Genomic DNA, 56,543 nt, shown 5'->3' with positions numbered 1-56,543 from the left:
CTTCCTTGAGGTCGAGGTTGCCAGCGTTGAGCTGCTCGATCATGCGCCCTGGGGTGCCGATCAGGATGTCCGGTACCTTGCGCAACATCGCGGCCTGGACCTTGAAGTCTTCGCCACCGGTAATGATGCCGGACTTGATGAAGGTGAACTGCGAGAAGCGCTCGACTTCCTTCAGGGTCTGCTGGGCCAGCTCGCGGGTCGGCAGCAGGATCAGGGTCTTGATGCTGACGCGCACTTTGGCCGGGCCGATCAGGCGGTTAAGTACCGGAAGGACGAAAGCGGCGGTCTTGCCGCTGCCGGTTTGCGCCGTCACCCGCAGGTCACGCCCTTGCAGCGCGAGCGGGATGGCCGCTGCTTGCACAGGCGTAGGCTCGACAAATTTAAGCTCGGCCACGGCTTTAAGCAGGCGTTCGTGCAGGGCGAATTGGGAAAACACGGGTGCTACCTCGAAGAAATACAAAATATCAGCTGCATAGGTTACCGGTTTCGGGCGCCCAAACCGAGTTTCTTTACGCGAACGGGGCTAATCAGCTGCTTTTTTGTCAGCGATTTTGTCCAGAGCGTCAACTTTGTTGCACTTAAATGCTCTAATCGCCCCGTGTTGTCTTACAGAAGAATCGGTTCACTCATGGATATCAAACAGCTCTGGCTCAACGTCCAAGACCTTTGGGGCGCCCTCGATGAACACCCGGTCCTGCATTCCAGCCTAGGCTTGCTGGTGTTGCTGGTGGTGGCATTGGTGGTGGGAAGGGTCGCCCGTTACCTCATCCTGCACGCGGTCAAATTGCTCGGCCGGCAGCCGGCCCTGCACTGGCTGAACGACCTGCGGCATAACAAAGTCTTCCATCGCCTGGCGCAGATGACGCCATCGCTGGTGGTCCAGTTCGGCCTGTACCTGGTGCCGGACCTGAGCAAGACCGCCATTCTGTTTATCGGCAACGTCGCCCTGGCGATCACCATTCTGTTCATGGTTTTGGCCATGAGTGCCCTGCTCAACGCGCTGCTGGATATCTACGCACGCACCGAACACGCACGCACCCGCTCGATCAAGGGCTATGTGCAACTGGCGAAAATGGTGCTGTTCGTGTTCGGCGCGATCATCATCGTCGCCACCCTGATCGACCGCTCGCCGCTGTTGCTGCTGTCGGGCCTGGGTGCGATGTCGGCGGTGATTCTGTTGGTGTACAAGGACACGCTGCTGTCGTTCGTCGCCAGTGTGCAATTGACCAGCAACGACATGCTGCGCGTCGGTGACTGGATCGAAATGCCCCAGGTGGGTGCCGATGGCGATGTGGTGGACATCACCCTGCACACGGTGAAGGTGCAGAACTTCGACAAGACCATCGTTTCCATCCCCACCTGGCGCCTGATGTCCGAGTCGTTCAAGAACTGGCGTGGCATGCAGGCCTCCGGTGGGCGCCGTATCAAGCGCAGCCTGTACATCGACGCCAGCGGCGTACGCTTCCTGAACGACGAGGAAGAAGTGCGCATGACCCAGGTGCACTTGCTCAGCGGCTATATCAGCCGCAAGCAGGCCGAACTCAAGGCCTGGAACGAGGCTCAGGGCCACAGCGCGCAACTGTCGGCCAACCGTCGGCGCATGACCAACCTCGGCACCTTCCGCGCCTACGCACTGGCATACCTGCAAAGCCACCCGGACATCCAGCCGAACATGACCTGCATGGTGCGCCAGATGCAAACTACCGCCCAGGGCGTGCCGCTGGAGATCTACTGCTTTACCCGCACCACGGCGTGGGGCGATTACGAGCGGATCCAGGGCGATATCTTCGATTATCTGTTGGCGGTGTTGCCGGAGTTCGGGCTGAGCCTGTATCAGCAGCCGAGCGGCAACGACCTGCGCGCCGGCGTGCTGCCGGCATTGGCCGGGGCCACGCAGGTACCCGTCGCCGAAACGGCATGAGGTGATGCAAACGGGATTACGGCAGTGACGCCGTAATCTCCTTGCGGCAAACCTCAAGCACTTCATCGGCCAGTGCGGAATCATCCGGGCACGCCCGCGACAACATGATTGCGCCGATGGCATGGGCCATGCTGTCGAGCATTTTCGCGCGCACGCCTTCTTGTGGCGTCTCATGAGCTGCGTTGTACTTTGCTTCCAGGGCCTGCAGGGTATTTTCCAAACCGTCGGCAAAGGTCGCCTTCAGCGTGTCCGATTGACGGGCGGCATCGGCACACAACGCCGCCAATGTGCATCCGCCGCCGCGATGGTCGCGGTGCTGCCTGGACAGGTAAACCTCGAAAAACTGCTCCACCTCCATCTCCGCGCTGTCGGCCAGTGACTGCGCCAGACTGTTGGCGGCTGCTTCCGCCATCAAGTCCGCCTTGGAACCGAAGTGCTTGTAAAAGCCGCCTTGGGTAAAACCGGCCGCAGCCATCAACTCGGCCACGCCCACCCCATCGAAACCCCGCTCGCGGAACAGCTCCGAAGCTGTCGCGACGATATGGGCCCGATTGCTCTGTGACTGCGCCTTGGTGATCTTCATGTCTGTGGTCCTGACAGCGTGCGAGATAGGCATATTACTATGATGTCGATCATAATCAAAACCGTTGACAGCTTTGATTATGATCGACATCATAAAACCTCCTCGCACTCACAGAGCATCACACCATGAGTACTTCCAACACCGTTCTGATCACTGGCGCTTCGACCGGCATTGGCGCCGCCTACGCCGAACGCTTTGCCGCACGCGGCCACGACCTCGTACTGGTCGCCCGTGACATCACGCGCCTGGAAGCGCTCGCCGCCAGGTTGCGTGAGCACCACGCCGTCAGCGTTGATATCCTCCCCGCCGACTTGACCCAGACCGCTGACCTGGCAGCAGTTGAAGCGCGCCTGCGTGATGACGCCAGCATTGGCACCCTGGTCAACAATGCCGGCGCCGCGCAGTCCGGCGGTTTTATCGAGCAGTCCACCGACAGCGTCGCGCAGTTGGTCGCCCTCAACACCACTGCACTGGTGCGCCTGGCCAGTGCTATCGCCCCGCGCCTGGCGGCAGCGGGCAACGGCGCTATCATCAACATCGGCTCGGTAGTGGGCCTGGCCCCGGAATTCGGCATGACGGTGTACGGCGCGACCAAGGCGTTCGTGTTGTTCCTGTCCCAGGGCATGAGCCTGGAGCTGGCGCCCAAAGGCGTGTACGTGCAAGCCGTGCTGCCCGCCGCCACGCGTACCGAGATCTGGGAGCGTGCGGGCATCGATATCAACACCCTCACCGACGTGATGGAAGTGGGTGATCTGGTGGACGCAGCGCTGGTGGGGTTCGATCGCCGCGAGCCGGTGACCATTCCGCCGTTGCAGGACGGCGCCCGTTGGGACGCGTTGCAGGCTGCGCGGCAAGGCTTGCTGGCACAGATCAAGCAGTCCCAGGTTGCCGAGCGTTACCTGGCCAACGCCTGAACAACCGGTAGCAGGCGTGCTGCGCGCCTGCCCCTTCTCACCGAAGCAACGAGCGTTGAACCATGAAGGCATTTTCCATCGAACGGTACGGCAAACAGCCCGGCCGCCTCACCGAGGCCCCCGCGCCTGTTGTGGGTGAGCATGACGTGCTGGTTCAGGTGCGGGCCAGCAGCGTCAATGTGCTGGATGCAAAGATCGCCAAGGGCGAATTCAAACTGATCCTGCCCTATGCGATGCCGTTGACACTCGGCAATGACCTGGCCGGCGTGGTGCTCAGCGTCGGCGCGGCGGTACGACGCTTCAAGCCGGGGGACGAAGTCTACGCCCGCCCGCCCCAGCAGCGTATCGGCACCTTCGCTGAGTTGATTGCCGTGCACGAAGACGCACTGGCGCGCAAACCCGACAACATCACCATGGAGCAAGCCGCGGCCCTGCCCCTGGTCGCGCTCACGGCGTGGCAGGTGCTGGTGGAAACCGCGAAGCTGAAGAAAGGCCAGAAAGTGTTCATTCATGCGGGCTCAGGCGGAGTGGGCAGTATCGCCATTCAGTTGGCCAAGCATTTGGGCGCTTTTGTCGCCACCACCACCAGCACCGCCAATGTCGAGTGGGTCAAGGCGTTGGGCGCGGATGTAGTGATCGACTACAAACAGCAAGCCTTCGAGGCCGTGCTGCGGGATTACGATGTGGTGCTGAACAGCCTGGGCCCGGATGCGCTGGCCAAGTCACTGAAGATTCTCAAGCCCGGCGGTCAGCTCATCTCCATCTCCGGGCCGCCGACACCCGCCTTCGCCCGCGCCCAGAACCTGCCCTGGTTATTGGGCCTGGTCATGGGTGTGTTGAGCAGCGGTATCCGCAGGAAAGCACGCAAGCAAGGCGTGAGCTATGAGTTTGTCTTCATGCGTGCCAGTGGCGCACAACTGGATGAAATCACCGCGCTGGTCGAGTCCGGCAGTATCCGGCCGGTTATCGACCGTACCTTTCCGTTCGAATCCACAGCGGCGGCCCTGGACTATGTCGAACAAGGCCGCGCCAAAGGCAAGGTGGTGATCACGATGGGGACGACACCGCCCGACGCACACCCAGCCGGCTGATCCAAACCGCCCCCAGAATCACCAGGCCGCCCAGGGCCAAACGGCCCAGCGGTTCGTGCTGGTTCCAGATCAGCAGGTTCAGCAGCAACCCCACCGGCACATGCAGGTTGTTCATCACCGCCAGGGTGCCGCCATTGACCAGGCAGGCGCCCTTGTTCCACCAGTACATGCCCAGCGCGGTGCTGACCAACCCGAGGAACACCAGCACACCCCATTGCAGCGGCGCTTGCGGCAGGAAGTCAGCCTTGCCGAACAGCAGGAACGCCGGCAACACCACCAACAAGGCGCCCAGGTAGAAATAACCGAAACGCCGGAAGTGCGGCTGATCACTGGGGTAACGCGCCACCAGGTGCTTGTACATGACTTGCCCGGCGGCGTAGGTGAAATTGGCCAATTGCAGCAGCAAGAACCCCATCAGGAAATGCGGGGTGATCTGATCGAAACGAATCACCGCCGCCCCCCCCACCGCCACCAGGGCCGCCACAAGCGCCCAGGGATTGAAGCGACGATTAAGCGCGTCCTCGATCAGGGTCACATGCAGCGGTGTGAGGATGGTGAACAGCAGCACTTCCGGCACCGTCAGCACACGAAAGCTCAGGTACAGGCATACGTAGGTCACGCCGAACTGCAATGCACCGATCACCAACATGCCGCGCATGAATGCGGGCTCCACCGAGCGCCAGCGCGTCAGCGGAATAAAGATCAGCCCGGCCAGCACCACGCGCACCAGCACCGCAAAGTAACTGTCGACGTGACCGGCGAGGTATTCGCCAATCAAGCTGAAGGAAAATGCCTGAATCAGGGTGACAACCAGTAGATAGCCCATGCGCGCCTCGTTTCGAATGGGCGCGACATTAAAGCTTTTTGGTTTTTGAAGAAACTCGGCGCAAAAAAAACCCGACCTCGCTAAAGCGGCAGTCGGGCAGGAGCACTCAGGAGCAAAAAGTGCAAAGGGAGGTTCGATACGCGTACTTGAAGGGTTTGCGTGGGGCTATATAAGCAGCACGGGATTATCTGACGATTAACGCCTCAGGCCACCTGGGCCAGCAGTGCCTTGGCGTGATTGACGCCCTTCTCCTGGAAGTCGCCGCCCAGGTTGACGCCTTCGGCGTGAATGAAGGTGACGTCATGAATGCCAATAAATGCCATGACCTGGCGCAGGTACGGTTCCTGGTGATCCGAGGTAGCACCCGTGTGAATACCGCCGCGTGCGGTGAGCACGATGGCGCGCTTGCCGGTCAACAGGCCCTGGGGCCCAGTGGCGGTGTATTTGAAAGTCACACCGGCCCGCAACACGTGATCCAGCCAGGCTTTGAGGGTGCTGGGGATAGCGAAGTTGTACATCGGCGCGGCCATCACCAACACGTCGGCGGCCAGCAGTTCGTCAGTCAACTCGTTGGAGCGGTCCAGGGACACCTGTTCGTCGTCGTTACGCTGCTCCGCCGGTTTCATCCAACCGCCCAACAGGTTGGCATCCAAGTGGGGTACCGGATTGAGCGCGACGTCGCGCACGGTGATGTGGTCTGCCGGATGGGCGACTTGCCATTGGCTGATGAACTGTTGGGTGAGCTGGCGGGAAATGGAATCCTGCTGGCGCGCACTGCTTTCGATGATCAGAACATTGGACATGGCTTCGTAGGCTCCATCGGTAATTGCTGTAAGTCGATGGAGAGAAGGTTAACCAGGGCCCATTCGATAAAAAAGCGCAAAAAACTGCTATAACCCATCTACAAATTTGTTTATAAGCGGAGTATTCCTGTGGGCGTGCTCCGCTGTTGCATTATTTTGGCGCGCAGTCCAAGGCAATACGCATCTTGATGATGGAGCGGTTGAACTTGACCGTGGTGTTAGTGCTTTTGCCAGCAGGCACGGTCACGGTACGACGGCGTGGCGATTCCGGGCCGTTGGTGAAGGTAACCTTGCACACCGCGTCCTGGGTACCGTAGTTGTTCAGCTGGATCGAACTGATGTCGCCGTCCACATCGGAGGCGGTGTAATCAATGCTCACGCCATCAATCTTTTTCGTCACGTCGATAGGGTAGGCAAACGCACTCATCGGCAGCAGCGCCAGCAACACACAACACAATTTTCTCATTCGGCAGTCTCCAATAAGGACCGCCAGCTTAGGACAAGAGGAGCTCATCTTGAAAGCGCCCCGCGTTACCCTCGATCAATGGCGCACCTTGCAAGCCGTGGTCGATCATGGCGGCTTTGCCCAAGCCGCCGAAGCGCTGCACCGTTCGCAATCTTCAGTGAGCTACACCGTAGCGCGCATGCAGGACCAACTCGGCGTCCCCTTGCTGCGTATCGACGGGCGCAAGGCGGTGCTGACCGAAGCCGGTGAAGTGCTGCTGCGCCGCTCCCGCCAACTGGTGAAAAACGCCAGCCAACTGGAAGACCTCGCCCATCACATGGAGCAGGGCTGGGAAGCCGAAGTGCGCCTGGTGGTGGATGCCGCCTACCCCAGCGCACGCCTCGTTCGCGCGCTGACCGCCTTTATGCCCCAAAGCCGTGGCTGCCGGGTGCGCCTGCGCGAAGAAGTGCTGTCCGGCGTCGAAGAGTTGCTGCTCGACGGCATGGCGGACCTGGCCATTTGCGGGTTTATCATCCCGGGCTACCTGGGCACGGAAATGAGCGATGTGGAGTTCGTCGCCGTGGCCCACCCCGATCACTCGCTGCATCGCCTCAACCGTGAGCTGAGTTTCCACGACCTGGAGAGCCAGATGCAGGTGGTGATCCGTGACTCCGGCCGCCAACAACCGCGCGACGTCGGCTGGCTAGGCGCCGAACAGCGCTGGACCGTCGGCAGCCTCGCTACTGCCGCCACCTTCGTCGGCAGCGGCCTGGGCTTTGCCTGGCTGCCCCGGCACATGATCGAGCGCGAACTCAAGGAAGGCGTGCTCAAGCAGCTTCCCCTGGAAAAAGGTGGCAGTCGCAACCCGACGTTTTACCTGTACTCCAACAAAGACAAACCCTTGGGGCCCGCCACGCAGATCCTCGTGGAATTGCTGCGCACCTTTGACACCGCTCCCCTGGACGCGCCCTTTGCCGCCCCCCAACAAGCCTGAAACGGAGTTCATCCATGGCCTGGTTCGATCATGAAGGCTGCAGCCTGCATTACGAGGAATACGGCCATGGCAACCCCCTGATCCTGATTCACGGCCTGGGCTCCAGCAGCCAGGATTGGGAACTGCAAGTACCGGTACTCGCCCGGCACTACCGCCTGATCGTGGTTGACGTGCGCGGCCATGGTCGCTCGGACAAACCCCGGGAGCGCTACAGCATCAAAGGGTTTACCTTCGACCTGGTCGCCCTGATCGAACACCTGGACCTGCCAGCGGCCCACGTGGTGGGTTTATCCATGGGCGGCATGATCGCCTTCCAACTGGCGGTGGATGAACCCCTGCGGGTCAAAAGCCTGTGCATCGTCAACAGCGCGCCTGAGGTCAAGGTGCGCAGTGCCGACGACTATTGGCAGTGGGCCAAACGCTGGACCCTGGCCCGCGTGCTCAGCCTGGGCACCATCGGCAAGGCCTTGGGCGATCGGCTGTTCCCAAAACCGGAGCAGGCCGACCTGCGCCGCAAGATGGCCGAACGCTGGGCAAGCAACGACAAACGTGCTTATCTCGCCAGCTTCGACGCCATCGTGGGCTGGGGCGTGCAGGAACAACTGTCGAGAATTGCCTGTCCAACCCTGGTCATCAGCGCCGACCATGACTACACCCCCGTGGCGCAGAAAGAAATCTATGTAAAACTGCTGCCCGATGCGCGGCTGGTGGTCATCGAAGATTCCCGCCATGCCACGCCCTTGGATCAACCCGAGGTCTTTAACGCGACCTTGCTCGAGTTTCTAAAGACCGTCGAAACCACTACCCAGGATCACTGACCCATGCTGAAAAAAATCGCCTTCTTTGCCGGTTCCGCCCTGTTCGCTGCCAACCTGATGGCGGCCGAGCCGGCCAAGGCGCCACACGTGTTGCTCGACACCACCAACGGCCAGATTGAAATCGAACTGGACCCGGTCAAGGCGCCGATCAGCACCAAGAACTTCCTGGCCTATGTCGACAAGGGCTTCTACACCAACACGATCTTTCACCGCGTGATCCCCGGCTTCATGGTCCAGGGCGGCGGGTTCACCCAGCAAATGGCGCAAAAGCCGACCGAAGCACCGATCAAGAACGAAGCCAGCAATGGCCTGCATAACGTGCGTGGCACCTTGTCCATGGCTCGCACCAATGACCCGAACTCGGCCACCAGCCAATTCTTCATCAACGTGGCCGACAATGCCTTCCTCGACCCGGGCCGCGATGCCGGTTATGCCGTGTTCGCCAAAGTGGTCAAGGGCATGGACGTGGTAGACATCATCGTCAACTCCCAGACCACCACCAAGCAAGGCATGCAGAACGTGCCTATCGATCCTGTGATCATCAAGTCGGCCAAGCGCATCGACTGAGGTCCGCAGGCAGCTTTGCACGGTGCCCGCATGGCACCGTGCACCTTTGAAAGGAGAGCCCGCCCGGCGGGCGTCAAACCTAATGCTCTATCGTCGTTTTGAACAACTGATCGATATTTTCCGCGACGCCCCCAGCGCGGCCCCTCCCGAAAAAGTCCTGCCCTTCTATCTCTATTACCTGCGCCAGGTGTGGCCGTGCTTCGCCGCGCTGCTGGTGGTGGGGCTGGTCGGCGCCCTGATCGAAGTTGCGTTGTTCAGCTACCTGAGCCGCATCATCGACCTGGCCCAGGGCACGCCACCGGCGAATTTTTTCCAGATCCACAGCGCCGAGCTGATCTGGATGGCCGTGGTCGCCCTGTTGTTGCGCCCGCTCTTCAACGGCCTGCATGACTTGCTGGTGCACCAGACCATCAACCCTGGCATGACCAGCCTGATTCGCTGGCAGAACCACAGCTACGTGCTCAAGCAGAGCCTGAATTTCTTTCAAAACGATTTCGCCGGGCGCATCGCCCAGCGGATCATGCAAACCGGCAACTCCTTGCGTGACTCGGCGGTGGCGACCGCGGAGGCTATCTGGCACGTGTCGATCTACGCCATCAGTGCCCTGGTGTTGTTTGCCGAGGCCGACTGGCGGCTGATGATTCCGCTGATCACCTGGATCGTTTGCTACAGCCTGGCCCTGCGTTACTTCGTACCTCGGGTGAAAGAACGCTCGGTGATTTCCTCCGAGGCGCGCTCCAAACTGATGGGCCGAATCGTCGACGGCTACACCAATATCACCACTTTGAAGCTGTTCGCCCATACGCAGAACGAACAGGAATACGCCAAGCAAGCGATCATCGAGCAGACCGAAAAAACCCAACTGGCCGCCCGCGTGCTCACCAGCATGGACACCGTGATCTGTATTCTGAACGGCCTGCTGATCGTCACCACTACTGGCCTGGCCCTGTGGCTGTGGACCCAGTCGCTGATTTCCGTGGGCGCGATTGCCCTGGCCACCGGCCTGGTGATCCGCATCGTCAACATGTCCGGCTGGATCATGTGGGTGGTCAACGGCATCTTCGAAAACATCGGCATTGTGCAAGACGGCCTGAAGACCATCGCCCAGCCACTGGCCGTTATCGATCGGGAAAACGCTCCGCGCCTGACGGTGCCCCACGGCCAGGTACGCTTTGAGCAAGTGGACTTCCACTACGGCAAGAAGAGCGGAATCATTGGCGGCCTCAACCTTGAGATCAAGGCCGGGGAAAAGATCGGCTTGATCGGCCCATCCGGCGCGGGCAAGTCGACGCTGGTCAACCTGCTGCTGCGCCTTTACGACCTGCAGGGCGGGCGCATCCTCATCGACGGCCAGGACATCGCCGAGGTCGCCCAGGAGAGCCTGCGCGCACAAATCGGCATGATCACCCAAGACACCTCGTTGCTGCACCGCTCGATCCGCGACAACCTGCTGTATGGCAAGCCCGACGCGACAGACGAAGAACTGTGGGCGGCGGTGCACAAGGCCCGCGCCGATGAATTCATCCCGCTGCTGTCGGATTCCGAGGGCCGCACCGGGCTGGATGCCCATGTGGGTGAACGCGGGGTGAAACTCTCCGGCGGGCAACGCCAGCGTATCGCTATCGCCCGTGTGCTGCTCAAGGACGCACCGATCCTGATCATGGACGAAGCCACCTCTGCGCTGGACTCTGAAGTGGAAGCGGCGATCCAGGAGAGCCTGGAAACCCTGATGCAGGGCAAGACGGTGATCGCAATTGCACACCGGTTGTCGACCATCGCACGAATGGACCGCCTGGTGGTGCTGGAAAAAGGCCAGATTGCCGAAAGCGGCAGCCATTCCGAGTTACTGGCATACGGCGGGCTTTATTCGCGGTTATGGCAGCATCAGACCGGGGGTTTTGTCGGCATAGACTGATTTTGCTGGGTAAAGCCCCGCTCAATTCCGAACAATTCTGACAGCTTTCTCTATCTGGCTGGTCTTGCGAGACAATCCTGCTGTACTGCAATCAGGCCCCAGGAGGGCCCTGATTTAAGGCAGCAGGGAAGCCACACAGACCGTTAATCAGATAGAGCAATCTAAGGAAGTGTTCATGTCACTGTTCAAACGTTCCGTAACGGAAGGACTGGGTACGTTTTGGCTGGTGTTGGGTGGCTGCGGGAGTGCGGTGTTGGCCGCAGCGTTCCCCAACGTCGGCATCGGCCTGCTCGGGGTGTCCCTGGCTTTCGGGCTCACGGTGCTGACCATGGCATTTGCCATCGGGCATATCAGCGGCTGTCACCTTAACCCGGCCGTCTCGGTGGGGTTGGTGGTCGGCGGCAGATTCCCGGCCAGGGAGTTGCCGGCCTACATCGTGTCGCAAGTGATCGGTGGCGCCATCGCCGCCGCACTGCTGTACTTCATCGCCAGCGGCAAACCCGGGTTCGAACTGGCCTCCGGGCTGGCAAGCAATGGTTATGGCGAGCATTCACCCGGTGGTTATTCAATGGCGGCAGGCTTTGTCTGTGAGCTGGTGATGACGGCGATGTTCGTGCTGATCATCCTTGGCGCCACCGACCGTCGAGCCCCGGCAGGCTTCGCGCCCATCGCCATCGGCCTGGGGCTGACGCTGATCCACCTGATCTCCATCCCGGTGACCAACACCTCGGTCAACCCGGCCCGCAGCACAGGGCCTGCGTTGATTGTCGGCGGCTGGGCGCTGCAGCAATTGTGGCTGTTCTGGCTCGCGCCCATCCTCGGCGCGGTGATCGGCGGCATTACGTACCGATGGGTGGGTGCAGAAAAAACAGCTTGACCCAATCCCTGCAGGAGCGAGCTTGCTCGCGAAAAACGCCAACGATGACGCGGTGCATACAGCTGTAATCCCGCGTCGTCTGCACGTTCTTCGCGAGCAAGCTCGCTCCTACAGGGTGTTTCACGTGCCGTCAGAGTGCCGATAAGGCAGGGCCGCCCTCGCCTCTTCGGCATACGCCAGAACCCCCACCCGTTCGCGCTCAAGAAAATCTTCCACAGCGTTCTTCAACCCCGGGTGGCGCAGGTAGTGCCATGACCGCGTAATCACCGGCTCAAACCCGCGAATCAATTTGTGCTCACCCTGGGCACCTGCATCGAAGCGTTGCAGGCCGTGGGCGATGGCGTAGTCCATGCCCTGGTAGAAACAGGTTTCGAAATGCAGGCGGTCGAATTCCGCCAGGCAACCCCAGTAGCGACCATAGAAGCTGTCGCCACCGAGCAGGCTGAAGGCCATGGCCACCGGGCGCGTGCCTTGTTTGGCCAAGACTACGCGTATGGCTGCCGGCATGCGCTCAGCCAACAAGCTGAAAAATACGCGGGTCAGGTAGGGCGATTGCCGACGCACCGCGTAGGTGTTGGCGTAGCAGGCGTAAACAAAATCCCACTGGGATTCGCTCAGCTCATGGCCTTGCAACCACTCGAACTCGATACCCTGCCCTGCCACTTGTTCGCGCTCTTTGCGCATCTGTTTGCGCTTGCGTGAACTCAGGGCGTCGAGGAAATCCTGGAAGTCGCGGTAACCACGGTTCTGCCAATGAAACTGACAACCCAAGCGTTGCAACCAGCCGGGGTGTTGGGCCATGGCTTCATCGGCGAGGGCATCGGTAAAGTTGATATGGGCGCTCGACAGGCCCTCGATCTCCAGATACCCCGGCAGGCTATTAAGCAATTCGAAAGCGTCTGCGGCACTGGCAGCCAATACGCGCGGCCCACCGACCGGGCTGAACGGCACGGCCGTCAGCAACTTGGGGTAATAGTCGATGCCGGCGCGCTCGCAAGCGTCGGCCCAGCCGTGATCGAACACGTACTCGCCATAAGAATGCCATTTGCGATAACCCGGCAATGCCGCCATCAACCGGTCGCCTTCCCAGTGCAGCAAGTGCTCCGTCTGCCAGCCCGAATGCGGGCCGATGCTGGCGCTGTCTTCCAGCGCACTGAGAAACCCATGCTGCATAAACGGCTGGGCCTGTGGCATCAGGGCATCCCACGTGTGCGCAGCGATATCGGACAGGCTGTCCAGGCGTTGCAGCGGCATCGGCATCCTCATTGTTTCTTGGCATGAAAACCTGGGGAGTATCGCTGATCACAGCCGCGCACACATCCTCAAAACACGCGGACAGACGTCAAAACCCTTAGTTCCGTTGCGTAACGATTTGTCATCTAGATGAAATCACTTAGCCACTACTCCGTCATAAACGGTCGCGATACTGACGCCAGTTTTTAGAGCGTCCGGGTCTACCGGGCGACATTTTTTCCGTCCGTCATGGGTCGGTTGTGTCCTTGAGGGTGTTGCCCTCCCTCCTCACTTTCGGAGATTGATATGCGTCTTGCTTCCACTAAAACTGCGGCGGTCCTGTGTGGCGGCCTGTTGCTGGCACTGAGCGTTCCGGCCAGCGCTGCAGTCGACGCTAAATTGCTCGACATGCTCAAGGCCAACGGCCAGATCACCGCGGCGCAGTACACCGAACTGCAAATGGAACTGGCCAGGGATCAGAAAGAGCAGCAGATCGCACGCCAGGCTCAACAAGAGACCAACGAGCAGATCGCGGCCACTGCGAAAAAAACCAACGAGCTGAGCAGCTTCGACCAGAAATTGGCTTGGGCAGCCAAGACCCAGTTCAAGGGTGACGTGCGCTTCCGCCAGGAAACCATCAAGATCGACGGCGAGCCCAACAACGGTGGGCGTGACAAAGACCGTCAACGCATTCGTGCCCGCCTGGGTGCCTACACCGAAATCAACCCGCAGGTGGACACCGGTATCCGTATCGCCACCGGCGGCGGCGATGATGCACGCTCCACCAACCAGGACCAGGATGGTTACTTCGATAAAAAGTCGATCTGGCTGGACCTCGGCTACATCGACTACCACCCGGACCAGATCAAGAACCTGCACGTGATCGGCGGCAAGATGCTGCAGCCGTGGGTGAACATGGGCGATGTGATCTGGGATAGCGACATCAACCCTGAAGGCCTGGCCGTCACCTACAAATACCCACTGGGTAGCAGCGCTGAGCTGTTCGGTAGCCTGGGTAACTACAACCTCAAGGACAACGTGGACGGTGACGGCGTGCAATTTCGCCATGACCTGCGCCTGACGTCCGGCCAGTTGGGCACGCGGTTCTCGGTCACCGACAACCTGAAAATGACCTTGGGCGGCAGCATCTACGCCTACAAGAATGACGAAGACAGCCGCTGCACAACCACCACCACGCCTTGCGCATTGGCGGTCAACGGCAACTCGGCCAACAATGAATTCCGCTTGTACGAAGGCTTTGCGCAAGCAGACATCGGTGGCCTGGCCGTGCCGCTGTCGTTCTACGGCCAGTACGTGAAAAACAACGATGCGGTGACCGACCAGGACACCGCCTGGTTGCTGGGTGCCAAGTCCAAGGTGTTCGGTTTGAACCTGGACTACAACTACCGCGACGTTCAACGTAACGCCGTCGTAGGCGCCTTCACCGATTCGGACTTCGCCAACGGCACCACCGGCTCGCGCGGTCACAAGATGAAAGTCAGCTATGACATCGACAAGAACTTCGCCATCGGCGCCACCTACTTCCTGACCAAGGCTGACTTCGCCAGCCGGACCCAGCGGGATGCCGATACCAACACCTTGCAGCTGGATGCTGAAGCCAAGTTCTAACGCTTAGCATGTAGGAGCGAGCTTGCTGTGGCGAGCAAGCTTGCTTGCGCTGGGGTGCGAAGCGCCCCCAAAAGCCTGCGACTGCTGCGCAGTCGAGCGGGAGCAAGCTCCCTCGCCACAGCAAGCTCGCTCCTACATGATGTCTTTACGCCGCTCGGCGGCCAGTTGTTCGGCCAGCGCATCAACACCCTCCACCGGCTCCTGCGGCATACGCTTGAGCGTTGCCTGCATCAGGCGCATCTGACGGATAAAGCGCCGGCAGTTCGGACAAAACATCAAGTGATGACGCACCAGCAGACGCTCCCGAAAGGTCAATTGCCCATCGAGATAGTCACTGGAACGCGCTACTTGTTCTTTACAGGTCAACATTCGCCCGTTTCCTCAAAATGCTCCACCGTGGCGAAGACTTTAAGCCGCGCTCGATGCAACAGCACACGGACGTTGGAGAGTGAAAGGGTCAGAAGATTACAGATTTCTTCCAGTTCCAGGCCCTGGCGTTCACGCAGGACCAGCACACTGCTTTGCAATTCGGACAAACTCAGAATCGTATGCTCCAGGCATTTGCGCAGTTCATCTTCGGTCAGCAGCGCTTCCGGGGTGTCTTGGTGCCAAGCGTAAGGGGCGACAGCCCAATGGCCATCATCCGGGCTGAAGCGTTCATCGCCAATGGTGCCGTGGGGTGAGGGCAAATCGTCGAGAAGGACTTCCCGACGATTTTGTTTGTAACGGCTCTTTGCGGAGTTGGCAGTGATCGTCAATAACCATGTCTTGAGGCTCGATCGCCCTTCGAACTTGGCCAGGTTGCGCACCACCGAGAGCCAGGCATCTTGCACCACCTCATCGGCATGGCGCTGGCCGACGATGGCATACGCCACTGCCCGCATCGCACTCTGGTAAGTGTTGACCAAATCCTTATAAGCCCGCTGCTCACCCTTGAGCAGGCGTTCAAGCAGGTGCGCATCGTCCGCTGCTGCCATCGATTACCTCAATATTGCCGTGGAAATACGCTCAGTGTGGGAGCTGGCTTGCCTGCGATCCAGACAACTCGGTAATTCAGGCACACCGAGCCGATGACTTCGCAGGCAAGCCAGCTCCCACAGTTGATCGCGTCCGGCCACACACTCAGCGTTTGCGCAGGATCACACTGCCAATCGAATACCCGGCGCCAAAGGAGCTGAGTACGGCAACCGCGCCCTTGGGCAGGTCATCCTGATAAGTGTGAAACGCAATCACCGAGCCGGCCGAGCTGGTATTGGCGTAAGTATCGAGGATCACCGGCGCTTCTTCCACCGATGCCTCGCGCCCCAGCAATTTTTTCACGATCAAGTGATTCATGCTCAGGTTGGCCTGGTGCAGCCAGAAACGCTTCACATCAGTCACACTCAGCTGGTTTTCTGCCAAGTGCTCGCCGATCAATTCGGCCACCATCGGGCAAACATCGCGGAATACCTTGCGGCCTTCCTGCACGAACAGCTTGTCGGGGGCGCCGATGCCCTCTTCCGCCGTGCGGTTGAGAAAGCCGAAGTTGTTGCGAATGTTGTTGGAAAACTTGGTCAGCAGCTTGGTGCTCACCACATCGAACTGATGTTCGGACGTCGCCAGGTCAGCACGCTCGAGGATCACCGCCGTGGCGGCATCACCGAAGATGAAATGGCTGTCACGGTCACGAAAGTTCAGGTGGCCGGTGCAGACTTCCGGGTTGACCATCAGGATCGCCCGGGCCTGGCCCAACTGGATGCTGTTGGCCGCGTTCTGGATGCCGAAGGTGGCCGAGGAACACGCCACGTTCATGTCGAAGCCGAAACCCTGGATACCCAAGGCTTCCTGGACTTCAATGGCGATCGCCGGGTAGGCACGTTGCAGGTTGGAGCAGGCGACAATCACGCCATCAATGTCGGCGGCGGTCTTGCCGGCGCGCTGCAGGGCTTGTTCGGCGGCACCGATGGCCATCTGGCAAAGCACCGACCATTCGTCGTTGCTGCGCTCGGGCAGGCGCGGCGCCATGCGCTGCGGATCGAGGATGCCGTCTTTGTCCATCACAAAACGGCTCTTGATGCCGGATGCCTTTTCGATGAATGCCGCGCTCGACTCGGTCAGCGCCTGCACCTCGCCACGTTCGATAGCGGCGGCGTTGTCGGCGTTGAACTGTTGTACGTAGGCATTGAAAGACTGCACCAGCTCTTCGTTGGAGATGCTGTTGGCCGGGGTGTACAGGCCGGTGCCGCTGATGACGACGTTATGCACGGTCGTTCCTCTAAATCTGTCAGGCAGAAGATATTGGTACCGTCGTACCAAACTGTAAGTCGTTTGATTCCGTCCAGCAGGCATCAAACTGGCAACGCTTTATCTAATCTTGTAACCGCGAAGTTTGCCACAACGCCGGTGATTTGGCGCCATATGCCAGACAAACATCCAATTGTGGGAGGGGTTTGTCCTCATACCTGTAGGAGCGAGCTTGCTCGCGAAAAACTCACAGGCGCCGCGTTTATTCAGGAGAGCCGCGTTATCGTTGACGTTTTTCGCGAGCAAGCTCGCTCCTACAAGTGGGCCAGGGGTTCAGGGCTCTACCTGACTCCACTGCTTGCTCAAGCGCTTATCGGAAATCGGCACTTTGGTGCCCAACTGCTGAGCAAACAGCGACACCCGGTATTCCTCCAGCCACCAGCGGTATAGCTCCAACTGCGGGTCGCGCTTGCCTTCCTGGGTGTGTTTGTTCAGGCGGTTCTGGTACTGCGCCCACAGGCCGCCCAATTCGCTGCTCCACACGCGGTCCTTTTGCACCTGGCTCGGCAGTTTTTCCAGGCGCAGTTCAATGGCCTTGAGGAAACGCGGCAGTTCCTTGAACCACTGGGCCGGGGTTTCCCGCACAAAACCTGGATACACCAGGTTGCTCAGTTGCTGTTTGATATCGTTCAAGGCCACGGCCTGGGCCAGGTCGATCTTGCCTTTGAAGCGTTTTTGCAGGCCGTGCCAGAGCTTCAGCACTTCCAGGGTCAGGCGCGCCAAGCGTTCGGCGTGCTCAGTCCAACCGCCGCGCTTGCGTTCAGCCAAGGCTGCCAGGCCAGCGCCGTCCCGTGGCAGGCTATCTTCGCCTTCAAGTACGCAGGTATCGAGGCTGGCCAACAGGATGTCTTCCACCAGCGCGTCGATACGCCCCAGTTCACGGTACATCAGGCCCAGCTCGGTCAAGCCCGGCAATTTACCGCGCAGGAATTTCGCCGGTTCCGCCAATTGCTGCATCAGCAGGCGCTGCAAGGCGCGACGGTGCTGGAACTCGGCTTCGGCGGCGGTCGAGAAGCGCCCCTCCTTGACCGTGCCGTTCTCTTCCACCAGTGCCGGGTACACTGTCATCGATAGGCCGGCGATGTTCTGCTGGGTCTTTTCCGCCACCGCCGCAAACACCTTGGCCTCTACCGGCTGCTGGCTTTTCGCGGTTTGCGGCACGGCCAAGGCCGCCTGGCTGGCTTCGGCGAACCGTGCGGTGAGCTCGGCCAAGTCACGGCCTTCGCCGAGGAACTTGCCCTGGCCGTCGACCACTTCCAGGTTCATCTTCAGGTGGTTTTCCACCTGTTGCGCCGCCTCGGCCCACGCCTCATCGCTGACCCGCGCACCGGTCATGCGCAGCAATTCACGCCCCAGCGCCTGGGGCAGAGAGCCCTGGCCGAATTCGATACGTTGCAGCGCAGCCTTGACGAAGTCCGGCACCGGCACGAAGTTTTTGCGCAGCGCCTTGGGCAAGTTGCGCACCAGAGCGATGCACTTGGCTTCGATCAACCCCGGCACCAGCCACTCCAGGCGCTCGGCTGGCAACGCCGGCAACAACGGCGCCGGCACCCGCAGGGTCACGCCGTCACGGGGGTGGTTGGGTTCGAAGTGGTAACTCAAGGCCAGGGCCAGGTCGCCCAGGTGCAAGGTGTCCGGGTAATGCGCGGCGGTGACTTCACTGGCCTCGCGGGCCAGCACGTCTTCTTCACGCATGATCAACAGTTGCGGGTCTTTCTGGCTGTTGACCTTATACCAACTGTCAAAGGTGGCGGTCTGGTGAATCTCTGCGGGCAGGCGCGCATCGTAAAAGGCGTACAGGGTTTCTTCGTCGGCCAGGATGTCGCGACGGCGGGCCTTGGCTTCCAGCTCGTCGAGTTGCTCCAGCAGTTTCTGGTTGGCCGTCAGGCACTTGGCACGGGACTGAATCTCGCCGCGCACCAGGCCTTCACGAATAAACAACTCACGGGACACCACCGGGTCAATCGGCCCGTAATGCACCGGCCGGCGCCCGACCACGATCAGCCCGAACAGGGTGATCTGCTCAAAGGCCACCACCTGGCCGCGCTTCTTCTCCCAATGGGGTTCGAAGTGGTTTTTCTTGATCAGATGCCCGGCCAGCGGCTCGATCCAGTCGGCGTCGATTTTCGCCACCATGCGTGCATAGAGCTTGGTGGTTTCCACCAGTTCGGCGGTCATCAGCCATTGCGGGCGCTTCTTGCCGATGCCCGAAGACGGGTGAATCCAGAAGCGACGCTGGCGCGCGCCGAGGTAATCGCCGTCTTCGGTCTTCTGGCCGATCTGGCTGAGCAAGCCGGACAGTACCGCTTTATGCAGCTTCGGATAGTCCGCGGGCTCTTTGTTGAGGCTCAGCTGCATGTCGCGGCAGATCAGGCTCAATTGACGATGGGAGTCGCGCCACTCGCGCAGGCGCAAGTAGTTGAGGAAGTTTTTGCGGCACCAGTTGCGCAACGGGCTGGCGGTCAGTTCCTGGCGCTGCTCCTCGAAACCGCGCCACAGGTTGACCAGCCCGGCGAAGTCTGAATCCGGGTCTTTCCACTGTGCGTGGGCCTGGTCGGCCGCTTGTTGACGCTCCGGTGGGCGCTCGCGCGGGTCCTGGATCGACATGGCGCTGGCGACGATCAACACTTCCTGCAAACTGCCCAGCTTGGCCGCTTCCAGCAACATGCGGCCCATGCGCGGGTCCACCGGCAAGCGGGCAAGCTGGCGGCCCAACGGCGTGAGCTGGCTGTTGCGGTCTACCGCCGAGAGTTCTTGCAGCAGGTTGAAACCGTCGCTGATGGCCTTGCCATCCGGCGGTTCGATAAACGGGAAATCGGTGATCTCGCCCAGGCGCAGGTGCAGCATCTGCAGGATCACAGCAGCGAGGTTGGTGCGCAGGATCTCCGGGTCGGTAAATTCCGGGCGCCCGATAAAGTCTTCTTCGCTGTACAAGCGCACGCAAATACCCGGCTCAACCCGGCCGCAACGGCCTTTACGCTGGTTGGCGCTGGCCTGGGAAATCGCCTCGATGGGCAAACGCTGCACTTTGGCGCGGTAGCTGTAGCGACTGATGCGCGCCGTACCGCTGTCGATCACGTAGCGAATGCCCGGCACGGTCAGCGAGGTTTCCGCGACGTTGGTCGCCAGTACCACGCGCCGGCCCGGGTGGGACTGGAAAATGCGCTGTTGCTCGGCCGGTGACAGCCGTGCGTACAACGGCAAAATCTCGGTGTGCTTGAGCTGGGCCTTGCGCAGCATGTCGGCCGCATCACGAATCTCGCGCTCGCCGGGCAGGAACACCAACACGTCGCCAGGACTGCGCCGTTCGCTGCGCTCATAGGCGGCGATTTCATCAAGGGTGGCAAGGATCGCCTGGTCGACGGTCAGGTCGTCCTCGACGCGGTTGCCCTCCTCGTCCTGTTCCAGGGTGAGTGGGCGATACCAGGTGTCCACCGGGAAGGTACGGCCCGACACCTCGACAATCGGCGCATCGTCGAAGTGCTTGGAAAAGCGCTCCAGGTCGATGGTGGCCGAGGTGATGATGACTTTCAGGTCGGGGCGACGCGGCAACAGGGTCTTGAGGTAGCCGAGCAGGAAGTCGATGTTCAGGCTGCGTTCGTGGGCTTCGTCGACGATGATCGTGTCGTAGCGCTCGAGGTAGCGGTCGTTCTGGGTTTCGGCCAGCAGGATGCCGTCGGTCATCAGCTTGATCAGGGTGTTGGAGTCACTCTGGTCTTCGAAGCGCACTTGGTAACCGACCAGCGCACCCAATGGCGTGGCCAGCTCTTCAGCGACGCGGCTGGCGACACTGCGCGCCGCGATCCGGCGCGGCTGGGTGTGGCCGATCAGGCCGAACTGGCCACGGCCGATTTCCAGGCAAATTTTCGGCAACTGCGTGGTTTTACCCGAGCCGGTTTCACCGGCGATGATCAGTACCTGGTGCTTGTTCAGCGCGTCCTTGATCTCATCGCGCTTGGCGGCAATCGGCAGGCTGTCGTCGTAGCGAATCACCGGCAGGCTGGCGCGCCGCGCCGTGACCTGCGCGCACGATGCCTGCATGCGCGCCACCCACTGCGCCAACTTGTCCTCGTCGGGCTTCTTGCGCAGCTCAAGCAACTGCCGGCGCAAGCGGTGGCGGTCGGCGAGCATGGCGTGATCGAGGGTTTTGAGCAGTTGGTCGATGGTGGGTGCTTGGTCAGTCATCAGGTGCGTTTGGGTCGTCTATTTATGCAGGGGGCGGATTGTCGCAGAAAAGCAGCTGCTAGCGGCAAGCTTCAAGCAGCAAGTAAGGGCAGACCTACTTTCACTTGCCCCTTGCAGCTTGCAGCTTGCAGCTTGCAGCTTGCAGCTTATGGCTGCTCTTTCCTCTTATAAGGGAACACGTCGATCACCTTGCCGGCACGAATCGCGTCCTGCAGGCCTTTCCAGTAGTCAGCGTTGTACAACTCGCCATGCAGCTCATCGAACAACCGGCGCTGCCCGGCGTCGGCAAACAGGAACGGCGGGAACTCTTCGGGGAACACATCCAGCGGGCCGATGGAGTACCAGGGCTCGGAGGCCATTTCATCCTCGGGGGTGCGCGGCGCGGGAATATGGCGGAAGTTGGCTTCGGTGAGAAAGCAGATTTCGTCGTAGTCGTAGAACACCACGCGGCCGTGGCGGGTGACGCCAAAGTTCTTCAGCAACATGTCGCCGGGGAAGATATTCGCCGCCGCCAGTTGCTTGATCGCCAGGCCGTAATCCTCCAATGCTTCGCGCACCTGGGCGGGGTTGGCGTTGTCGAGGTAGAGGTTGAGCGGGGTCATGCGTCGCTCGGTCCAGCAGTGGCGGATGAGCACGGTGTCGCCCTCCACTTCGACGGTACCGGCGGCGACTTCCAGCAGCTCGGCCAGGCACTCGGGCTCGAACTTGCTCAAGGGGAAGCGGAAGTCGGCGAACTCCTGGGTGTCGGCCATGCGCCCTACCCGGTCGACGCTTTTCACCAGGCGGTACTTTTCGATCACCGTGGCGCGGTTGACGTTTTTTGACGGCGAGAAGCGGTCCTTGATGATCTTGAACACCGTATTGAAACCCGGCAGCGTGAACACGCTCATGACCATGCCGCGCACGCCGGGGGCCATGATGAACTGGTCGTCGGTGGTGGCCAGGTGGTTGATCAGCGCGCGGTAGAACTCGGATTTGCCGTGCTTGTAGAAACCGATGGAGGTGTACAACTCGGCAATGTGCTTGCCCGGCAGGATGCGCTTGAGAAAGCCGATGAATTCCGCTGGCACGGGTACATCGACCATGAAATAGGAACGGGTGAACGAGAAGATGATCGACACGTCGGCTTCGTCAGTGATCAACGCATCGATCTGGATGCCACGCCCTTCGCGGTGCAGCAGCGGAATCACCAACGGCCATTGTTCGTCGCGGGTGTAGATACGCCCCACGAGGTAGGCGCCTTTGTTGCGGTACAGCACTGAGGAAAACAACTCGACCTTGAGGTCCGGGTCCTTGCACACCCAATCCGGCAGGTTTTCCCGCAACTGGGCTTCGAGGCGGCGCAGGTCGGCGGGCAGGTCGGCGTAGGGCTCGCTGAAGCTGTAGTCAGAGAAGACCTGCGCCAGCATGTCCGCTATTTTACCGGCCGGCGTGTAGATACGGGTTTGCGCCGCCCGCGCCCGACGCAGGCTAGGCCGGGTGGTATGGATGAACATGCAGCCGTCACTGATCAGGTCATGGCTGAACAGGCCGCAGAAGATCGAGTTGTACCAGGTCTCCGACAGCTCATCGTCAAAGCGCAGGTCGATCAAGCCAATATAAGCGCTTTTTACCAAGGGCCACTGGCCGATGTCCTGCAATCCAGCAGGGTCGAAACTGGCGCGCAGACGAGTAGTCACCTCAGCGACTTTCTCCTCATACAGGTTGATGCGCGCCGCCGACGCGGCCTGCCCCTGCTGCCACTGGGCCTTCTCGAAACGCTCACGGGCGCCATCGGTGATCTGGCGGAAGTGCTCACGGTAATCGTCGAAACCGTCGAGGATCATCCGGGCGATAGCGAGGGCGGACTGCGACATGCGGGAAACCTCGAACGGGTATCTGGAAGCCCAGAGCTTAGCCAGTGAACCGAGGCAGGAGAAGAATGATTTTGCACGGGGGCAAACTGACTGCAATTAGCCATTGTGCCGACCTGCCCGCTGGGCAACACTTCTGCGCCCGATTGGCATAGGAGTTTTCCGTGAGACCTGTTGACACCCTGTATCTGCTGGGGCTGGCTGCCATCTGGGGCGCGAGTTTCCTGTTCATGCGCATCATCGCGCCGGAAATCGGCACGGTGCCCACCGCGTTTTTCCGCGTGTCGATTGCCGCCGCGGGTTTACTGGTGATCCTGGCGATGCTGCGCGTGAGCTGGGATTTCCAGGGCAAGTTCAAGACGGTCCTGCTGCTGGGCGTGATCAACTCGGGGATTCCCGCGACGATGTACTCGGTGGCGGCGCAGGTACTGCCGGCGGGTTATTCGGCGATTTTCAACGCCACTACACCGCTGATGGGTGTGCTGATCGGCGGGTTGTTTTTCAGCGAACGCCTGACGCCGGCAAAAATAGCGGGTGTGGCCTTGGGTCTGCTTGGTGTTGCCGTGCTCACCCGCGCAGGGCCGGTGGCATTTGATCTGGAACTGTTAATAGGCGCATTAGCATGCCTGCTGGCGACCACCTGCTATGGCTTCGCCGGTTTCCTGGCGCGACGCTGGCTGGATCAGCGCGGCGGGTTGGACAGTCGTCTCTCTGCCTTGGGCAGTATGCTGGGTGCTACGTTGTTTTTGCTGCCGTTCTTCGCCTTCAGCGCCATCACCCAGCCACCGGCGAGTTGGGGCGGCTGGCAGGTGTGGGTGTCGCTGCTCGGATTGGGGCTGGTATGTACGGCGTTCGCCTACATCCTGTACTTCCGCCTGCTGTCATCCATCGGCCCGGTCAAGTCAATGACCGTGACCTTCATGATTCCGCCGTTCGGCGTGTTGTGGGGGGCGTTGTTGTTGGATGAACCGCTGTCCATGGCTCATCTGTATGGTGGTGTATTGATTGCCGGGGCGTTGTGGTTGGTGTTGCGCCCGCAAAAACTGTAGGAGCGCCCCTGTGGCGAGGGAGCTTGCTCCCGCTCGACTGCGTAGCAGTCGCAAGCTCCAGGGGCGCTTCGCACCCCAGCGCAAGCAAGCTTGCTCGCCACAGCTAGCTCGCTCCTACAGGGGTGGTTTCTAGCTCTTACGGAACACGAAGACCAAGCCGACGATGATCAACGCCATTCCCAGCACGCTCAACAGCGCCAGGCGGTTACCGAAGATCAGGTAGTCCATCACCGCGGTCACCGCCGGCACCAGATAGAACAAACTGGTGACATTCACCAGGTTGCCGCGGGCAATCAGCCGATACAGCAACAGCGTCGCCAGCACCGACACCACCAAGCCCATCCACAGCACCGGCAGGTAAAAGCCTGCACTGTGCTCGAAGTGGAACGGCTGGAACGGCACGAACACTCCGCACAGCAACAGCCCGGCCAAGTATTGCAGTGGCAGCGTGCCCAAAGGATTGTCGGTGATGCGCTTTTGCATGATCGAGCCAAACGTCATGCTCGCCAGCGCCAGCAGCCCGAACACCATCCCCGCCAGGGACATGCCCGCCAACCCGATGCCCTGGTACACCACCATGATCAAGCCCGCCAACCCCAACCCCAGGCCGAACAGCCGGCGCCAGGAGCGTTGGCGCTCCATCAGCACCACGGTGAGGATCGGCTGCACACCCATGATGGTCGCCATCACCCCAGGGGTGACGTTGAGGTCCAGGGCCAGCAGATAGAAGATCTGATAGGCCCCCAGCAAAACCAGGCCCGTCGCCGCCGCATACAGCAGCGGCTTGCCGGGACGTGGCAGCTTCAACTTGAGGAGCGGGACCAGCACTACCAACCCCATCAGGGCAATGGCAAACCGGATCAACAGAAAGGCAAAGGGCGACGCATGGGCCAGGCCCAACTTGGAGAAGATCGCCCCGCTGCTCCACAGCAAGACAAACAAGCTCGTCGAGGCCGCCGCGGCCACGGATTGTTTCGAAAGCACAGACATGGTTACCACCTGTTATCAGGCAAAAAAGCCGACTCAGTAAAAAACTGAATTTCAGTAGGTTTTTTCAGGCAGGCACGGGCAACAGCGAATCGCTGATCAGCCCGAAATGCCAACACCCGGCGGTGATACGACTGCGTACACCGGCGTGCTACTGACAGGTGGGGGGTAATGACTGATCTGCGCAGGCTGCTTGCCACGGCACCGCACGACCACGGCGTTGACCGCTGAATCGACTACCGCTATGCGCTGGGAAGCTGGCATGTGCTGATCTTTTTGAAGGGATATAAAGACGCGACGACTATAACCAGCCGCAAACATACTTTGCAATCCTTTCCCCCTTGCCTTGTACATGGAGGCGTTTTCATGCCCTGGAACCTGGCCACTCGCTATAATGCCGCCCGGATTTTTCGAAGGATTTCACATGATTGCTTTGCCCTGGCTGTACCTCACCCTACTTTCCATTGGCTATGTCGTGGCTTTGATCTACGGCCAACTGGGCGTACTGGCGGCGGTCTCCATCGCACTGCTGCTGGTGGCCGGGTACGCCGTGCGCCAGCAACGCAACCCTTGGGCACGCTACTTGGGCCAAGGCTTGTTTATCGTACTGGCCCTGGGCCTGGTGATGCACTGGCTGCCGGGTTTCTATAACGGCCGCGGTATTGCGCCCCAGCGTTTAACTCCGGACTCAGTGCCCTTCTCGATGTACCTGAACCAGGACAAGCCCCTGATAGGCTTCTGGCTGTTGCTGGCCTGCCCGTGGATTGTGGCGCGACGCTCATTGCGCCTGTCGATCTACGTCACCGCACTGGCACTGACCCTGACCGCCATCGTCGCACTGGGTGGTGCCGCACTGATGGGAATGATCAGTTGGGCGCCGAAATGGCCGGACCAGGCATGGCTGTGGGTACTCAATAACCTGCTGCTGGTGACGCTGGTGGAAGAAGCGCTGTTTCGTGGCTATGTTCAGGGCGGCCTGAGCCAACGTTTCAAACACTTGCCCTACGGCGAGAACCTTGCGCTGCTGCTGGCTTCGCTGTTATTCGGCCTGATGCATTTCGGTGCGGGTTGGCAATGGGTGACGCTGGCCAGTATTGCCGGGGTCGGTTACGGCCTGGCGTATCGCTTTGGCGGGCTCGGCGCAGCGATTGCCACGCATTTTGGCTTGAATCTGCTGCACTTCGGCTTGTTCACCTACCCAATGCTGGCCAGCTAAGCCTGCCCGACTGTAAGAACGAGCTGTTGTGGCGACGGAGCTTGCTCCCGCTCCGGTGCGTAGCGCCCGCAAGTTGTTTGGGGCCGCTTCGCAGCCCAGCGGGAGCAAGCTCCCTCGCCACAGTCGGCACTCTGCTCCCAGGATTGTTGCAAAAATAAGTTAAATAAATGCCCAGCATGGCCGATAACCCCTGAAAGCCTTGCGGATTGAACAATCATGCGTAATAACCAACCCGTTACCCAGCGCGAACGTACCTTCCCTGCTCAGCAACGGTTGATCTCCACCACAGATGCCAAGGGTGTCATTACCTACTGCAACGACGCGTTTGTCGAAATCAGTGGGTTCACCCGCGACGAACTGGTCCGTGCTCCGCACAACCTGGTGCGTCACCCGGATGTGCCCTCGGCGGTGTTCGCACACATGTGGTCCACGCTCAAACAAGGCTTGCCATGGATGGGCATTGTCAAGAATCGCTGCAAGACCGGCGACCACTACTGGGTTAACGCCTATGTAACACCGGTATTCGACGGTAACCAGGTGATCGGCTACGAATCGGTGCGCATCAAGCCCACCGCCGAGCAGATCCGCCGGGCCGAGGCGCTTTATCAACGCATCAACCAGGGCAAGTCGGCGATTCCCCAGCGCGACAAATGGCTGCCGGTGCTGCAGGACTGGCTGCCGTTTATCCTGGTCAGCCAACTGAGCTTCATGATCGGCGCCACCCTCACCTCCCAGTGGGGCTTTGCCTTGGCGGCAGCGTTGTCCGTGCCGTTGGGCCTGCTGGGGCTGAGCTGGCAACAGCGCGGCCTCAAGCGCTTGCTGCGCCTGGCCGAGCAGACCACGTCCGACCCGCTGATTGCGCAGATGTACACCGACAGCCGTGGCGCCCAGGCCCGACTGGAAATGTCGATTCTCAGCCAGGAAGCGCGTCTGAAGACCTGCCTGACCCGCTTGCAGGACACTGCCGAGCACCTCAACGATCAGGCGGCACAGTCCAACACCCTGGCGCACAGCAGCTCCAGCGGCCTGGAACGTCAGCGTGTGGAAACCGAACAGGTGGCCACCGCCGTCAACCAGATGGCTGCAACCACCCAGGAAGTCGCCAGCCACGTGCAGCGCACCGCCGACGCCACCCAGGAAGCCAACCGCCTGACCGGTCGCGGCCGCGATATCGCCGGGGAAACCCGCGAGGCGATTCAGCGGCTTTCGGCCGCCGTTGGCGAGACCGGCGTGACCGTCACTCAACTGGCCAAGGACAGCGATGAAATTGGCGGCGTTGTCGATGTAATCAAGGGCATCGCCGACCAGACCAACTTGCTGGCACTCAACGCCGCTATCGAAGCCGCGCGTGCCGGTGAGATGGGCCGTGGTTTTGCGGTGGTCGCCGATGAAGTGCGCCAACTGGCGCAGCGTACGGCCGAATCCACCGGGCAGATCCATGCCCTGATCGCCAAGCTGCAACACACGGCGGCCGCGGCCGTGCAAACCATGGACGCCGGGCACCGCCAGGCCGAAGAAGGTGTGGCGCGGGTGATGGAAGCGGACCAGGCATTGGTGGGTATCAGCGAGGCGGTGGCCAATATCACCGACATGACCACCCAGATTGCCGCGGCCACCGAAGAGCAAAGCGCCGTGGCCGAGGAGATCAGCCGTAACATCAGCACTATTGCGCTGTTGGCAGACCAGACCTCAGAGCAGGCGATGAACTCGGCGCAGTTGAGTGAAGAACTGACTCATACGGCGAATACTCAGTACTCGCTGGTGGAGCGTTTTAACCGGTAGAACTTCAAGGGCTCACTTTCTCCAACAAGTGAGCCCCTTGCAGATGGCTATCACTCATCATCTTTTTATCACCAAGCATTCTATAAAACTGTCAATTCTCACAGTTAACCTTTGAACGCCTCCCTCCTTATAGTGTGAACCTGTCAAACAGGAGCACACCGCCATGTCCCGACCTGCCGATTCAAATAGCGCCCTGCATCCCTTCCCAAAAACCATGGGGCGTGTGCAATGGACTGAAAAATCATCGAACAACGAAAGAACATTGGAAGGCTGGGCTCTCCCACTGCACCTATCCGAATACAATAATCAGTATTGGGTCAAGTTGACGCTCCAGTCCCCAGACACTCAACAATCACTGTTACTGAAAATACCTTGCGACTCCATAAGTACATCACCTAACAAATCAATCAAGCAAAACCCGGAAGCCTTCACCCACCTGTACATTCAAGGTGCAAACAATAACGCACCTGAAACGGAAGAACATATTAAACCTGTCGGCGACATTGAAGTAACCGTTGACGAAAGCACAGGGAACACAACGCTGAATTTCGAAGGTTCTTTCACTGACACAGCGTCGGAATTACGCGAAATAAAATGCTGCTGTGAGTGGCCTGGAACTACCCTTGACACACAACATTCGGTCTTTAAATGGACAGAAGGACAAACTCAATACAAGACGGAGGGCTGGTTGGCCTACTCCAGTTCAAGCAAGGCATGGTATCTGACCAGCGAGGAGGGAGAATGGGGTACGCCTCAATACCGTGAATGGGCTATTTTTATTTACTGCGACGATGAAAATGAACAGATCATCGATGAAACATTTAAAAACGGTGATGAGAAATCGAATTTTTACTATGCTCCCTTCGGCGGTGGCACCTATGAAGACGAATACAATGTAACGCTTACACTGACTCAGCAGCCGTTGCGCTGCGAAGCCACCTTTAAAAATAAAATCCGCGACCGTGTAGACATGACTAACGGCACGTTTATGCCTATAAAAGACTGCCCGTAGCCACATCATTTTCACGGATACTCGTACAGTGAGACCTCAACCCCCTGACAAACTTAAACCCACCCCGATATAAAGGAGCTTAATAATGTCAACCGACCTCTACTCCTTGGAAGATCACGAAAACCCCACGTCTAAAAATACGTTTACGTGGATTAAATGCAACGAAAGTACATCCGCGAAAAGAGTATATTTTTACCACAATAAAGATAAAACGAGATGGGCCATCAAAGGAATAACAGGATCTTTTAAAGACAAGGACTTTCTGATTTATACTTTCAACATCCCTTATGAAGAAGGAAATATAACTAAAACCTACAATCTCACATATGAATTTCAAGCTCAGGAATCCATCGACGACCCTGCTGATGCAATTATAACTTACATGGCTGAGGAGGCCGAAGTAACGATTACCATCAATACGCTTACCGAAAGAGCAACAGGTTCTTTCAAAGCCACTTTTAAAGACGAGTCGGCCCACATGAACGTTACGGGTGATTTCGAAATGTACGAGATTCAAAAAGAATACCCTTAAAAAGCTCATCACGTTGCAACACCCAACCTCCTCACAAAGCGTCAGGCGAGAAAACCTGACGCTTTGATGGCCGCCGCCTCCAAATGCTGCTCATGACTGAACCCCGACGCCTTCAACGGCTTCAAATCATGATCCCCCGCCACCAGCCACATCACCTCAATGCTCGGCGATAAGGCATACCCCTCCACCGCCGCTCGATTGCCCAAGGCATCACGCTCGCCCTGCACTATCAGCGTCGGCGTCGCAAGCGCAGCCAGATGCTCCACCCGAGGTTTTTGCGGCTTGCCCACCGCATAAAACGGATAGCCCAGGCACACCAACCCATCGGCGCCCAGCTCATCGGCCAACAAACTGGCCATGCGCCCGCCCATGGACTTGCCGCCAATCGCCAGTTTCCCAGCGACATGACGTCGCACCTGGGCATACACCTCACGCCACGCCTCCAGTAGTTTCGGCGCCGGATTCGGCGGGCGCTTGCCCCCGTCCAAGCGGCGCTGGACCATGTACGGGAACTCGAAGCGCAACACGTTCACGCCATGCCCGGCAAGGCGTGCAGCCATGTCGTTCATGAACGCCGAGTCCATCGGTGCACCGGCGCCATGGGCCAGAATCAGCGTGACCGGCTCGCCCGAACGCTTGCCCGTGGCGACATCCCACAACCAGCCATGTTCCCGTACACACTGCGCCCATTGATCCCCGTCAATACTGGCCTTGTGCTCTTTGCCCATGCTTGCCTCGCTTTTTAGTCTGCCTATAACTCCAGCCCAAGTGCCGCACTTGCTTGGGTTGAACCGTGGATGGGGAACCATGAACACTACTTTAAGTACCGCCTATAACTACAAGGTGGTCCGCCAATTCGCCATTATGACGGTGGTGTGGGGCATCGTCGGCATGGGGCTCGGGGTTTTTCTCGCCGCCCAATTGGTTTGGCCTGCGCTCAACTTCGATTTGCCCTGGACCAGCTTCGGCCGTCTGCGCCCATTGCACACCAATGCGGTGATTTTCGCGTTCGGTGGCTGTGCGCTGTTCGCCAGCTCCTTTTACTCGGTGCAACGCACCTGCCAGACGCAGCTGTTCGCGCCGAAAGTCGCCGCGTTCTGCTTCTGGGGCTGGCAGCTTGTGATCCTGCTGGCCGCGATCAGCCTGCCACTGGGCTACACCAGCTCAAAGGAATACGCCGAGCTGGAATGGCCCATCGACATCCTGATCACCATCGTCTGGGTCGCCTACGCCATCGTGTTCTTCGGCACGATCATGAAACGCAAGACCAAGCACATCTATGTGGGCAACTGGTTCTTCGGCGCGTTCATCATCACCGTGGCCATCTTGCATATCGTCAATAACCTGGAAATCCCGGTCAGCCTGACGAAGTCCTACTCGCTGTACGGCGGTGCGACGGATGCCATGGTGCAGTGGTGGTATGGGCACAACGCGGTAGGCTTTTTCCTGACTGCGGGTTTTCTGGGGATGATGTACTACTTCGTGCCCAAGCAGGCCGAACGCCCGGTGTATTCGTATCGCTTGTCGATCGTGCACTTCTGGGCGCTGATCACCTTGTACATCTGGGCCGGCCCGCACCACTTGCACTACACCGCCTTGCCGGACTGGGCGCAGTCCCTGGGCATGGTGATGTCACTGGTGCTGCTGGCGCCAAGCTGGGGCGGCATGATCAACGGCATGATGACCCTCTCGGGTGCCTGGCATAAGTTGCGCAGCGACCCGATCCTGCGCTTCCTCGTCGTCTCCCTGGCCTTCTACGGCATGTCGACCTTCGAAGGCCCGATGATGGCGATCAAGACCGTCAACGCCCTCTCCCACTACACCGACTGGACCATCGGCCACGTACACGCCGGGGCGCTGGGCTGGGTGGCGATGATCTCCATCGGCGCGCTGTATCACATGATCCCGAAAGTCTTCGGTCGCGAGCAGATGTACAGCCTCGGCCTGATCAACGCGCACTTCTGGCTGGCCACCATCGGCACCGTGCTCTACATCGCCTCGATGTGGGTCAACGGCATCGCCCAGGGCCTGATGTGGCGTGCGGTCAACGAAGACGGCACCCTTACCTACTCCTTCGTCGAAACCCTGGTGGCCAGCCACCCAGGCTTCATCGTGCGTCTGGTGGGCGGTGCGATCTTCCTCAGCGGCATGTTCCTGATGGCTTACAACACATGGCGCACCGTGCGTTCGGCGCAACCTGCCGAAGTCACCGCTGCCGCGCAGATGGCCTGAGGAGTCGATGATGAAACACGAAACGATTGAAAAGAACGTCGGCCTGTTGATGCTGCTGATGGTGCTCGCCGTGAGCATCGGTGGCCTGACCCAGATCGTCCCGCTGTTCTTCCAGGACGTGACCAACAAACCGGTCGAAGGCATGAAGCCCTACACCGCGCTGCAACTGGAAGGCCGCGACATCTACATCCGCGAAGGCTGCGTGCAGTGCCACTCGCAGATGATCCGCCCGTTCCGCGCCGAGACCGAGCGCTACGGCCACTACTCGGTGGCTGGCGAAAGCGTGTGGGACCACCCGTTCTTGTGGGGCTCCAAGCGTACCGGGCCGGACCTGGCCCGCGTCGGCGCGCGCTACTCGGACGACTGGCACCGCGCGCACTTGTACAACCCGCGCAACGTGGTGCCGGAGTCGAAAATGCCGGCCTACCCCTGGCTGGTCACCGCCGCCGTCGACAGCAGCCACACCGAGACCAAGTTGAAAGTGATGCGCACCCTCGGCGTGCCGTACACCGACGACGACATCAATGGCGCCGTCGCCAGCCTCAAGGGCAAGACCGAGATGGACGCGCTGGTTTCCTACCTGCAAGTGCTCGGCACTGCCATCAAGAGCAAGAGGTGAGCCATGGGATTTGAATTCGATGCGGGCACCATCCGCGGCCTTGGCACGCTGGTGGTCGCCATCGCCTTTATCGGCCTGTCGCTGTGGGTGTTCAACAACCGCCGCAACGCGGAATTCGAGCAGGCCCGCCTGCTGCCGTTTGTCGATGAACCTTCCCCACCCGACGCTCAAGCAGAGCCAGCCACAAGGAGCACTCGGCCATGACTACGTTTTGGAGTACATGGATCTGCGTATTGACCCTGGGCAGCCTGATCGGCCTGACCTGGCTGTTGGTCGGCACCCGCAAGGGCGAAACCAAGGGCAGCGTCGACCAGACCATGGGCCACGCCTTCGACGGTATCGAGGAATACGACAACCCGCTGCCCCAGTGGTGGTTTATGTTGTTCGCCGGCACCCTGGTATTTGCCGTCGGCTACCTGATCCTCTACCCGGGCCTGGGCAACTGGAAAGGCGTACTGCCGGGCTATGAAGACGGCTGGACCCAGACCAAGGAATGGGACAAGGAAATGGCCAAGGCCGACGCCAGGTTCGGGCCGATCTTCGCCAAGTTCGCGGCCATGCCGGTGGAAGAAGTCGCCAAGGACCCGCAAGCGTTGAAGATGGGCGGTCGCCTGTTTGCCTCCAACTGTGCGGTGTGCCACGGCTCGGACGCCAAGGGCGCCTATGGCTTCCCCAACCTGGCCGACAACAACTGGCGCTGGGGCGGTTCGGCCGAGGCCATCAAGGCCACCATCCTGAACGGTCGCCACGCGGCGATGCCGGCCTGGGGTGAAGTGCTGGGCGAGGACGGGGTGAAGAACGTCGCCGCCTACGTGCGTCACGACCTGGCCAAGCTGCCGTTGCCCGCCGACAACACCGCCGACCTGGCCGCCGGGCAAGCCGCCTTCAGCACCACTTGCGTGGCGTGTCATGGTCCGCAAGGTCACGGCGTGGAAGCCATGGGTGCGCCCAACCTGACCGAGCCTGCCGGCTTTATCTACGGCACCAGCCTGGCGCAGTTGCAGCAGACCATCCGCCATGGTCGCCAGGGCCAGATGCCGGCTCAGGACGTGCTGCAAGGCAATGACAAGGTGCACTTGCTGGCGGCTTACGTGTACAGCCTGTCCCATAACGCTGAAGGCGCAACGCCAGACAGCCAACCGCAGTAAAAGCTCTACCTGTGGCGAGGGAGCTTGCTCCCGCTGGAGTGCGAAGCGCTCCCACGATTTTGGGGCCGTTGCGCAGCCCAACGGGAGCAAGCTCCCTCGCCACAGACATAAGTCGCGACCAAGTGTCGCACCCCTTCCAAACCCAACTTTCCCCTCCTCCTATTCGGGTCTACGCTTGTTCCCACAGTGGAGCAATTCTGGCGTAGACGACGGTATCCGTTGCGCCCCCTGAAATTCCTGTCCACTTGATCAGCTTTCTATTTCGGTCTTTATCCTTACACCAAACATGGAAAGGGCGCAGAATCTGGCGTGGAACGCATTGATACAGGTCAGCCATTGCGTTGCAATGGCCCCTCGGTTTCTACATACTTGCGGCCGATTTTACCTATAAAAAAACCTAAACCGTGGAACCTTAGAATGAGCACAGCAATCAGTCCGACTGCTTATAACTATAAGGTAGTCCGCCAGTTCGCCATCATGACGGTGGTCTGGGGGATCCTTGGCATGGGGCTCGGGGTGTTCATCGCCTCGCAACTGGTTTGGCCGCAATTGAATTTCGACCTGCCCTGGACGACTTTCGGCCGCCTGCGCCCACTGCACACCAACCTGGTGATCTTCGCCTTCGGCGGATGTGCACTGTTTGCCACCTCCTACTATGTCGTGCAGCGCACCTGCCAGACGCGACTGATTTCCGATGGTCTGGCCGCCTTCACCTTCTGGGGCTGGCAGGCGGTCATCGTCGGCGCCATCATCAGCCTGCCCCTGGGCTACACCACTACCAAGGAATACGCCGAGCTGGAATGGCCGATCGCCATTTTGCTTGCCATCGTGTGGGTGACCTACGGCCTGGTGTTCTTCGGCACCATCGTCAAGCGCAAGACCAAGCACATCTACGTGGGCAACTGGTTCTACGGGGCCTTTATCGTGGTCACGGCGATGCTGCACATCGTCAACCACGCCTCCCTGCCGGTGAACCTGTTCAAGTCCTATTCGGCCTATTCCGGCGCAACGGACGCGATGATCCAGTGGTGGTACGGCCACAACGCCGTAGGCTTCTTCCTCACCACCGGTTTCCTGGGGATGATGTACTACTTCGTGCCCAAGCAGGCCGAGCGTCCGATCTACTCTTATCGCCTGTCCATCGTGCACTTCTGGGCGCTGATCACCCTGTACATCTGGGCCGGCCCTCACCACTTGCACTACACCGCTTTGCCGGATTGGGCACAGTCCCTGGGCATGGCGATGTCGATCATCCTGCTGGCGCCAAGCTGGGGCGGCATGATCAACGGCATGATGACCCTCTCGGGCGCCTGGCATAAGCTGCGCACCGACCCGATCCTGCGGTTTCTGGTGGTGTCCCTGGCGTTCTACGGCATGTCGACCTTTGAAGGTCCGATGATGGCGATCAAGACCGTCAACTCGCTGTCCCACTACACCGACTGGACCATCGGCCATGTACACGCCGGGGCGCTGGGCTGGGTGGCGATGATCTCCATCGGCGCGCTGTACCACATGATCCCCAAACTGTTCGGCCGCGTGCAGATGCACAGCGTCGGGCTGATCAACGCACACTTCTGGCTGGCCACTATCGGCACCGTGCTCTACATCGCCTCGATGTGGGTCAACGGCATCACCCAGGGCCTGATGTGGCGTGCGATCAACGATGACGGCACCCTCACCTACTCCTTCGTCGAAGCGCTGCAAGCCAGCCACCCGGGCTTTATCGTACGTGCCCTGGGCGGTGCGTTCTTTGCCAGCGGCATGCTGTTGATGGCCTACAACGTCTGGCGCACCGTGCGTGCCAGCGACCCTGTAGAAGCCGAAGCCGCCGCCAAGATCGCCGTTGTGGGAGCTCACTGATGAAGCATGAAGTAGTCGAGAAGAACATCGGCCTGTTGGCCTTCTTCATGGTCATCGCCGTGAGCATCGGCGGCCTGACCCAAATCGTCCCACTGTTTTTCCAGGACGTGACCAACAAGCCGGTCGAAGGCATGAAGCCGCGCACCGCCCTCGAACTGGAAGGCCGCGACGTCTACATCGCCAACGGTTGCGTGGGCTGCCACTCGCAGATGATCCGCCCGTTCCGCGCCGAAACCGAACGCTACGGCCACTACTCGGTCGCCGGTGAAAGCGTGTGGGACCACCCGTTCCTGTGGGGTTCCAAGCGCACCGGCCCGGACCTGGCCCGTGTGGGTGGGCGTTACTCCGATGACTGGCAGCGTGCGCACCTGTACAACCCGCGCAACGTGGTGCCTGAGTCGAAAATGCCGGCGTACCCGTTCCTCGTGGAAAACAAGCTCGACGGCAAGGACACCGCGAAGAAGATGGAAGTCTTGCGCACCCTGGGGGTGCCCTACACCGACGAAGACATCGCCGGCGCAGCCGCAGCCGTGAAGGGCAAGACCGAAATGGACGCATTGGTGGCCTACCTGCAAGGCCTTGGCACCATCATCAAAAGCAAACGGTGACCTACATGGATATCGGGATGATTCGTGGCCTGGGCACCGTTGTGGTGATGGTGGCCTTTATCGGCCTGGCGTTGTGGGTGTTCAGCCCACGGCGCAAGTCGGAGTTTGACGACGCGACCATGCTGCCCTTTGCAGATGATCCCGAAGCCATCAAGCACGTCGAGCAAGCTTCTAGGAGTAACAAAGAATGACTACGTTCTGGAGTCTGTACGTCACAGTCCTCAGTCTGGGTACCATCTTCGCCCTGACCTGGCTGCTGCTGTCGACCCGCAAGGGCCAGCGCACCGAACAGACGGACGAGACCGTCGGCCACTCGTTTGACGGCATCGAGGAGTACGACAACCCGCTGCCCAAGTGGTGGTTCATGCTGTTTGTCGGCACCATCGTCTTCGCCCTTGGTTACCTGGTGCTCTACCCTGGTCTGGGCAACTGGAAGGGTCTGCTGCCAGGCTACAACTACCTCGACAACGACAAGCAAACCCCGTTCGCCAACGGCCAGACCGGCTGGACCGGCGTGCACGAATGGGAAAAGGAAATGGCCAGGTCGGAGGCCAAGTTCGGGCCGATCTTCGCCAAGTTCGCATCGATGCCCATTGAAGAAGTCGCCAAGGACCCGCAAGCCTTGAAGATGGGCGGTCGGCTGTTTGCCTCCAACTGCTCGGTGTGCCACGGCTCCGACGCCAAGGGCGCCTACGGCTTTCCCAACCTGACCGACGCCGACTGGCGCTGGGGTGGCGAACCCAACACCATCAAGGAAACCATCATGAAGGGCCGCCACGCGGTGATGCCAGGCTGGGCCGAAGTCATCGGCGAGCAAGGCGTGGCTGACGTAGCAGGCTTTGTGGTGACCCAACTCGATGGTCGCAAACTGCCGGAAGGTGCCAAGGCCGATGTGGCCAACGGTGAGAAACTCTTCGCCGCCAACTGCGTGGCCTGCCACGGCCCGGCCGGTAAAGGCACCCCCGCCATGGGCGCGCCGGACCTGACGCATCCGGGGGCGTTCATCTACGGTTCAAGCTTTGCGCAACTGCAGCAGACCATCCGTTATGGCCGCCAGGGCCAGATGCCCGCGCAGGAGCAGTTGCAGGGCAATGACAAGGTGCACTTGCTTGCGGCATATGTGTATAGCTTGTCGCATGGGGATAAGAAGGCTGAGGAGCAGTAAGACCTCTGAAACAATAATGGAGCCCCGCGCAGCGAATGCTGGCGGGGCTTTTTTGTTTTAGCTGCGAAACTTTCAAAGCCAAATCTACCGTTCGTAGCCTCAACCTTGCCGCGCGCACTCGCCAAGTAGTAACGTAACTACATTCACTCCAGCGAAGGGGACCTACCCCATGACCATCACGACCATTTCCAGCCGCGAATTCAATCAAGACACAAGTGGTGCCAAAAAAGCCGCCCGCAAAGGGCCGGTTTTTATCACCGATCGCGGCAAGCCTGCCCATGTACTGCTAAGCATTGAGGACTACCAGAAGCTGACAGGTCTGAACGCCGACATCGTTGATCTTTTGGTGATGCCGGAAGCCGCCGATATCGACTTCGAAACCGAACGTGCCGTGATCATTCATCGCCCCGTGGACTTTTCTTGATGTATTTACTCGACACGAATGTGATCTCTGAACTGCGTAAACCTCAGGCTGATGCAAATGTCGTGGCGTGGGCAAAAAGTGTGGTGGCGCCACGTATGTTTATTTCGGCGATCACGCTGAAGGAATTGGAAACCGGAGTCCTGCGAATTGAGCGGCGAGACCCGGCGCAGGGGAAGGTGTTGAGAGCCTGGCTCAAGCGTCATGTGATGCCCGCCTTTGATGCCAGAATCCTGCCCGTTGATGCAGCAGTCGCGTTGCGTTGCGCACACTTGCATGTACCCGACCGAGCCAACGAAAGTGATTCATTGATTGCCGCAACTGCGCTGGTTCATGGGCTCACCGTCGTCACGCGCAACATCAGCGACTTCCAATCGAGCGGCGTTGCACTGATCAATCCATGGGACGAATGACCGGCTTACCGACAAAAACCGTCCATACTTGCCAAGTCAATTGATCCAGGTCACGTACACCATCAATTGATTTCCCCCAACGCGACCAAAGGTCGCACCCTTTGCGCACCATCGGGGGCGTATCATTAGGCCACTGCAACACCCTTAATTTGACCCCGGCTGGCACGTACTGGCCGAGGCAAATCTCCACCGCCGTGGGATGCAATGATGAGCGACCAGATACCGGTACATGACGTTACCCCGCCTGCCAAGACCGTCGACCTCTACGCTTCGCGTGAGAAGATTTACACCCGCGCCTTCACTGGCTTGTTCCGCAATCTGCGCATGGTCGGCGGTGCCGCTCTGTTTCTGCTGTACTTCGGCACCGTGTGGCTGAACTGGGGGGGACACCAGGCGGTGTGGTGGAACCTGCCGGAGCGTAAATTCTTTATTTTTGGTGCAACGTTCTGGCCTCAGGATTTCATCCTGCTGTCGGGCATTCTCATTGTCGCGGCCTTTGGCCTGTTCTTTATCACCGTATACGCCGGGCGCGTGTGGTGCGGCTATACCTGCCCGCAAAGCGTGTGGACGTGGATCTTCATGTGGTGCGAAAAGGTCACCGAAGGCGACCGCAACCAACGCATCAAGCTCGACAAGGCGCCCATAAGCGCCAACAAATTCCTGCGCAAGTTCAGCAAGCACAGCCTGTGGCTGCTGATCGGCTTTGCCACCGGCATCACCTTCGTCGGCTACTTCTCACCGATTCGCGAACTGGTATTCGATTTCTTCACGGGCCAGGCCGATGGCTGGTCGTATTTCTGGGTGGGTTTCTTCACCCTTGCCACCTACGGCAACGCCGGCTGGCTGCGTGAGCAGGTGTGCATCTACATGTGCCCCTATGCGCGCTTCCAGAGCGTGATGTTCGACAAGGACACCTTGATCGTGTCCTATGACCCCCGCCGTGGCGAAGTGCGTGGCCCACGTAAAAAGGGTACCGACTACAAGGCCCAGGGCCTGGGCGACTGCATCGACTGCACGATGTGCGTGCAGGTGTGTCCTACCGGTATCGATATCCGCGACGGGCTGCAAATCGAATGCATCGGCTGCGCCGCCTGTATCGATGCCTGCGATAACATCATGGACAAGATGGAGTACCCACGCGGCCTGATCAGCTACACCACCGAACACAACCTTTCGGGGCAGAAAACCCACAAGCTGCGCCCGCGCCTGATCGGTTACGCCCTGGTATTGCTGGCGATGATCAGCCTGTTGGTGGCCGCCTTCTTCATGCGCTCGCTGGTGGGTTTCGACGTCAGCAAAGACCGCGTGCTGTATCGCGAGAACGCCGAAGGACGCATCGAAAACGTCTACAGCCTGAAGATCATGAACAAAGACCAGCGCGACCACACCTACGTGCTCGACGCCGCTGGCCTGCCGGACCTCAAGCTGCAAGGCCGGCGCGAAATCAAAGTGGCCGCCGGCGATATCGTCAGCATGCCGGTGGAGTTGTCGAGTGCGCCCGAACAGTTGCCGTCGAGCACCAACGAGGTGACCTTCATCCTCGAAGACGCCGATGACACCAGCGTCCATATTGAAGCCAAGAGCCGATTCATCGGCCCACTAGTCCGTTAACAGGGAACATACGCATGCCCGCAACTACTGCCGCCAGCCCTTGGTACAAGCACCTCTGGCCCTGGATCATCATCGCGATTCTGGCCTGCTCGGTGACCCTGACCTTGTCCATGGTGACCATCGCAGTGAACAACCCGGACAATCTGGTCAACGACAACTACTACGAGGCCGGCAAAGGCATCAACCGTTCCCTGGACCGCGAGCGCCTGGCCCAGACCCTGCAACTGCGCGGCAAGCTGCACCTGGACGAACTGACCGGCGAGGTCGAGCTGCAACTGACTGGCTACAGCAATCCAAATACCCTGGAGCTGAACCTGATCTCCCCGACCCAGCCAGAGAAGGATCGCAAGATCAACCTCACCCGCAGCGACAGCGAGCCCGGCCGCTACATCGGCCAGGTCACCGACAAGGTCGAAGGTCGCCGTTTCGTGGAACTGCTTGGCGTGGAAGGCGGCAACACCTGGCGCCTGTTCGAAGAGGAAGAGGTCAGCCATGACAAGGATTTGTTGCTGGGTGACGAACCGTTGCAGGGCGCTGAAGACTTGAAGAAGTAGACGATGATCGTTCCCACGCTCTGCGTGGTAACGCCTTGCTGGACGCTCTGCGTCCGCTTTGTGACGCAGAGCGTCACGGGCAACATTCCCACGCAAAGCGTGGGAACGATCTGCGGAACCGAGTAATGACCCAACCCACCCCCTGCTACCACTGCGCCCTACCCGTCCCCTCCGGAAGCCGGTTCACCGCCCAGATCCTCGGCGAACGCCGCGAACTCTGCTGCCCGGGCTGCCAGGCCGTGGCCGAGGCGATAGTGGCCGGCGGGCTGGAAAGCTATTACCAACACCGCAGCGAAGCCTCGGCCAACCCCGAGGCGCTGCCCGTGCAATTGGTGGACGAGCTGGCGCTGTACGATCGCGCCGATGTGCAAAAACCCTTTGTCCGCCATCAAGGCGACCTGGCCGAAACCACCTTGCTGATGGAAGGCATCAGTTGCGCCGCCTGCGGCTGGTTGATCGAGAAACACCTGCGCAGCCTGCCTGCGGTGGCCGAAGCGCGATTGAACCTGTCCAACCACCGCCTGCACGTGCGCTGGGCCGATGGGCAATTGCCGTTGAGCCAACTGCTCAGCGAGCTGCGCCATATCGGTTACGCCGCCCATCCTTATCAGGCCGACCGCGCCGCCGAACAATTGGCCAGCGAGAATCGACTGGCCCTGCGACAACTGGGAGTCGCCGGCTTGCTGTGGTTCCAAGCCATGATGGCAACTATGGCCACCTGGCCGGAATTCAATATCGACCTGAGCCCGGAACTGCACGTCATCCTGCGCTGGGTCGCGATGTTTCTGACCACGCCCATCGTGTTCTACAGCTGCGCGCCCTTCTTCAAAGGCGCCCTGCGTGACCTGCGCACGCGCCACCTGACCATGGACGTGTCGGTGTCCCTGGCGATTGGCGGCGCGTACCTGGCCGGCATCTGGACCGCGATCACTGGCGTAGGCGAGTTGTATTTCGATGCCGTGGGCATGTTTGCCCTGTTCCTGCTGGCCGGACGCTACCTTGAGCGCCGCGCCCGGGAGCGTACTGCCGCAGCCACCGCCCAACTGGTCAACCTGTTGCCCGCCTCCTGCCTGCGCCTCAAGGACAATGGCCAGAGCGAACGCATCCTGCTCAGCGAGTTGGCACTGGGTGATCGTGTGCTGGTGCATCCCGGTGCGGTGCTGCCGGCGGATGGGATGATTCTCGACGGCCAATCCAGCATTGATGAATCCCTGCTGACCGGCGAGTACCTGCCGCAACCTCGGCGCACGGGTGAGAGCGTCACGGCCGGCACGCTGAATGTCGAAGGCGCGCTGACCGTCCAAGTACGCGCCCTGGGGCATGACACGCGCCTGTCCGCCATCGTGCGCCTGCTGGAGCGCGCCCAGGCCGAGAAGCCGCGCCTGGCGCAGATCGCCGACCGCGCTGCGCAGTGGTTCTTGTTGTGCTCGCTGATCGCCGCCGCACTGATCGGCCTGCTGTGGTGGGAGCTGGACCCCACCCGGGCGTTCTGGATTGTGCTGGCGATGCTGGTGGCGACCTGTCCGTGCGCCCTGTCGCTGGCCACGCCCACCGCCCTTACCGCCGCCACCGGTACATTGCACAGTCTCGGGTTACTGCTGACCCGCGGCCATGTGCTGGAGGGCCTGAACCAGATTGATACGGTGATTTTCGACAAGACCGGCACCCTCACCGAAGGGCGCCTGGCGTTGCGCGCCATCCGGCCCCTGGGCGCATTGGACAGCGACCAATGCCTGGGCCTTGCCGCCGCCCTGGAGAACCGTTCCGAACACCCGATTGCCCGTGCCTTCGGCCGTGCGCCGCTGGCCGCCGATGAAGTGCTGAGCACGCAAGGGCTGGGCCTGGAGGGTCGTGTGGGAGAACGTCTGTTGCGCATCGGCCAGCCGGGTTTTGTCTGTGAACTCAGTGGCTGCGCGATTCCCGCCTCGCCGGACGAAGCCGGGCAATGGCTGCTGCTGGGCGACCGCAGCGGGGCGCTGGCCTGGTTCGTACTCGACGACCGTCTGCGCAGCGACGCCCCCGCCTTGCTGGCCGCATGCAAGGCGCGGGGCTGGCGCACGCTGTTGCTCTCCGGCGACAGTTCGCCGATGGTAGCCAGTGTCGCCTCTGAGCTGGGTATCGACGAAGCCCACGGCAGCCTGCGCCCTGACGACAAGCTGCAGGTACTGCAAAACCTGCACAAGGAAGGTCGCAAAGTGCTGATGCTGGGCGATGGGGTCAATGATGTGCCGGTGTTGGCTGCTGCCGATATCAGTGTGGCGATGGGCTCGGCCACCGACCTGGCGAAAACCAGCGCCGATGCGGTGCTGTTGTCCAACCGCCTGGATGCGCTGGTGCAGGCCTTTAGCCTCGCGCGGCGCACCCGCCGAGTGATCATCGAGAACCTGTTGTGGGCCGGGTTGTACAATGGCCTTATGCTGCCGTTCGCCGCCCTGGGTTGGATCACTCCGATCTGGGCGGCCATCGGCATGTCCCTCAGTTCGTTGACCGTGGTACTCAACGCGTTGCGCCTGACTCGCCTGCCGAGCGCGCAAGCCCCGGGTACCGCCCCAGCAACCCGCCCGCTGCCGGCCTGAGCCGCGTGGGCATGGAGTACAGATGCCAGCTCTCTATGTGATGATTCCGGCAGCACTGCTGTTAGTGGGCGTGGCCATCTACATCTTCTTCTGGGCCGTGGACAGCGGCCAGTACGAAGACCTCGATGGCCCGGCCCACAGCGTGCTGTTCGATGACCAGGACCCGAACCACCTGGCCGCCATCGATGAAGCCAACAACCCCGAGCAACCGCCCAAAGAGCCCCCTCATGCTTGAGCTGATGCCCTTGCTGGTCTCGGCGCTGATCCTCGGCCTGCTCGGTGGTGGCCACTGCCTGGGCATGTGCGGTGGGTTGATGGGCGCGCTGACCCTGGCGATTCCCAAGGAACAACGCAGCCGCCGTTTTCGCCTGCTGCTGGCGTACAACCTGGGGCGCATCCTCAGCTATGCCACCGCCGGTTTATTGATCGGCCTGGCCGGCTGGGCGGTGGCCAACAGCCCGGCAGCGATGTTCATGCGTGTGCTCGCCGGCCTGCTGTTGGTCTGCATGGGCCTGTACCTGGCCGGCTGGTGGAGCGGCCTCACCCGTATCGAAAGCCTGGGGCGCGGCCTGTGGCGGCATCTGCAGCCAGTGGCCAACCGTTTGCTGCCGGTGTCCAGCCTGCCCCGCGCCTTGTTGCTGGGTGCGCTGTGGGGCTGGTTGCCGTGCGGGCTCGTCTACAGCACCCTGCTATGGGCGGCGAGCCAGGGCAATGCACTGGACAGCGCCTTGCTGATGCTGGCGTTCGGGCTGGGCACCTGGCCGGTGCTGCTGGCCACCGGGCTGGCCGCCGAACGGGTGACGGCGTTGTTGCGCAAGCGCAGCGTGCGGGTGGCCGGCGGGGTGCTGGTGATGATCTTAGGCCTCTGGACCTTGCCCGGCCCCCATCAGCACTGGCTAATGGGGCATTAACAGGCCCTGTGGCATAGCGCCGCTCCCCGTTGATGCAAATCAACATGCCTTGCCTGCCCTGCCCCTAGACTCGGCCCACTAGCCAATCCGGGGGACCGCCCGCATGCTCGACGCCATTCGTTGGGACACAGATCTGATTCACCGCTACGACTTGGCAGGGCCGCGCTACACGTCCTACCCCACCGCCGTACAATTTGACAGCCAGGTCGGCACCTTCGACCTGCTCCACGCCCTGCGTGACAGCCGCAAGGCAGTGCGGCCACTGTCGCTGTACGTGCATGTACCCTTCTGCGCCAACATTTGCTACTACTGCGCCTGCAACAAGGTGATCACCAAGGACCGGGGGCGCGCCCAAGCCTACCTGCAGCGCCTGGAGCAGGAGATCCAATTGGTGGCCTGCCACCTCGACCCGCAGCAACCCGTTGAGCAACTGCATTTCGGCGGCGGTACGCCAACGTTTCTCAGCCACGATGAACTGCGCCAGGTGATGACACGCCTGCGCCAGCATTTCAATTTGCTGGATGATGACTCGGGCGACTACGGCATCGAAATCGACCCGCGCGAAGCCGACTGGGCCACCATGGGCCTGCTACGCGAACTGGGCTTCAACCGCGTGAGCATCGGCCTGCAAGACCTCGACCCCGAGGTGCAACGGGCGGTCAACCGCCTGCAAAGCCTGGAGGAAACCCGCGCCGTGATCGATGCAGCGCGCACCTTGCAATTTCGCTCGATCAACATCGACCTGATCTACGGCCTGCCCAAGCAGTCGCCGTTGAACTTTGCGCGCACCGTGGAGGAAGTTATCCGCTTGCAGCCTGACCGCCTGTCGGTATTCAACTACGCGCACCTGCCGGAACGCTTCATGCCCCAGCGGCGGATCAACACCGACGACCTGCCCTCGCCGGCAGAAAAACTGCTGATGCTGCAAACCACCATCGAACAACTGACCCAGGCCGGTTACCGCTACATAGGCATGGACCACTTTGCGCTGCCGGACGACGAACTGGCGGTGGCCCAGGAAGAAGGCAAGCTGCAGCGCAACTTCCAGGGTTACACCACCCACGGGCACTGCGACCTGATTGGGCTGGGGGTGTCGGCGATCAGCCAGATCGGCGACCTGTATTGCCAGAACAGCAGTGACTTGAACCAGTACCAGAATGCCTTGGCGGGCGCGCAACTGGCGACCAGCCGCGGCCTGGTCTGCACTACGGACGACCGATTGCGACGGGACGTGATCCAGCAGTTGATCTGCAATTTCAGCCTGGCATTCGAGGAGATCGAACAGGCGTACAACATCGATTTTCGCGGCTATTTTGCCGAGTCATGGCCGCAATTGCAGACAATGGCCGATGATGGCTTGATCGAACTGGACGCCCAGGGCATTCGCGTGCTGCCGGCCGGGCGCTTGTTGGTGCGCTCGGTGTGCATGGTGTTCGATGCCTACCTGGAGCACCAGAACAGGCAACGGTTTTCGCGGGTGATTTGATTACATCGCCAGGGAGGCAGCTTTCATCGAATCCTCGGCACTCATGCCTTTCATCGCCTTGGCCAGCGACGTCTGAGCCGACATCAGGCCAGCCTGCAGCGAACCGATCTCGGTCTGCAGCGCGCTCGCCTTGGCACGCGCCTCTTCAGGGGAAAGATTACTGTCCGCGGCCACCGCCGCCAGTTCGGCCTGTTTTTCGGCGATCTGTTGCTTCAGTTGGCGGATCATTTTCAGTACCTGTTTGACGTTGTCTTCCAGGCCACTGTCATCGATGTCCGCATTGCTGCGCTGCTCCACGCCTGCCGCTTTGAATGCCGCAGCGGAAATAGTCACTGTCACACCTTCCACGACCTTGGTTTCAGAAGATTTTTCAAGGGTGGGACCTTCGTCCTTGAGCGCAGTAACCGGCTTCGCGTCAGGCACAACAGGGATGCGAATAGCCGGGTTGTAGGCCGCTATAACAGACATGATCCGAGCTCCGTCTAAGAGATGTGCTCTTTGTATCGACCTCAAGCAACAAATCTTTATACCTGTGCAGGTTTTCTGTACACGCTGGCCTCGCTGCCCCCCAGTGCGTTACCCTTACGTCTTATGTGTGTTTTCCCACAAGGATTTAAGAAATGTCCGAGCCAGTCAAACTGCGCGCTCACAGCCAGGCCCATTGCAAGGATTGCAGCCTGGCCCCCCTCTGCCTGCCACTTTCGTTGAATCTGGAAGACATGGATGCGCTGGACGACATCGTCAAACGCGGCCGCCCACTGAAAAAAGGCGAGTTTCTGTTTCGCCAGGGCGACAAGTTTGATTCCGTCTATGCAGTACGCTCGGGCGCGTTGAAGACCTTCAGCCTCAGCGACGGCGGCGAAGAGCAAATCACCGGTTTCCACCTGCCAAGCGAGTTGGTCGGGCTGTCGGGGATGGACACCGAGATTCATCCGGTATCGGCCCAGGCCCTGGAAACCACGTCGGTGTGCGAAATTCCTTTCGAGCGCCTGGATGAACTGGCCCTGCAACTGCCGCAATTGCGCCGCCAGTTGATGCGCGTGATGAGCCGTGAGATTCGTGACGACCAGCAAATGATGCTGCTGCTGTCGAAGAAAACCGCCGACGAGCGTATCGCCACGTTCCTGGTCAACCTGTCGGCGCGCTTTCGCGCCCGTGGGTTCTCGGCCAACCAGTTCCGCCTGAGCATGTCGCGCAATGAGATCGGTAATTACCTGGGCCTGGCAGTGGAGACCGTGTCCCGCGTGTTTACCCGTTTCCAGCAGAACCAGTTGATTGCCGCCGAGGGTAAAGAAGTGCATATCCTCGACCCGATCCAGCTGTGTGCATTGGCTGGCGGTTCGCTGGAGGTCTGATCCAGGCTGCGGCCGCGCCAATCGGCGAGGCCGCAGGTATACTTCGAGTCCGTTTTCCGCTCTGGACTCCTCGACGATGACTTTTGATTCGTTCGACATCAAATCCCTGATTCGCCCCGTTATCGACTTCCCCAAGCCGGGTGTGATCTTTCGTGACATCACGCCGCTGTTTCAATCGCCCCGCGCCCTGCGCCTGGTGGCCGACAGCTTTGCCCAACGCTATGTCGAAGCCGATTTCACCCATATCGGTGCAATGGATGCCCGTGGCTTCCTGATCGGCTCGATCATCGCCTACCAACTCAACAAGCCGCTCATCCTGTTCCGCAAGCAAGGCAAGCTGCCGGCGGACGTGCTGGCTGAGGGTTACCAGACCGAGTACGGCGAAGCGTTCCTGGAAGTGCACGCCGACAGCCTGTGCGAAGGCGACTCCGTGCTGATGTTCGATGACCTGATCGCCACCGGCGGCACCCTGATTGCGGCGGCGAACCTGGTGCGGCGCATGGGGGCAAAGATCTTTGAAGCCGCGGCGATTATTGATTTGCCGGAGCTGGGTGGCTCGCAGCGCTTGGCAGACATGGGGATTCCGACGTATTGCCTGACGCAGTTCGGGCTGACTGAGAGATAAGCGTCGTCAGTACTGACGCCATCGCGGGCAAGCCCGGCTCCCACCTTGGAATGCATTCTCCTGTGGGAGCCGGGCTTGCCCGCGATGAGGCCGAAAGAACACCCCGGTTTACAACCCCATCTGCTTACAGATGATTTCATTCATCACTTCGCGCGTCCCGCCACCAATCGACAAAATCCGGTTATCGCGATACAGCCGCTCCACCAGACTGCCACGCATATATCCCTGCCCGCCCAATATCTGCACCGCGTCATACGTCACCCGGTCAGCGGTATCGGTAGCCAGATTCTTGGCCATGGAAATCTCTTTGATTACGCTCTTGCCGGCGGCCATCTTCGCGGCCTGGCGATAGGTGAACTCGCGGGAAACCTCCACGGCGGTAGCCATTTCCGCCAGGCGATGCTTGAGCACCTGGAATTTGCCGATGGGTTTGCCGAATGCTTCGCGCTGGGCGGCCCACTGGAGGCTTTCCTCCAAGGCCAGTTGCGCGGTCATGTTGGCCATGAGGGCCAAGGCCAGGCGCTCGCTCTGGAAGTTGCCCATGATGCAGGCAAAGCCCATGTTCTCGACACCGACGAGATTGCCCACAGGCACGCGGCAGTCATCGAAGAATAACTCGGCGGTGTCCGACGCCCACCAGCCCATCTTCTTCAGTGGCTGGCCGACGGTAAAACCGGGCGTGTCTTTTTCAATCAGCAGCAGGCTGATGCCACCAAAGCCCGGCCCACCCGTGCGCACGGCCACGGTGTAGAAATCAGCGCGAATGCCGCTGGTGATAAAGGTCTTGGCACCGCTCACGCGGTAATGCTCGCCTTCACGTACGGCGCGGGTTTGCAGGTTGGCTACATCCGAGCCGCCGCTGGGCTCGGTGACCGCCAGGGCGATGATCTTCTCGCCGGCGAGCACCAGAGGCGCTATGCGCTCACGCACGTCGGGCCGGGCCCATTTGACGATGGGCGGCAGGCCGATATCCAGGGAGCCGAGCCCTGCCACCACGCCGCCGGAGCCGCAGCGCATCAACTCTTCGCTGGCGGCGACCTTGGCGAACAGATCGCCTTCGTGGCTGCCACCCAGCGCCTCGGGGTAGCCGATGCCCAGAATGCCCGCCGCACCGGCCTTGAGGTAAAGCTCACGGGGGAAGCTCTCAGCTTCCTCCCAGTGCTCGATGCCCGGCAGCATCTCGCGCTCGACGAAGCGGCGCACGCTGTCGCGGACCAATTGGTGGCTGGGATCGAAGTATTCCTGATAGGCAGACATCGGCAAGCTCCATGGCGAGATGAAGCGAACTTACCAAGCGCTTGCTTGGTTATCAAGTCATGCACAGGGACTGTGTCTGCGCTAATCCTGTAGGAGCGAGCTTGCTCGCGAAAAACATCAACGATAACGCGTGCTTCCTGAGTGAACGCGGCGGCTATTAGTTTTTCGCGAGCAAGCTCGCTCCTACAGGGTTAGGAAGTCCCAGATTGCAATGGGCTTTAGAGCGCGATGGGTTTGCGGCCTGCGAACGAGTGCGCCAGGGTACCGCCGTCCACCAATTCCAGCTCGCCCCCCAACGGTACGCCATGGGCGATCCGTGAAGTAATCAAACCTTTATTGGTCAGCAACTGGGCGATGTAGTGCGCGGTGGCTTCACCTTCCACCGTCGGGTTGGTTGCCAGGATCACTTCGGTAAAGGTGCCCTGCTCTTCGATTCGCGCCACCAGTTGTGGAATACCGATGGCTTCCGGCCCCAAACCGTCGAGCGGCGACAGGTGGCCCTTGAGCACAAAGTAACGCCCGCGGTAACCGGTTTGCTCCACGGCGTACACATCCATCGGCCCTTCCACCACGCACAGCAACGTGTCGTCGCGACGCGGGTCGGCGCATTGCGGGCAGAGTTCTTCTTCGGTGAGGGTGCGGCACTGGCGGCAGTGGCCCACGCCCTCCATGGCCTGGCTCAGGGCCTGGGCCAGGCGGGTGCCGCCGCTGCGGTCACGCTCCAGCAGTTGCAGCGCCATGCGCTGGGCAGTTTTCTGGCCAACGCCGGGCAAGGTGCGCAAGGCGTCGATCAGTTGGCGAATCAGGGGGCTGAAGCTCATGGGCGAAGGGTCCGACAAAACAACGAGACGCGGTTTATACCCGCGCCCCGGATTAGCGTCAAATACTCAATCCTGCGCGACGCGCACCACCAACTTGCCGAAGTTGCGCCCTTCGAGCAGGCCGATAAAGGCTTCGGGCGCCTGCTCCAGGCCGTCGACCACGTCCTCGCGGAACTTGATCTTGCCCTCGCGCACCCAAGGCGCCATGGCACTGAGGAACTCCGGCTGGCGGTCGCCGTAGTCATCGAACACGATAAAGCCCTGGATGCGCACCCGCTTGGTCAGCAAGGTGCGTTGCAGGGCCGGCAAACGGTCAGGGCCGCTGGGCGCTTCATGGGCGTTATAGCCGGCAATCAACCCGCACAGCGGCACGCGCGCTTTGGGGTTGAGCAAAGGCAGCACGGCATCGAAGACTTTACCGCCGACGTTTTCGAAATAAATATCCACGCCTTTGAAACAGGCCAGGGCCAGCTCATGGGCGAAATCTTCGCTCTTGTGGTCGATACAGGCGTCAAAGCCCAACTCATCCACCACGTAGCGGCACTTGTCTGCGCCACCGGCAATGCCCACCACGCGCAAGCCCTTGAGCTTGGCCACTTGGCCCACCACCGACCCCACTGCGCCAGACGCAGCCGCCACCACCAGGGTTTCCCCGGCCTTGGGCTGGCCGATATCCATCAAGCCCATATAGGCCGTCATGCCCGGCATACCCAGTACGCCCAAGGCCATCGACGGACTCGGCAACCCCTTGGGCAGCGGGATCAGGTTATGGCCTTCGCAAATGCAGTGGCTTTGCCAGCCGGTGGCGCCGACCACCAGGTCGCCCACTTCGAATTTCGGGTTGCGCGATTGCTCGACACGGCTGACAGCCCCACCGGTCATCACCTCGCCGATTTCCACGGGCGCGGCGTAGGACGGCGCGTCACTCATGCGTCCACGCATGTAAGGGTCCAGGGACAGGTACAGGGTCTTGAGCAGCACCTGACCGTCTGCCAGGTCCGGCAGGCTCACACGTTCCAGGCGAAAGTTTTCGGGCGTGGGGGCGCCTTGAGGGCGTGAGACCAGAACGATGCGTTGGTTGAGCGTCATTTCTTGAGGCATCAGCGGGGCTCCTTTATCGGTGAGTGGTTTCAACGGTATAGGGTGCAGACCATCGGTGAAGGCCTGGGGTTCGATGTTTCGACCGGCCAAAAAAATGCCAGGCGCGATGCCTGGCATTTGAGTCTAGCTAAAGCGTGTATCAGAACGGCAGTTTCATGCCCGGTGGCAGTTGCATGCCAGCGGTCACGCCGGACATTTTGTCCTGGCTGTTGGCTTCGATCTTGCGCACAGCGTCGTTGACGGCTGCGGCGAACAGCGCTTCGAGCATTTCCAGGTCATCTTCACCCACGCCCGGCAATACGCTTGGGTCGATGCTGACACGCTTGATGTCGTGACGACCGGTCATCACCACGCTGACCATATCGCCACCGGCTTTACCGGTGACTTCGGCGTTGGCCAGCTCTTCCTGCATCTTGGCCATTTTTTCCTGCATCTGCTGCGCCTGCTTCATCAGGCCGGCCATGCCACCTTTCATCATGGGAATCACCTCAAAAGTACGTGGATCAATGAGTAGCCCGGTGTCATGACGCTTGGGGCACCGGGGCTTCGACAGGTTCAATAGTATCGTGGCGGACGACCGCACCGAACTGTTGCATCATTTGTTGGATAAGCGGATCTGCGTGGATCGAGTCCTCGGCCTCGCGCTGGCGGTTAAGGCGCCGACGGGTCGCTGCCTGGGCCGGGGTTTCCTGCTCGGGCTTGATCAGCTCGATGGCGATGGTCAGCGTGCGCCCATGGTACTGGTTGAGCGCGTCGTTGAGCCGGCGCTGCTGGGTGGCGTTGAACAAGGCGCTATGGGCCGGGTCCAGGTGCAGCAGCCAGTGGTCGCCTTCGATGGAAATCAGGGTGCAGTTGGCGGCGATACTGCCGGTCATGCCGGAGATCGGCAATTTCGGAAACAATTCCAGCCATTGCAGGGCCAGGCCGGTAGCCGGGGCCGCGGCAGGTTCTGCCTCGGGCTCGGGCGCAGGTTCCGCGGTGTGCTCACTGGCCAAATCGTCCAGGTAGCTGTAGGCCGAATCCATGTCCGGCTCGATGTAGTCTTCGTCCAGCGGCGGTTCGTCGTCCAGGTCAATGCCGGGAGTGGCCGCGTCGACCTGGGCGACCGTCGGTTCAGGAACGGGGGCCGATACCCACTCAGGGGCATCCGGCACCACGCTGTCCGGAGTCGGCGCAGGCATCGGCGTCAGCTCGGGTTGCTCGCCGGTGGTTTCCAGCACGGGCTCCACGGCGGGCTGTTGCTCGGGCTCTACTTGCGCTTCGACCGGGTCATTCCAAGGCAAGTCGACCACGGGCTCGGGCTCGATGACCGGCTCGGGCTCGACCACCGGTGCGACGGCAACCGGCGCAGGTTCGGGCTCAGGTGCCGGCGCAACCGGCTCAGGCACAGCAACCGCAGGCGCAGTAACTACTGGCGCGACAACGGCCGCGCCAGCCACTGGTTTGGCGGAATCAACTGTGGCCTGGCTGATCCCCACTGGCTTTAGCGGCTGTCTCGGTGCGTCTGCCGAATCTGCCGGCCGGAATGCCAGCATGCGCAGCAGCACCATTTCAAAGCCACCCCGAGGGTCGGGTGCCAGGGGCAGGTCGCGGCGACCGATGAGGCCCATCTGGTAGTAGAACTGTACGTCTTCGGCCGGCAAGGCCTGGGCCAGGGCCAATACGCGATCTCGGTCGCCATGGCCGTTGTCCACGCCTTCCGGCAGGGCCTGGGCGATGGCGACGCGATGCAATACGTTGAGGATTTCCGAAAGCACGCCATTCCAGTCCGGGCCTTGCTCCGACAGGTGGCGCACCGCTTCGAGCAACGCCTTGGCGTCTCCTTCGATCAGCGCGTGCAGCACGTCGAACACCTGGCCATGGTCCAGGGTACCGAGCATGGCGCGCACGTCGGCGGCCATGACCTTGCCTTCACCAAACGCGATGGCCTGGTCGGTGAGGCTCATGGCATCGCGCATCGAACCATCAGCGGCGCGGCCCAGCAACCACAGCGCGTCGTCTTCGAACGGTACGTTCTCGACGCCCAGCACATGGGTCAAATGCTCGACCACACGCTCGGGGGTCATGTTTTTCAGGGAGAACTGCAGGCACCGCGACAAAATCGTTGCCGGAAGTTTCTGCGGGTCGGTGGTGGCCAGGATGAACTTGACGTAGGGCGGCGGCTCTTCCAGGGTTTTCAACAAGGCGTTGAAGGAGTGGCTGGACAGCATGTGCACTTCGTCGATCAGGTAGACCTTGAAGCGGCCACGGCTCGGCGCGTACTGCACGTTGTCCAGCAGCTCGCGGGTGTCTTCGACCTTGGTTCGGCTCGCGGCATCGATCTCGATCAGGTCGACGAAACGCCCTTCGTCGATCTCACGGCACACCGAACAGGTGCCACAAGGCGTCGAGGTAATACCGGTTTCACAATTCAGGCACTTGGCGATGATGCGCGCAATCGTGGTCTTGCCCACCCCACGCGTACCGGTGAACAGGTAGGCATGGTGCAGCCGTTGGCTGTCCAAGGCATTGATCAGAGCCTTGAGCACATGGGTCTGGCCGACCATTTCGCGGAACGAGCGCGGGCGCCATTTACGTGCAAGAACCTGATAACTCATCGAAAACCGTCGCAACTGGGAAGCAGAAGCCGGTAATGCTAGCGGAGCAAGGGGGAAATTGCATCCGGCACGCTCTTCTAATCTGACGAAGCTTGTTCGATTGGCCTCCCGGAGGGCACCTGCGGGCGTTTTGCTGGCACCTTGGGGCGCCAATTCCCTTCCAGACTGATAGCGGCGACACTTGCCAGCACGATCACCGCGCCCAGCATCACCTGCAGGGTGACGTGTTCGCCAAGCAGCGTGGCGGCCATCAGCATGGCAACCGGTGGAATCAGGTACATCGCCACCGACGCACGACTGACCTCGACGTGCTTCAACACGTAACCCCAGGCCAGATAGGCCAAGGCACTGGGAAAAATGCCCAGCACCAGCACGGCAAGATTCTCCACCATCGGTGCCTGCACGATGGCGACGGGCAGGCCCGGCAGGTTCACGCACAGCATCAGGGTGCCGGACCACACCATGTAGCACGCCATCGTCAACGGGCTGTAGCGATGGGCGTAATGTCGCTGAATGGCGAAGTACACACTCCATGAGCAGGCCGCCAACAAGATCAGCAAACCCCGTGGGTTGATATCGCCTATGCCCCGGTCGCCCCAGATCACCACCACTACGCCGGCCAACCCCAACAGCACGCAGCCCCAGCGCCAGGCGCTGACCTGCTCCTTCAAGCACAAAAACGCAATCAACACACTGAACAACGGCGCCGACTGTGCCAACACACTCGACGCAGCCGCCGTCACCCATTGCTGCCCGTAATTGAGACTGGTGTGGTGCAGGAACACCCCGAAAAAGCCCAGCACCAACAACCACGGCAGGTCGCGCAATGGTGGCCGTCCAATTCCCACCACCGAGGCCACGCCGCCCATGAATACCGACGCGATCAAAAACCGCAGCAGCGCCAATTGGCCGGGGCTGTAACTGTGCAGCCCCATGTGCACGCCGATGGGGGAATACGCCCAACAGAGGATGACGCTGGCAATGACTAGCGTAAGCTTCAGAGGTGACGGAGTATTCATCGACAGCATCCACGCAAAAGGAATGCTGCCAGTCTTGGCCCAGGCAAGGCATAGGACAATTAAGCGTTTCTGACTTCTGAAATCATTGGAACTGAGCAATGGAACTGGCCCAACTGAAAATGGTGCGAGCCGTGGCGCAAACCGGCAGCGTGGCCCAGGCTGCGCTGCAATTGCACTGCGTGCCGTCCAATATCACCACGCGCATCAAGCAGCTGGAAAGCGAGTTGGGCACACCGCTGTTTATCCGTGCTGGCCGAGGGCTGGCGATCAGCGCCGCGGGAGAGATCTTCCTGGATTACTGCGAACGTATCCTGGCCTTGGTGGATGAATCCAAACGCGCCGTGGATGCCAGCGCCATTCCCCGTGGCACCTTGCGCATCGGTGCGGTGGAATCCAGCGCCAGCGGGCGCTTGCCGCCGCTACTGGCGGAATACCACCGGCGTTATCCCGATGTCAGCCTGGAACTGGTCACCGGTGCCTGGGCGCAACTGCTGGACGACCTGCAGCACCACCGCCTGGATGTGGCGCTGGTGGCTGCCGGCGGCAAACGCACGAAGCTGGAACAGAGCGTGGTCTACAGCGAGCGCCTGGTGCTGATCGCCAGCGCGTGCAGCGCACCTATCAACAGTGCCGAGGACCTGGCCGGCCGAACCCTGCTGGTGTGGCCGCCGGGCTGCCCTTATCGCGCCGCCCTGGAAAACTGGCTCAAGCCCCATGACATCAAGCCAGCAATCGCCAGCTACGCCAGTTGGGGCACGATCATCGGATGCGTGAGCGCGGGGATTGGCGTGGCGTTGGCGCCCGAGGGGATCCTGGCGCGCTATGAACAGGCCAATCAGCTGGCATCGTATCGCTTTGAAGCACTGGCGCCCGTGGACAACCTGTTGTTCTGGCACACGGACACCCAGCGGCACCTGGCGCGAGATGCGTTTGCCGGGCTACTGCGCGAGACCTTTGGCTGACACAGTCCTAAATGTGCGACGAAAATCGCCCTGATACCAAGTAGGAGCGAGCTTGCTCGCGAAAAACTCACAAGCGCCGCGTTTATTCAGGAGGCACGCGTTATCGTTGACGTTTTTCGCGAGCAAGCTCGCTCCTACAATTCAGGGCTTCGGCGCAGCCAACCGTGCGTACTGGCCCTGGCTGATCCAGCCCGTGAACGAACGGTCGTCAGCGTTGATGAACTCCACCTGCGCCCAACCGTCCTTGAACGCCAGTACGCCCACCACGTCATGCTTGACGATGTAGGGCCGCTTTGCCGCTTTGGCGCCCGGCGTTTTCAGCAAGTAAGCCTTGTCGGCAGACACCGTCACCAAGCCTATCCATTGTTTGCTGGCCGTCTGGCTCAGCTCCAGGCCGGTGGCGATTTCCGGCATCAGCACATTGATGCAGCCGGGGTGTTGACGGCCCTGCGCCACGGTCAGGGTCACCCCGTCGGACGCCGCTGCCACACTGCCTGGGTAGGCAGCGTCCAGCCAGGTGGTGAGCGCTTCGGGTTTGCCTTGCAAGTAGAACGTGCAACCACGGGCCACACCCTCGCCCATCGACTCCTGGTAGAAACCCTCCACCTGATGCCCCGGCGTCACCGCCAGCATCAGCCCTTCATATTTGCCTGAATGCAACGCCGCCGAGCCGGCCAACGCAGGCGCCACGGCGCACCACGACAACACTCCCATCGCCAGATAACGAATCATCTTATTTCTTCCCTTCAAAGGCTTCGTAGGCTTGTTTCATCAGGACGTCATAGTTGCCGTAATCATCGCCGTTATAGTTTCGGGCCATGGCGGTAAAATCCTTGTTTTTCATGGCACTCAATAATGCCGAGTTGTGGCTGCAAAGGCTGAGATAGGCTTTGAGTTGGTTACCGGCATTGATCTTTAATGACGCCACGAACTCAAACACCGTCTTGAATCCGCACGCAGCAAAATTGAACCCCATGATTTGAAACATGCCCCAGGAGGCCGACATCAAGGCGGCTTCCTGGTCCAGCGCAAAGGCAGTGGCCATGGTCTCCCAGGCCTTGACCTGATCCTTATTGTTCGTCTGCCATTGCGGGCCGGCTTTTTTCTTGTAGATATACGACAGCAACGGCTGCGACTGGTCGTAGATGTGCTTGGTGTACTTGCGAAAGTGGTGCCCTTCAAAAGCGATGATCGGCAACTTGGCGGGCCCGAACCCCACCTTCCCGCCCGACTCCACCGTGGCGAACGCCTTGACCACATTCACCGAAATGCCGTTGCCCAATTGCTTGGCGGCGTTCTGGAAATCCGTGTCGCTCAATGTCGTCCCGCCATCGCAGGTGGACTGCATCATCAACTGCCGGTTACGCCGCTCGGCCTCGATCACCGCACGCACGCGGTCCAGGTACACATTGACCGTGGCCTGTACCGCATCGACGTTGTTATTGCCGAAAATGTTGAGAAACGTCGGAATGCGCGTATTGGGAAAAGCCCGCACCGGTACCTTCAGCGCCTCTTCGATCAGACTGTTGAACGTCCGCCCGGTGGGGTCGATCACGCCATCGGGATGGGCGTACTTGAGATGGCGAAACTGATACTGGCTGATGCATTGCACCAACTGGCCGTCGCACTTGCCGTTTTCCAGCAAGGCAAACCCCATCTTGGGAATGATCAAATTGAATAAATACTG

55 protein-coding genes (2 of these 55 only partly in view) are annotated in these 56,543 nt (G+C 60.4%); 33 read left to right on the top strand and 22 right to left on the bottom strand.

All coding sequences use genetic code 11. From position 1 onward, the window contains the following. Positions 1-436: the beginning of a DEAD/DEAH box helicase gene (locus JFT58_RS11295; protein WP_003193110.1), read on the bottom strand. The gene continues 911 nt to the left of window position 1, outside the view; 436 of the gene's 1,347 nt are visible here — the first part of the coding sequence; it begins with the start codon at positions 434-436; the stop codon falls past the left edge of the window. Between the two features lie 192 nt (positions 437-628). Between JFT58_RS11295 and JFT58_RS11290 the strand changes: the two genes are divergently transcribed. Further along, on the top strand, positions 629-1,921 hold the full coding sequence (locus JFT58_RS11290) for a mechanosensitive ion channel family protein (protein WP_034128301.1): 1,293 nt from the start codon (positions 629-631) through the stop codon (positions 1,919-1,921). 16 nt (positions 1,922-1,937) lie between these two features. Here the strand turns inward: JFT58_RS11290 and JFT58_RS11285 are convergent, their stop codons facing one another. Further along, the gene (locus JFT58_RS11285) at positions 1,938-2,504 is read right to left on the bottom strand and encodes a TetR/AcrR family transcriptional regulator (protein WP_034128300.1); all 567 of its coding nucleotides are present in this window, start codon (positions 2,502-2,504) and stop codon (positions 1,938-1,940) included. A gap of 125 nt (positions 2,505-2,629) precedes the next feature. Between JFT58_RS11285 and JFT58_RS11280 the strand changes: the two genes are divergently transcribed. Both JFT58_RS11280 and JFT58_RS11275 read left to right on the top strand, forming a co-directional pair. Further along, entirely contained in the window at positions 2,630-3,418 is a 789-nt protein-coding gene (locus tag JFT58_RS11280; protein ID WP_054897836.1) for an SDR family NAD(P)-dependent oxidoreductase, read from the top strand. Between the two features lie 62 nt (positions 3,419-3,480). Continuing rightward, entirely contained in the window at positions 3,481-4,509 is a 1,029-nt protein-coding gene (locus JFT58_RS11275; RefSeq protein WP_054897837.1) for an NADP-dependent oxidoreductase, read from the top strand. On the opposite strand, the gene JFT58_RS11270 is transcribed toward JFT58_RS11275, so the two are convergent. The 3 genes from JFT58_RS11270 to JFT58_RS11260 form a co-directional block, all read right to left on the bottom strand. Further along, the gene (locus JFT58_RS11270; RefSeq protein ID WP_034128297.1) at positions 4,466-5,335 is read right to left on the bottom strand and encodes a carboxylate/amino acid/amine transporter; all 870 of its coding nucleotides are present in this window, start codon (positions 5,333-5,335) and stop codon (positions 4,466-4,468) included. The two genes, JFT58_RS11275 and JFT58_RS11270, sit on opposite strands and share 44 nt — an antisense overlap. Positions 5,336-5,538: 203 nt before the next feature. Next, on the bottom strand, positions 5,539-6,138 hold the full coding sequence (locus tag JFT58_RS11265) for an FMN-dependent NADH-azoreductase (RefSeq protein WP_044275035.1): 600 nt from the start codon (positions 6,136-6,138) through the stop codon (positions 5,539-5,541). Positions 6,139-6,289: 151 nt separating this feature from the next. Then, the gene (locus tag JFT58_RS11260) at positions 6,290-6,604 is read right to left on the bottom strand and encodes a hypothetical protein (protein WP_054897838.1); all 315 of its coding nucleotides are present in this window, start codon (positions 6,602-6,604) and stop codon (positions 6,290-6,292) included. A gap of 49 nt (positions 6,605-6,653) precedes the next feature. Here JFT58_RS11260 and JFT58_RS11255 point away from each other — a divergent pair, with 49 nt between their 5' ends. The 5 genes from JFT58_RS11255 to aqpZ all read left to right on the top strand — a co-directional run bounded on the left by JFT58_RS11255 (position 6,654) and on the right by aqpZ (position 11,754). Beyond that, entirely contained in the window at positions 6,654-7,577 is a 924-nt protein-coding gene (locus JFT58_RS11255) for a LysR family transcriptional regulator (protein ID WP_003193120.1), read from the top strand. A 14-nt stretch (positions 7,578-7,591) separates the two neighbouring features. After that, entirely contained in the window at positions 7,592-8,395 is an 804-nt protein-coding gene (locus tag JFT58_RS11250) for an alpha/beta fold hydrolase (protein ID WP_054897839.1), read from the top strand. A gap of 3 nt (positions 8,396-8,398) precedes the next feature. Beyond that, the gene (locus JFT58_RS11245) at positions 8,399-8,962 is read left to right on the top strand and encodes a peptidylprolyl isomerase (RefSeq protein ID WP_034128293.1); all 564 of its coding nucleotides are present in this window, start codon (positions 8,399-8,401) and stop codon (positions 8,960-8,962) included. An 82-nt stretch (positions 8,963-9,044) separates the two neighbouring features. Then, positions 9,045-10,877: an ABC transporter ATP-binding protein gene (locus JFT58_RS11240; protein ID WP_054897840.1), complete on the top strand. Its 1,833-nt coding sequence runs from the start codon at positions 9,045-9,047 to the stop codon at positions 10,875-10,877. A 175-nt stretch (positions 10,878-11,052) separates the two neighbouring features. Then, entirely contained in the window at positions 11,053-11,754 is a 702-nt protein-coding gene (aqpZ, locus tag JFT58_RS11235; RefSeq protein WP_054897841.1) for an aquaporin Z, read from the top strand. Positions 11,755-11,874: 120 nt separating this feature from the next. On the opposite strand, the gene JFT58_RS11230 is transcribed toward aqpZ, so the two are convergent. Continuing rightward, entirely contained in the window at positions 11,875-13,008 is a 1,134-nt protein-coding gene (locus JFT58_RS11230) for a GNAT family N-acetyltransferase (protein ID WP_054897842.1), read from the bottom strand. A 285-nt stretch (positions 13,009-13,293) separates the two neighbouring features. Between JFT58_RS11230 and JFT58_RS11225 the strand changes: the two genes are divergently transcribed. Beyond that, the gene (locus tag JFT58_RS11225) at positions 13,294-14,616 is read left to right on the top strand and encodes a putative porin (RefSeq protein ID WP_003193136.1); all 1,323 of its coding nucleotides are present in this window, start codon (positions 13,294-13,296) and stop codon (positions 14,614-14,616) included. Between the two features lie 132 nt (positions 14,617-14,748). On the opposite strand, the gene JFT58_RS11220 is transcribed toward JFT58_RS11225, so the two are convergent. The 5 genes from JFT58_RS11220 to aceK all read right to left on the bottom strand — a co-directional run bounded on the left by JFT58_RS11220 (position 14,749) and on the right by aceK (position 22,940). Next, complete coding sequence (locus tag JFT58_RS11220; RefSeq protein ID WP_014719432.1) at positions 14,749-14,985, bottom strand: anti-sigma factor family protein; 237 nt, start codon at positions 14,983-14,985, stop codon at positions 14,749-14,751. Continuing rightward, complete coding sequence (locus JFT58_RS11215) at positions 14,979-15,593, bottom strand: RNA polymerase sigma factor (RefSeq protein ID WP_034128412.1); 615 nt, start codon at positions 15,591-15,593, stop codon at positions 14,979-14,981. The genes JFT58_RS11220 and JFT58_RS11215 overlap by 7 nt, the downstream gene beginning before the upstream one ends. Before the next feature lie 145 nt (positions 15,594-15,738). Continuing rightward, positions 15,739-16,860 (bottom strand): beta-ketoacyl-ACP synthase III, encoded by a 1,122-nt coding sequence (locus JFT58_RS11210; RefSeq protein WP_034128411.1) that lies wholly within the window; start codon positions 16,858-16,860, stop codon positions 15,739-15,741. A gap of 312 nt (positions 16,861-17,172) precedes the next feature. Next, entirely contained in the window at positions 17,173-21,084 is a 3,912-nt protein-coding gene (gene hrpA, locus JFT58_RS11205) for an ATP-dependent RNA helicase HrpA (protein WP_054897843.1), read from the bottom strand. A gap of 146 nt (positions 21,085-21,230) precedes the next feature. Beyond that, the gene (gene aceK / locus JFT58_RS11200; protein ID WP_034128409.1) at positions 21,231-22,940 is read right to left on the bottom strand and encodes a bifunctional isocitrate dehydrogenase kinase/phosphatase; all 1,710 of its coding nucleotides are present in this window, start codon (positions 22,938-22,940) and stop codon (positions 21,231-21,233) included. A 161-nt stretch (positions 22,941-23,101) separates the two neighbouring features. Between aceK and JFT58_RS11195 the strand changes: the two genes are divergently transcribed. Continuing rightward, positions 23,102-23,986 carry a DMT family transporter gene (locus JFT58_RS11195; RefSeq protein ID WP_054897844.1) on the top strand — a complete coding sequence of 295 codons (885 nt, stop codon included), beginning with the start codon at positions 23,102-23,104 and terminating at the stop codon, positions 23,984-23,986. A gap of 129 nt (positions 23,987-24,115) precedes the next feature. Here the strand turns inward: JFT58_RS11195 and JFT58_RS11190 are convergent, their stop codons facing one another. Next, on the bottom strand, positions 24,116-24,976 hold the full coding sequence (locus tag JFT58_RS11190; protein ID WP_054897845.1) for a DMT family transporter: 861 nt from the start codon (positions 24,974-24,976) through the stop codon (positions 24,116-24,118). A gap of 421 nt (positions 24,977-25,397) precedes the next feature. On the opposite strand from JFT58_RS11190, the gene JFT58_RS11185 reads away from it, so the two are divergent. From JFT58_RS11185 to JFT58_RS11170, 4 genes are all read left to right on the top strand, one after another. Further along, positions 25,398-26,189 (top strand): CPBP family intramembrane glutamic endopeptidase, encoded by a 792-nt coding sequence (locus JFT58_RS11185; protein WP_054897846.1) that lies wholly within the window; start codon positions 25,398-25,400, stop codon positions 26,187-26,189. A gap of 216 nt (positions 26,190-26,405) precedes the next feature. Beyond that, positions 26,406-27,971 carry a methyl-accepting chemotaxis protein gene (locus tag JFT58_RS11180; protein WP_034128405.1) on the top strand — a complete coding sequence of 522 codons (1,566 nt, stop codon included), beginning with the start codon at positions 26,406-26,408 and terminating at the stop codon, positions 27,969-27,971. A gap of 163 nt (positions 27,972-28,134) precedes the next feature. Continuing rightward, positions 28,135-28,983 carry a hypothetical protein gene (locus JFT58_RS11175; protein WP_054897847.1) on the top strand — a complete coding sequence of 283 codons (849 nt, stop codon included), beginning with the start codon at positions 28,135-28,137 and terminating at the stop codon, positions 28,981-28,983. Between the two features lie 85 nt (positions 28,984-29,068). Continuing rightward, a complete protein-coding gene (locus JFT58_RS11170) occupies positions 29,069-29,515 on the top strand; it encodes a hypothetical protein (RefSeq protein ID WP_054897848.1) in 447 nt (148 codons plus the stop codon). Positions 29,516-29,556: 41 nt separating this feature from the next. Here JFT58_RS11170 and JFT58_RS11165 read toward each other — a convergent pair whose 3' ends face one another. Next, a complete protein-coding gene (locus JFT58_RS11165) occupies positions 29,557-30,243 on the bottom strand; it encodes an alpha/beta family hydrolase (protein WP_054897849.1) in 687 nt (228 codons plus the stop codon). 79 nt (positions 30,244-30,322) lie between these two features. On the opposite strand from JFT58_RS11165, the gene ccoN (JFT58_RS11160) reads away from it, so the two are divergent. The 16 genes from ccoN (JFT58_RS11160) to hemN all read left to right on the top strand — a co-directional run bounded on the left by ccoN (JFT58_RS11160) (position 30,323) and on the right by hemN (position 45,119). Then, complete coding sequence (gene ccoN, locus JFT58_RS11160; RefSeq protein WP_034128402.1) at positions 30,323-31,747, top strand: cytochrome-c oxidase, cbb3-type subunit I; 1,425 nt, start codon at positions 30,323-30,325, stop codon at positions 31,745-31,747. Between the two features lie 10 nt (positions 31,748-31,757). Then, complete coding sequence (gene ccoO / locus JFT58_RS11155; protein WP_003193159.1) at positions 31,758-32,366, top strand: cytochrome-c oxidase, cbb3-type subunit II; 609 nt, start codon at positions 31,758-31,760, stop codon at positions 32,364-32,366. Positions 32,367-32,369: 3 nt separating this feature from the next. After that, a complete protein-coding gene (locus tag JFT58_RS11150) occupies positions 32,370-32,570 on the top strand; it encodes a cbb3-type cytochrome oxidase subunit 3 (protein ID WP_054897850.1) in 201 nt (66 codons plus the stop codon). Beyond that, on the top strand, positions 32,567-33,514 hold the full coding sequence (ccoP, locus tag JFT58_RS11145) for a cytochrome-c oxidase, cbb3-type subunit III (RefSeq protein WP_054897851.1): 948 nt from the start codon (positions 32,567-32,569) through the stop codon (positions 33,512-33,514). Before JFT58_RS11150 ends, ccoP (JFT58_RS11145) begins: the two co-directional genes overlap by 4 nt. 417 nt (positions 33,515-33,931) lie before the next feature. After that, on the top strand, positions 33,932-35,374 hold the full coding sequence (gene ccoN, locus JFT58_RS11140; protein ID WP_014719443.1) for a cytochrome-c oxidase, cbb3-type subunit I: 1,443 nt from the start codon (positions 33,932-33,934) through the stop codon (positions 35,372-35,374). After that, a complete protein-coding gene (gene ccoO / locus JFT58_RS11135) occupies positions 35,374-35,982 on the top strand; it encodes a cytochrome-c oxidase, cbb3-type subunit II (protein ID WP_003193167.1) in 609 nt (202 codons plus the stop codon). Before ccoN (JFT58_RS11140) ends, ccoO (JFT58_RS11135) begins: the two co-directional genes overlap by 1 nt. Positions 35,983-35,987: 5 nt before the next feature. Next, positions 35,988-36,173, top strand: coding sequence for a CcoQ/FixQ family Cbb3-type cytochrome c oxidase assembly chaperone (locus JFT58_RS11130; RefSeq protein WP_003193169.1), 186 nt, complete (start codon positions 35,988-35,990; stop codon positions 36,171-36,173). Then, the gene (ccoP, locus tag JFT58_RS11125) at positions 36,170-37,147 is read left to right on the top strand and encodes a cytochrome-c oxidase, cbb3-type subunit III (RefSeq protein WP_014719444.1); all 978 of its coding nucleotides are present in this window, start codon (positions 36,170-36,172) and stop codon (positions 37,145-37,147) included. The genes JFT58_RS11130 and ccoP (JFT58_RS11125) overlap by 4 nt, the downstream gene beginning before the upstream one ends. A 169-nt stretch (positions 37,148-37,316) precedes the next feature. Beyond that, the gene (locus tag JFT58_RS11120) at positions 37,317-37,571 is read left to right on the top strand and encodes a type II toxin-antitoxin system Phd/YefM family antitoxin (protein WP_034128400.1); all 255 of its coding nucleotides are present in this window, start codon (positions 37,317-37,319) and stop codon (positions 37,569-37,571) included. After that, complete coding sequence (locus tag JFT58_RS11115; RefSeq protein ID WP_034128399.1) at positions 37,571-37,981, top strand: type II toxin-antitoxin system VapC family toxin; 411 nt, start codon at positions 37,571-37,573, stop codon at positions 37,979-37,981. The genes JFT58_RS11120 and JFT58_RS11115 overlap by 1 nt, the downstream gene beginning before the upstream one ends. Positions 37,982-38,188: 207 nt before the next feature. Next, a complete protein-coding gene (ccoG, locus tag JFT58_RS11110; protein ID WP_054897852.1) occupies positions 38,189-39,592 on the top strand; it encodes a cytochrome c oxidase accessory protein CcoG in 1,404 nt (467 codons plus the stop codon). Between the two features lie 14 nt (positions 39,593-39,606). After that, complete coding sequence (locus JFT58_RS11105) at positions 39,607-40,146, top strand: FixH family protein (protein ID WP_014719446.1); 540 nt, start codon at positions 39,607-39,609, stop codon at positions 40,144-40,146. Between the two features lie 125 nt (positions 40,147-40,271). Next, the gene (locus tag JFT58_RS11100) at positions 40,272-42,722 is read left to right on the top strand and encodes a heavy metal translocating P-type ATPase (protein WP_103299608.1); all 2,451 of its coding nucleotides are present in this window, start codon (positions 40,272-40,274) and stop codon (positions 42,720-42,722) included. 22 nt (positions 42,723-42,744) lie between these two features. Beyond that, complete coding sequence (gene ccoS, locus JFT58_RS11095) at positions 42,745-42,957, top strand: cbb3-type cytochrome oxidase assembly protein CcoS (protein WP_054898601.1); 213 nt, start codon at positions 42,745-42,747, stop codon at positions 42,955-42,957. After that, positions 42,950-43,633 carry a sulfite exporter TauE/SafE family protein gene (locus JFT58_RS11090; RefSeq protein ID WP_054898602.1) on the top strand — a complete coding sequence of 228 codons (684 nt, stop codon included), beginning with the start codon at positions 42,950-42,952 and terminating at the stop codon, positions 43,631-43,633. Before ccoS ends, JFT58_RS11090 begins: the two co-directional genes overlap by 8 nt. 103 nt (positions 43,634-43,736) lie before the next feature. Next, the gene (hemN, locus tag JFT58_RS11085) at positions 43,737-45,119 is read left to right on the top strand and encodes an oxygen-independent coproporphyrinogen III oxidase (protein WP_054898603.1); all 1,383 of its coding nucleotides are present in this window, start codon (positions 43,737-43,739) and stop codon (positions 45,117-45,119) included. Here the strand turns inward: hemN and JFT58_RS11080 are convergent, their stop codons facing one another. Next, a complete protein-coding gene (locus tag JFT58_RS11080; RefSeq protein ID WP_080757733.1) occupies positions 45,120-45,587 on the bottom strand; it encodes a FlxA-like family protein in 468 nt (155 codons plus the stop codon). 152 nt (positions 45,588-45,739) lie between these two features. Here JFT58_RS11080 and fnr point away from each other — a divergent pair, with 152 nt between their 5' ends. Beyond that, on the top strand, positions 45,740-46,474 hold the full coding sequence (gene fnr, locus JFT58_RS11075; RefSeq protein ID WP_005790290.1) for a fumarate/nitrate reduction transcriptional regulator Fnr: 735 nt from the start codon (positions 45,740-45,742) through the stop codon (positions 46,472-46,474). Between the two features lie 76 nt (positions 46,475-46,550). Continuing rightward, positions 46,551-47,099 carry an adenine phosphoribosyltransferase gene (locus JFT58_RS11070; RefSeq protein ID WP_034128393.1) on the top strand — a complete coding sequence of 183 codons (549 nt, stop codon included), beginning with the start codon at positions 46,551-46,553 and terminating at the stop codon, positions 47,097-47,099. A 108-nt stretch (positions 47,100-47,207) separates the two neighbouring features. Here JFT58_RS11070 and JFT58_RS11065 read toward each other — a convergent pair whose 3' ends face one another. From JFT58_RS11065 to JFT58_RS11040, 6 genes are all read right to left on the bottom strand, one after another. After that, a complete protein-coding gene (locus JFT58_RS11065; RefSeq protein ID WP_054898605.1) occupies positions 47,208-48,356 on the bottom strand; it encodes an acyl-CoA dehydrogenase family protein in 1,149 nt (382 codons plus the stop codon). Between the two features lie 218 nt (positions 48,357-48,574). Next, positions 48,575-49,177, bottom strand: a complete 603-nt coding sequence (gene recR, locus JFT58_RS11060; protein WP_014719453.1) for a recombination mediator RecR — start codon at positions 49,175-49,177, stop codon at positions 48,575-48,577. Positions 49,178-49,243: 66 nt separating this feature from the next. Continuing rightward, positions 49,244-50,278: an NADP-dependent oxidoreductase gene (locus JFT58_RS11055; protein WP_003193196.1), complete on the bottom strand. Its 1,035-nt coding sequence runs from the start codon at positions 50,276-50,278 to the stop codon at positions 49,244-49,246. A 139-nt stretch (positions 50,279-50,417) separates the two neighbouring features. After that, positions 50,418-50,756, bottom strand: coding sequence for a YbaB/EbfC family nucleoid-associated protein (locus JFT58_RS11050; protein ID WP_003193199.1), 339 nt, complete (start codon positions 50,754-50,756; stop codon positions 50,418-50,420). A 43-nt stretch (positions 50,757-50,799) separates the two neighbouring features. Next, a complete protein-coding gene (dnaX, locus tag JFT58_RS11045) occupies positions 50,800-52,875 on the bottom strand; it encodes a DNA polymerase III subunit gamma/tau (protein WP_054898606.1) in 2,076 nt (691 codons plus the stop codon). Positions 52,876-52,952: 77 nt separating this feature from the next. Further along, a complete protein-coding gene (locus JFT58_RS11040; protein ID WP_054898607.1) occupies positions 52,953-53,894 on the bottom strand; it encodes a DMT family transporter in 942 nt (313 codons plus the stop codon). Positions 53,895-53,992: 98 nt separating this feature from the next. Here JFT58_RS11040 and JFT58_RS11035 point away from each other — a divergent pair, with 98 nt between their 5' ends. Then, the gene (locus JFT58_RS11035) at positions 53,993-54,856 is read left to right on the top strand and encodes a LysR family transcriptional regulator (protein WP_060772981.1); all 864 of its coding nucleotides are present in this window, start codon (positions 53,993-53,995) and stop codon (positions 54,854-54,856) included. Between the two features lie 141 nt (positions 54,857-54,997). On the opposite strand, the gene JFT58_RS11030 is transcribed toward JFT58_RS11035, so the two are convergent. Together JFT58_RS11030 and JFT58_RS11025 are read right to left on the bottom strand one after the other, a co-directional pair. Beyond that, a complete protein-coding gene (locus tag JFT58_RS11030; protein WP_034128387.1) occupies positions 54,998-55,588 on the bottom strand; it encodes a hypothetical protein in 591 nt (196 codons plus the stop codon). 1 nt (position 55,589) lies between these two features. Next, a protein-coding gene (locus JFT58_RS11025; RefSeq protein WP_034128386.1) for an N-acetylmuramidase family protein crosses the window boundary here: on the bottom strand, positions 55,590-56,543 show its 3' portion. The gene runs 93 nt beyond the window's last position; the window shows 954 of its 1,047 coding nt (coding positions 94-1,047); its start codon lies off the right edge, out of view — the gene reads right to left on this strand; the stop codon is at positions 55,590-55,592.

The sequence above is a fragment of the Pseudomonas sp. MF6767 genome, assembly GCF_016405475.1.
In the GTDB taxonomy this organism is placed as follows: Bacteria; Pseudomonadota; Gammaproteobacteria; order Pseudomonadales; family Pseudomonadaceae; genus Aquipseudomonas; species Aquipseudomonas paracarnis.
The sequence above is the reverse complement of the archived record's forward strand: the minus strand, read 5'-3'. Positions and strand labels throughout refer to the sequence as shown.

Bases quoted from the DNA above. Each gene is read 5' to 3' on its own strand.
- hemN (WP_054898603.1), top strand. From the start codon at position 43,737: ATGCTCGACGCCATTCGTTGGGACACAGATCTGATTCACCGCTACGAC.
- JFT58_RS11265 (WP_044275035.1), bottom strand. From the start codon at position 6,138: ATGTCCAATGTTCTGATCATCGAAAGCAGTGCGCGCCAGCAGGATTCC.
- JFT58_RS11245 (WP_034128293.1), top strand. From the start codon at position 8,399: ATGCTGAAAAAAATCGCCTTCTTTGCCGGTTCCGCCCTGTTCGCTGCC.
- JFT58_RS11170 (WP_054897848.1), top strand. From the start codon at position 29,069: ATGTCAACCGACCTCTACTCCTTGGAAGATCACGAAAACCCCACGTCT.
- recR (WP_014719453.1), bottom strand. From the start codon at position 49,177: ATGAGCTTCAGCCCCCTGATTCGCCAACTGATCGACGCCTTGCGCACC.
- JFT58_RS11065 (WP_054898605.1), bottom strand. From the start codon at position 48,356: ATGTCTGCCTATCAGGAATACTTCGATCCCAGCCACCAATTGGTCCGC.
- aqpZ (WP_054897841.1), top strand. From the start codon at position 11,053: ATGTCACTGTTCAAACGTTCCGTAACGGAAGGACTGGGTACGTTTTGG.
- JFT58_RS11240 (WP_054897840.1), top strand. From the start codon at position 9,045: ATGCTCTATCGTCGTTTTGAACAACTGATCGATATTTTCCGCGACGCC.
- aceK (WP_034128409.1), bottom strand. From the start codon at position 22,940: ATGTCGCAGTCCGCCCTCGCTATCGCCCGGATGATCCTCGACGGTTTC.
- JFT58_RS11030 (WP_034128387.1), bottom strand. From the start codon at position 55,588: ATGATTCGTTATCTGGCGATGGGAGTGTTGTCGTGGTGCGCCGTGGCG.
- ccoO (WP_003193159.1), top strand. From the start codon at position 31,758: ATGAAACACGAAACGATTGAAAAGAACGTCGGCCTGTTGATGCTGCTG.
- JFT58_RS11115 (WP_034128399.1), top strand. From the start codon at position 37,571: ATGTATTTACTCGACACGAATGTGATCTCTGAACTGCGTAAACCTCAG.
- JFT58_RS11220 (WP_014719432.1), bottom strand. From the start codon at position 14,985: ATGTTGACCTGTAAAGAACAAGTAGCGCGTTCCAGTGACTATCTCGAT.
- JFT58_RS11055 (WP_003193196.1), bottom strand. From the start codon at position 50,278: ATGCCTCAAGAAATGACGCTCAACCAACGCATCGTTCTGGTCTCACGC.
- JFT58_RS11040 (WP_054898607.1), bottom strand. From the start codon at position 53,894: ATGAATACTCCGTCACCTCTGAAGCTTACGCTAGTCATTGCCAGCGTC.
- hrpA (WP_054897843.1), bottom strand. From the start codon at position 21,084: ATGACTGACCAAGCACCCACCATCGACCAACTGCTCAAAACCCTCGAT.
- JFT58_RS11165 (WP_054897849.1), bottom strand. From the start codon at position 30,243: ATGGGCAAAGAGCACAAGGCCAGTATTGACGGGGATCAATGGGCGCAG.
- JFT58_RS11035 (WP_060772981.1), top strand. From the start codon at position 53,993: ATGGAACTGGCCCAACTGAAAATGGTGCGAGCCGTGGCGCAAACCGGC.
- JFT58_RS11190 (WP_054897845.1), bottom strand. From the start codon at position 24,976: ATGTCTGTGCTTTCGAAACAATCCGTGGCCGCGGCGGCCTCGACGAGC.
- JFT58_RS11230 (WP_054897842.1), bottom strand. From the start codon at position 13,008: ATGCCGCTGCAACGCCTGGACAGCCTGTCCGATATCGCTGCGCACACG.
- fnr (WP_005790290.1), top strand. From the start codon at position 45,740: ATGTCCGAGCCAGTCAAACTGCGCGCTCACAGCCAGGCCCATTGCAAG.
- JFT58_RS11270 (WP_034128297.1), bottom strand. From the start codon at position 5,335: ATGGGCTATCTACTGGTTGTCACCCTGATTCAGGCATTTTCCTTCAGC.
- JFT58_RS11225 (WP_003193136.1), top strand. From the start codon at position 13,294: ATGCGTCTTGCTTCCACTAAAACTGCGGCGGTCCTGTGTGGCGGCCTG.
- JFT58_RS11050 (WP_003193199.1), bottom strand. From the start codon at position 50,756: ATGATGAAAGGTGGCATGGCCGGCCTGATGAAGCAGGCGCAGCAGATG.
- JFT58_RS11285 (WP_034128300.1), bottom strand. From the start codon at position 2,504: ATGAAGATCACCAAGGCGCAGTCACAGAGCAATCGGGCCCATATCGTC.
- JFT58_RS11185 (WP_054897846.1), top strand. From the start codon at position 25,398: ATGATTGCTTTGCCCTGGCTGTACCTCACCCTACTTTCCATTGGCTAT.
- JFT58_RS11120 (WP_034128400.1), top strand. From the start codon at position 37,317: ATGACCATCACGACCATTTCCAGCCGCGAATTCAATCAAGACACAAGT.
- JFT58_RS11280 (WP_054897836.1), top strand. From the start codon at position 2,630: ATGAGTACTTCCAACACCGTTCTGATCACTGGCGCTTCGACCGGCATT.
- JFT58_RS11070 (WP_034128393.1), top strand. From the start codon at position 46,551: ATGACTTTTGATTCGTTCGACATCAAATCCCTGATTCGCCCCGTTATC.
- JFT58_RS11180 (WP_034128405.1), top strand. From the start codon at position 26,406: ATGCGTAATAACCAACCCGTTACCCAGCGCGAACGTACCTTCCCTGCT.
- ccoP (WP_054897851.1), top strand. From the start codon at position 32,567: ATGACTACGTTTTGGAGTACATGGATCTGCGTATTGACCCTGGGCAGC.
- dnaX (WP_054898606.1), bottom strand. From the start codon at position 52,875: ATGAGTTATCAGGTTCTTGCACGTAAATGGCGCCCGCGCTCGTTCCGC.
- ccoS (WP_054898601.1), top strand. From the start codon at position 42,745: ATGCCAGCTCTCTATGTGATGATTCCGGCAGCACTGCTGTTAGTGGGC.
- JFT58_RS11100 (WP_103299608.1), top strand. From the start codon at position 40,272: ATGACCCAACCCACCCCCTGCTACCACTGCGCCCTACCCGTCCCCTCC.
- JFT58_RS11215 (WP_034128412.1), bottom strand. From the start codon at position 15,593: ATGGCAGCAGCGGACGATGCGCACCTGCTTGAACGCCTGCTCAAGGGT.
- JFT58_RS11260 (WP_054897838.1), bottom strand. From the start codon at position 6,604: ATGAGAAAATTGTGTTGTGTGTTGCTGGCGCTGCTGCCGATGAGTGCG.
- JFT58_RS11080 (WP_080757733.1), bottom strand. From the start codon at position 45,587: ATGTCTGTTATAGCGGCCTACAACCCGGCTATTCGCATCCCTGTTGTG.
- JFT58_RS11130 (WP_003193169.1), top strand. From the start codon at position 35,988: ATGGATATCGGGATGATTCGTGGCCTGGGCACCGTTGTGGTGATGGTG.
- ccoN (WP_014719443.1), top strand. From the start codon at position 33,932: ATGAGCACAGCAATCAGTCCGACTGCTTATAACTATAAGGTAGTCCGC.
- JFT58_RS11250 (WP_054897839.1), top strand. From the start codon at position 7,592: ATGGCCTGGTTCGATCATGAAGGCTGCAGCCTGCATTACGAGGAATAC.
- ccoO (WP_003193167.1), top strand. From the start codon at position 35,374: ATGAAGCATGAAGTAGTCGAGAAGAACATCGGCCTGTTGGCCTTCTTC.
- ccoN (WP_034128402.1), top strand. From the start codon at position 30,323: ATGAACACTACTTTAAGTACCGCCTATAACTACAAGGTGGTCCGCCAA.
- JFT58_RS11105 (WP_014719446.1), top strand. From the start codon at position 39,607: ATGCCCGCAACTACTGCCGCCAGCCCTTGGTACAAGCACCTCTGGCCC.
- ccoG (WP_054897852.1), top strand. From the start codon at position 38,189: ATGAGCGACCAGATACCGGTACATGACGTTACCCCGCCTGCCAAGACC.
- JFT58_RS11275 (WP_054897837.1), top strand. From the start codon at position 3,481: ATGAAGGCATTTTCCATCGAACGGTACGGCAAACAGCCCGGCCGCCTC.
- ccoP (WP_014719444.1), top strand. From the start codon at position 36,170: ATGACTACGTTCTGGAGTCTGTACGTCACAGTCCTCAGTCTGGGTACC.
- JFT58_RS11175 (WP_054897847.1), top strand. From the start codon at position 28,135: ATGTCCCGACCTGCCGATTCAAATAGCGCCCTGCATCCCTTCCCAAAA.
- JFT58_RS11090 (WP_054898602.1), top strand. From the start codon at position 42,950: ATGCTTGAGCTGATGCCCTTGCTGGTCTCGGCGCTGATCCTCGGCCTG.
- JFT58_RS11150 (WP_054897850.1), top strand. From the start codon at position 32,370: ATGGGATTTGAATTCGATGCGGGCACCATCCGCGGCCTTGGCACGCTG.
- JFT58_RS11290 (WP_034128301.1), top strand. From the start codon at position 629: ATGGATATCAAACAGCTCTGGCTCAACGTCCAAGACCTTTGGGGCGCC.